53 protein-coding genes (2 of these 53 running past the window's edge) are annotated in these 56,102 nt (G+C 70.4%); 27 read left to right on the top strand and 26 right to left on the bottom strand.

Annotated elements, in window-relative coordinates:
* The 6 genes from BM109_RS27015 to BM109_RS26990 all read right to left on the bottom strand — a co-directional run.
* Window positions 1-1,236, bottom strand: the 5' portion of a protein-coding gene (locus BM109_RS27015; RefSeq protein ID WP_093349676.1) for a cytochrome c biogenesis protein DipZ. It extends 585 nt beyond the left edge of the window; the window shows 1,236 of its 1,821 coding nt (coding positions 1-1,236); the start codon lies at window positions 1,234-1,236; its stop codon lies off the left edge, out of view.
* 23 nt (window positions 1,237-1,259) lie between these two features.
* Window positions 1,260-1,772 (bottom strand): peptide-methionine (R)-S-oxide reductase MsrB, encoded by a 513-nt coding sequence (gene msrB, locus BM109_RS27010; protein ID WP_093349673.1) that lies wholly within the window; start codon window positions 1,770-1,772, stop codon window positions 1,260-1,262.
* A 179-nt stretch (window positions 1,773-1,951) separates the two neighbouring features.
* Window positions 1,952-2,776, bottom strand: coding sequence for an anti-sigma factor family protein (locus tag BM109_RS27005; protein ID WP_093349671.1), 825 nt, complete (start codon window positions 2,774-2,776; stop codon window positions 1,952-1,954).
* The gene (locus BM109_RS27000) at window positions 2,773-3,336 is read right to left on the bottom strand and encodes a sigma-70 family RNA polymerase sigma factor (RefSeq protein ID WP_093349668.1); all 564 of its coding nucleotides are present in this window, start codon (window positions 3,334-3,336) and stop codon (window positions 2,773-2,775) included. The genes BM109_RS27005 and BM109_RS27000 overlap by 4 nt, the downstream gene beginning before the upstream one ends.
* Before the next feature lie 43 nt (window positions 3,337-3,379).
* On the bottom strand, window positions 3,380-4,867 hold the full coding sequence (locus BM109_RS26995) for a YncE family protein (protein WP_093349666.1): 1,488 nt from the start codon (window positions 4,865-4,867) through the stop codon (window positions 3,380-3,382).
* A gap of 46 nt (window positions 4,868-4,913) precedes the next feature.
* Window positions 4,914-5,249 (bottom strand): DUF305 domain-containing protein, encoded by a 336-nt coding sequence (locus BM109_RS26990; protein ID WP_093350157.1) that lies wholly within the window; start codon window positions 5,247-5,249, stop codon window positions 4,914-4,916.
* A gap of 344 nt (window positions 5,250-5,593) precedes the next feature.
* Here BM109_RS26990 and msrA point away from each other — a divergent pair, with 344 nt between their 5' ends.
* Entirely contained in the window at window positions 5,594-6,346 is a 753-nt protein-coding gene (msrA, locus tag BM109_RS26985; RefSeq protein WP_093349663.1) for a peptide-methionine (S)-S-oxide reductase MsrA, read from the top strand.
* 42 nt (window positions 6,347-6,388) lie between these two features.
* Here the strand turns inward: msrA and BM109_RS26980 are convergent, their stop codons facing one another.
* The 10 genes from BM109_RS26980 to BM109_RS26935 form a co-directional block, all read right to left on the bottom strand.
* The gene (locus tag BM109_RS26980) at window positions 6,389-7,138 is read right to left on the bottom strand and encodes a cysteate racemase (protein ID WP_093349660.1); all 750 of its coding nucleotides are present in this window, start codon (window positions 7,136-7,138) and stop codon (window positions 6,389-6,391) included.
* Window positions 7,135-7,824: an aspartate/glutamate racemase family protein gene (locus tag BM109_RS26975; RefSeq protein WP_093349657.1), complete on the bottom strand. Its 690-nt coding sequence runs from the start codon at window positions 7,822-7,824 to the stop codon at window positions 7,135-7,137. Before BM109_RS26975 ends, BM109_RS26980 begins: the two co-directional genes overlap by 4 nt.
* The gene (gene hydA, locus BM109_RS26970; RefSeq protein WP_093349654.1) at window positions 7,821-9,332 is read right to left on the bottom strand and encodes a dihydropyrimidinase; all 1,512 of its coding nucleotides are present in this window, start codon (window positions 9,330-9,332) and stop codon (window positions 7,821-7,823) included. Before hydA ends, BM109_RS26975 begins: the two co-directional genes overlap by 4 nt.
* A 20-nt stretch (window positions 9,333-9,352) precedes the next feature.
* Window positions 9,353-10,288: an N-carbamoyl-D-amino-acid hydrolase gene (locus tag BM109_RS26965; RefSeq protein WP_093350154.1), complete on the bottom strand. Its 936-nt coding sequence runs from the start codon at window positions 10,286-10,288 to the stop codon at window positions 9,353-9,355.
* A 45-nt stretch (window positions 10,289-10,333) separates the two neighbouring features.
* Window positions 10,334-11,020: an amino acid ABC transporter permease gene (locus BM109_RS26960; protein ID WP_057593062.1), complete on the bottom strand. Its 687-nt coding sequence runs from the start codon at window positions 11,018-11,020 to the stop codon at window positions 10,334-10,336.
* Window positions 11,021-11,041: 21 nt separating this feature from the next.
* Window positions 11,042-11,722: an amino acid ABC transporter permease gene (locus tag BM109_RS26955; protein ID WP_093349652.1), complete on the bottom strand. Its 681-nt coding sequence runs from the start codon at window positions 11,720-11,722 to the stop codon at window positions 11,042-11,044.
* A gap of 21 nt (window positions 11,723-11,743) precedes the next feature.
* Window positions 11,744-12,493 (bottom strand): amino acid ABC transporter ATP-binding protein, encoded by a 750-nt coding sequence (locus BM109_RS26950; protein ID WP_093349649.1) that lies wholly within the window; start codon window positions 12,491-12,493, stop codon window positions 11,744-11,746.
* Window positions 12,494-12,545: 52 nt separating this feature from the next.
* Window positions 12,546-13,397, bottom strand: a complete 852-nt coding sequence (locus tag BM109_RS26945) for a transporter substrate-binding domain-containing protein (RefSeq protein ID WP_093349647.1) — start codon at window positions 13,395-13,397, stop codon at window positions 12,546-12,548.
* A 266-nt stretch (window positions 13,398-13,663) separates the two neighbouring features.
* Window positions 13,664-14,578 (bottom strand): LysR family transcriptional regulator, encoded by a 915-nt coding sequence (locus BM109_RS26940; RefSeq protein ID WP_093349644.1) that lies wholly within the window; start codon window positions 14,576-14,578, stop codon window positions 13,664-13,666.
* A gap of 55 nt (window positions 14,579-14,633) precedes the next feature.
* Window positions 14,634-15,275, bottom strand: coding sequence for a GntR family transcriptional regulator (locus tag BM109_RS26935; RefSeq protein ID WP_093349641.1), 642 nt, complete (start codon window positions 15,273-15,275; stop codon window positions 14,634-14,636).
* Between the two features lie 499 nt (window positions 15,276-15,774).
* Here BM109_RS26935 and BM109_RS26930 point away from each other — a divergent pair, with 499 nt between their 5' ends.
* The 14 genes from BM109_RS26930 to BM109_RS26865 all read left to right on the top strand — a co-directional run bounded on the left by BM109_RS26930 (window position 15,775) and on the right by BM109_RS26865 (window position 28,001).
* Entirely contained in the window at window positions 15,775-16,725 is a 951-nt protein-coding gene (locus BM109_RS26930) for a TauD/TfdA family dioxygenase (RefSeq protein WP_256222796.1), read from the top strand.
* A 134-nt stretch (window positions 16,726-16,859) separates the two neighbouring features.
* The gene (locus BM109_RS26925) at window positions 16,860-17,819 is read left to right on the top strand and encodes a Bug family tripartite tricarboxylate transporter substrate binding protein (protein WP_256222794.1); all 960 of its coding nucleotides are present in this window, start codon (window positions 16,860-16,862) and stop codon (window positions 17,817-17,819) included.
* A gap of 70 nt (window positions 17,820-17,889) precedes the next feature.
* Entirely contained in the window at window positions 17,890-18,765 is an 876-nt protein-coding gene (locus tag BM109_RS26920) for an ABC transporter substrate-binding protein (protein WP_093349634.1), read from the top strand.
* Window positions 18,766-18,780: 15 nt separating this feature from the next.
* Entirely contained in the window at window positions 18,781-19,920 is a 1,140-nt protein-coding gene (locus BM109_RS26915; RefSeq protein ID WP_093349631.1) for an amino acid ABC transporter permease, read from the top strand.
* A gap of 15 nt (window positions 19,921-19,935) precedes the next feature.
* Window positions 19,936-20,679, top strand: a complete 744-nt coding sequence (locus tag BM109_RS26910; RefSeq protein ID WP_093349629.1) for an amino acid ABC transporter ATP-binding protein — start codon at window positions 19,936-19,938, stop codon at window positions 20,677-20,679.
* Between the two features lie 63 nt (window positions 20,680-20,742).
* Window positions 20,743-21,462 carry a histidine utilization repressor gene (hutC, locus tag BM109_RS26905; RefSeq protein ID WP_057593077.1) on the top strand — a complete coding sequence of 240 codons (720 nt, stop codon included), beginning with the start codon at window positions 20,743-20,745 and terminating at the stop codon, window positions 21,460-21,462.
* A 23-nt stretch (window positions 21,463-21,485) separates the two neighbouring features.
* Window positions 21,486-22,256 (top strand): AraC family transcriptional regulator, encoded by a 771-nt coding sequence (locus BM109_RS26900; protein ID WP_093349627.1) that lies wholly within the window; start codon window positions 21,486-21,488, stop codon window positions 22,254-22,256.
* 33 nt (window positions 22,257-22,289) lie between these two features.
* Window positions 22,290-23,072 carry an NAD(P)H-dependent oxidoreductase gene (locus BM109_RS26895; protein WP_093349625.1) on the top strand — a complete coding sequence of 261 codons (783 nt, stop codon included), beginning with the start codon at window positions 22,290-22,292 and terminating at the stop codon, window positions 23,070-23,072.
* Window positions 23,073-23,094: 22 nt separating this feature from the next.
* Complete coding sequence (locus BM109_RS26890) at window positions 23,095-24,270, top strand: NAD(P)/FAD-dependent oxidoreductase (RefSeq protein ID WP_093349623.1); 1,176 nt, start codon at window positions 23,095-23,097, stop codon at window positions 24,268-24,270.
* Window positions 24,271-24,283: 13 nt separating this feature from the next.
* Complete coding sequence (locus BM109_RS26885) at window positions 24,284-25,057, top strand: SDR family NAD(P)-dependent oxidoreductase (RefSeq protein WP_093349621.1); 774 nt, start codon at window positions 24,284-24,286, stop codon at window positions 25,055-25,057.
* A gap of 3 nt (window positions 25,058-25,060) precedes the next feature.
* Window positions 25,061-25,513 (top strand): VOC family protein, encoded by a 453-nt coding sequence (locus BM109_RS26880; protein WP_093349617.1) that lies wholly within the window; start codon window positions 25,061-25,063, stop codon window positions 25,511-25,513.
* A gap of 16 nt (window positions 25,514-25,529) precedes the next feature.
* Entirely contained in the window at window positions 25,530-26,294 is a 765-nt protein-coding gene (locus BM109_RS26875; RefSeq protein WP_093349614.1) for a LamB/YcsF family protein, read from the top strand.
* An 8-nt stretch (window positions 26,295-26,302) separates the two neighbouring features.
* On the top strand, window positions 26,303-27,004 hold the full coding sequence (locus BM109_RS26870; protein ID WP_093349611.1) for a 5-oxoprolinase subunit B family protein: 702 nt from the start codon (window positions 26,303-26,305) through the stop codon (window positions 27,002-27,004).
* Window positions 26,997-28,001 (top strand): 5-oxoprolinase subunit C family protein, encoded by a 1,005-nt coding sequence (locus BM109_RS26865; protein ID WP_093349609.1) that lies wholly within the window; start codon window positions 26,997-26,999, stop codon window positions 27,999-28,001. Before BM109_RS26870 ends, BM109_RS26865 begins: the two co-directional genes overlap by 8 nt.
* Before the next feature lie 6 nt (window positions 28,002-28,007).
* On the opposite strand, the gene BM109_RS26860 is transcribed toward BM109_RS26865, so the two are convergent.
* Window positions 28,008-28,940, bottom strand: a complete 933-nt coding sequence (locus BM109_RS26860) for a LysR family transcriptional regulator (protein WP_093349606.1) — start codon at window positions 28,938-28,940, stop codon at window positions 28,008-28,010.
* A gap of 109 nt (window positions 28,941-29,049) precedes the next feature.
* Between BM109_RS26860 and BM109_RS26855 the strand changes: the two genes are divergently transcribed.
* The 3 genes from BM109_RS26855 to BM109_RS26845 are packed head-to-tail and all read left to right on the top strand — an operon-like array spanning window position 29,050 to window position 31,671.
* Entirely contained in the window at window positions 29,050-29,586 is a 537-nt protein-coding gene (locus tag BM109_RS26855) for a thiamine pyrophosphate-binding protein (protein ID WP_093349604.1), read from the top strand.
* Complete coding sequence (locus BM109_RS26850) at window positions 29,586-30,182, top strand: thiamine pyrophosphate-dependent enzyme (RefSeq protein WP_093349601.1); 597 nt, start codon at window positions 29,586-29,588, stop codon at window positions 30,180-30,182. Before BM109_RS26855 ends, BM109_RS26850 begins: the two co-directional genes overlap by 1 nt.
* Before the next feature lie 10 nt (window positions 30,183-30,192).
* Window positions 30,193-31,671, top strand: a complete 1,479-nt coding sequence (locus BM109_RS26845) for an aldehyde dehydrogenase (protein ID WP_093349599.1) — start codon at window positions 30,193-30,195, stop codon at window positions 31,669-31,671.
* Between the two features lie 4 nt (window positions 31,672-31,675).
* Here BM109_RS26845 and BM109_RS26840 read toward each other — a convergent pair whose 3' ends face one another.
* A complete protein-coding gene (locus tag BM109_RS26840; RefSeq protein WP_093349596.1) occupies window positions 31,676-32,935 on the bottom strand; it encodes a putative Na+/H+ antiporter in 1,260 nt (419 codons plus the stop codon).
* A 281-nt stretch (window positions 32,936-33,216) separates the two neighbouring features.
* Here BM109_RS26840 and BM109_RS26835 point away from each other — a divergent pair, with 281 nt between their 5' ends.
* The 5 genes from BM109_RS26835 to BM109_RS26815 all read left to right on the top strand — a co-directional run bounded on the left by BM109_RS26835 (window position 33,217) and on the right by BM109_RS26815 (window position 48,725).
* Window positions 33,217-33,864 (top strand): TonB C-terminal domain-containing protein, encoded by a 648-nt coding sequence (locus tag BM109_RS26835; protein WP_143129272.1) that lies wholly within the window; start codon window positions 33,217-33,219, stop codon window positions 33,862-33,864.
* Window positions 33,861-34,403, top strand: coding sequence for an RNA polymerase sigma factor (locus BM109_RS26830; RefSeq protein ID WP_093349591.1), 543 nt, complete (start codon window positions 33,861-33,863; stop codon window positions 34,401-34,403). The genes BM109_RS26835 and BM109_RS26830 overlap by 4 nt, the downstream gene beginning before the upstream one ends.
* A 36-nt stretch (window positions 34,404-34,439) precedes the next feature.
* Complete coding sequence (locus BM109_RS26825; RefSeq protein ID WP_177239470.1) at window positions 34,440-35,441, top strand: FecR family protein; 1,002 nt, start codon at window positions 34,440-34,442, stop codon at window positions 35,439-35,441.
* Window positions 35,442-35,580: 139 nt separating this feature from the next.
* Entirely contained in the window at window positions 35,581-48,162 is a 12,582-nt protein-coding gene (locus BM109_RS26820; RefSeq protein ID WP_093349586.1) for a filamentous haemagglutinin family protein, read from the top strand.
* Window positions 48,163-48,188: 26 nt separating this feature from the next.
* Window positions 48,189-48,725 (top strand): RNA polymerase sigma factor, encoded by a 537-nt coding sequence (locus BM109_RS26815; protein WP_177239469.1) that lies wholly within the window; start codon window positions 48,189-48,191, stop codon window positions 48,723-48,725.
* 3 nt (window positions 48,726-48,728) lie between these two features.
* On the opposite strand, the gene BM109_RS26810 is transcribed toward BM109_RS26815, so the two are convergent.
* Entirely contained in the window at window positions 48,729-49,601 is an 873-nt protein-coding gene (locus BM109_RS26810) for an SDR family oxidoreductase (RefSeq protein WP_093349581.1), read from the bottom strand.
* A gap of 43 nt (window positions 49,602-49,644) precedes the next feature.
* The gene (locus tag BM109_RS26805) at window positions 49,645-50,139 is read right to left on the bottom strand and encodes a low affinity iron permease family protein (RefSeq protein WP_177239468.1); all 495 of its coding nucleotides are present in this window, start codon (window positions 50,137-50,139) and stop codon (window positions 49,645-49,647) included.
* A 297-nt stretch (window positions 50,140-50,436) separates the two neighbouring features.
* Between BM109_RS26805 and BM109_RS41335 the strand changes: the two genes are divergently transcribed.
* Window positions 50,437-50,694 (top strand): DUF2934 domain-containing protein, encoded by a 258-nt coding sequence (locus BM109_RS41335; protein ID WP_177239467.1) that lies wholly within the window; start codon window positions 50,437-50,439, stop codon window positions 50,692-50,694.
* A gap of 90 nt (window positions 50,695-50,784) precedes the next feature.
* Entirely contained in the window at window positions 50,785-50,994 is a 210-nt protein-coding gene (locus BM109_RS26795; RefSeq protein ID WP_093349572.1) for a DUF3606 domain-containing protein, read from the top strand.
* A 21-nt stretch (window positions 50,995-51,015) separates the two neighbouring features.
* Here the strand turns inward: BM109_RS26795 and BM109_RS26790 are convergent, their stop codons facing one another.
* The 4 genes from BM109_RS26790 to BM109_RS26775 form a co-directional block, all read right to left on the bottom strand.
* Complete coding sequence (locus BM109_RS26790) at window positions 51,016-53,310, bottom strand: FdhF/YdeP family oxidoreductase (protein WP_093349569.1); 2,295 nt, start codon at window positions 53,308-53,310, stop codon at window positions 51,016-51,018.
* 67 nt (window positions 53,311-53,377) lie between these two features.
* Window positions 53,378-53,560, bottom strand: coding sequence for a DUF3606 domain-containing protein (locus BM109_RS26785; protein ID WP_093349567.1), 183 nt, complete (start codon window positions 53,558-53,560; stop codon window positions 53,378-53,380).
* 54 nt (window positions 53,561-53,614) lie between these two features.
* On the bottom strand, window positions 53,615-53,821 hold the full coding sequence (locus tag BM109_RS26780) for a hypothetical protein (RefSeq protein ID WP_093349564.1): 207 nt from the start codon (window positions 53,819-53,821) through the stop codon (window positions 53,615-53,617).
* Window positions 53,822-53,823: 2 nt separating this feature from the next.
* Window positions 53,824-54,291: a ferritin-like domain-containing protein gene (locus BM109_RS26775; RefSeq protein ID WP_093349562.1), complete on the bottom strand. Its 468-nt coding sequence runs from the start codon at window positions 54,289-54,291 to the stop codon at window positions 53,824-53,826.
* A 236-nt stretch (window positions 54,292-54,527) separates the two neighbouring features.
* Here BM109_RS26775 and BM109_RS26770 point away from each other — a divergent pair, with 236 nt between their 5' ends.
* A complete protein-coding gene (locus BM109_RS26770; RefSeq protein WP_093349558.1) occupies window positions 54,528-54,905 on the top strand; it encodes a hypothetical protein in 378 nt (125 codons plus the stop codon).
* Window positions 54,906-54,959: 54 nt separating this feature from the next.
* Window positions 54,960-55,178 carry a hypothetical protein gene (locus BM109_RS26765; RefSeq protein WP_093349556.1) on the top strand — a complete coding sequence of 73 codons (219 nt, stop codon included), beginning with the start codon at window positions 54,960-54,962 and terminating at the stop codon, window positions 55,176-55,178.
* 37 nt (window positions 55,179-55,215) lie between these two features.
* On the opposite strand, the gene BM109_RS26760 is transcribed toward BM109_RS26765, so the two are convergent.
* The gene (locus BM109_RS26760; protein WP_093349553.1) at window positions 55,216-55,704 is read right to left on the bottom strand and encodes a hemerythrin domain-containing protein; all 489 of its coding nucleotides are present in this window, start codon (window positions 55,702-55,704) and stop codon (window positions 55,216-55,218) included.
* Between the two features lie 117 nt (window positions 55,705-55,821).
* Window positions 55,822-56,102, bottom strand: partial view of a meso-2,3-butanediol dehydrogenase gene (locus BM109_RS26755; RefSeq protein WP_093349551.1) — the final stretch only. It continues 484 nt past the right edge of the window; only the last 281 of its 765 coding nucleotides appear in the window; its start codon lies off the right edge, out of view; its stop codon occupies window positions 55,822-55,824.

Genomic DNA, 56,102 nt, shown 5'->3' with positions numbered 1-56,102 from the left:
ATGGTGATGGCGGATGCGCCCCTGCGCGTCGATGAAGTAGTGCGCGGGCCAGTACTCGTTCCTGAAGGCGCGCCAGATCGCATAGTCGTTGTCGACCGCCACCGGGTAGTCGAGCTGCAGATCCTTCACGGCCTTGCGCACGTTGTCGAGCTTCTTCTCGAAAGCGAACTCCGGCGCGTGCACGCCGATCACCACCAGGCCCTTGTCCTTGTACTTCTCGGCCCATGCGCGCACGTAGGGCAGGGCGCGCAGGCAGTTGATGCAGGAGTAGGTCCAGAAGTCGATCAGCACCACCTTGCCGCGCAGGGCCTCCATGCGCAGGGGCGGCGAGTTGAGCCATTGCACGGCGCCGTCGAGCGCGGGGGCCTGGTCTTCGACCGGCAGCGCCGCGGCGCCGCCGCCCTCGGCCCGCATCGCGCTGTTGGCGGCCATCATGGCGTTGCCGGGCGCCATCATCACGGTGGAATCGGGGCCGGTCGTCACCAACGGCGATTCATCCCTGGGCCGCACCTTGTCGATCAGCGCCTGCTCGACCGAGGCAGTTCCCGCCAGCGAGAGCTGCGCCAGCACGCCGGTGTCCAGCCCCAGCGCGATGGCCGCCACGCCGCACAGCAGGGCCGCGCCCATGCCGCGGCGGATCCATTCGCCCGCGCCCAGCGACCGCTTCATGGCCTTGAACAGCCGTCCGCCCACCAGCAGAGCCCCAGCCAGCGAGGTGGCCGCGCCCGCCGCATAGGCCAGCAACAACAGCGAGGTCCGGACGCTGGCGCCGCCCAGTGCCGCGCCGGTCAGCACCAGCCCGAGGATGGGGCCGGCGCACGGCGCCCACAGCAGGCCCGTGGCCACGCCGAGCAGCAGCGACGTGCCGAAGGCGGAGCGCGGCGACCCGTCAGCACCGGTGGTTTCGGCCGAGGCGGACAGCCGCTCGCCCCAGCCCACGAGCGGCCGCGCGAGGCGCTCGGACAGCCCCGGCAGCAGCAGCGCCAGGCCGAACAGCGCCATCAGCACGATCGCCACGACGCGCCCGTACTGGTTCGCCTCCACGGCCCAGCCGCCGCCGACCGCGGCCAGCGAGGCCACGCCGGCGAAAGTCAGTGCCATGCCGATCAGCAGCGGCAGCCCGTTCTTCATGAAGGGCCGGTCGCCGCGCGCGAAGACGAAGGGCAGCACCGGCAGGATGCAGGGGCTCAGGATGGTCAGGACCCCGCCCAGGTAGGCGACGACGAACAGCAGCATGGTGGGAGGCCCGGGTGGGGGAATCAGGCGGCGCCGGGCGCGAACTTCATGGCCAGGCCGTTCATGCAGTAGCGCAGGCCCGTGGGCTGGGGTCCGTCGTTGAAGACATGGCCCAGGTGCCCGCCGCAACGGCGGCAATGCACCGCCGTGCGGGTCATGCCGTGCGAGCTGTCGCTCGTCTCGCCGACGGCGTTCGGCAACGGCTGCCAGAAGCTGGGCCAGCCGGTCTTGCTGTCGAACTTGGTCTTCGAGGAGAAGAGATCGAGCGCACAGCCCGCGCAGGCGAAGCGGCCCTCGCGATGTTCGTCGTTGAGCGGGCTGCTGTAGGGCCGTTCGGTGCCGTCCTGCCGCAGCACCGCGTACTGGTTCGGCGTGAGCAGCTTGCGCCATTCGGCGTCGGTCCGGGTGAGCTCGAACTTGCCGGGCTCCGCGGCCTGCGCGGCACCGGAGCGCCAGCCCCAGGCGGCGGCCACCGCGGCCCCGAGCGTCGAGGCCGAGGCGCCGAGGAAGAAACGGCGATCCGAACGATGGGTCATGACAACTCCTGGACGATGGGGCGGATGGCGGCCATCGATATGTACTGTTGAATATAACGAAGCACGCGCGTGACGCCAGCTTGGCGCAACGCCGCCGCTTCGAAAGCTAGTTCGGCTGCCAGGGGCAAAAGGTTACGCCCCCGGCATCCGGCTCGACGGGCCGGCCGCTTGCCGTGGACCTACCCCTTGAGTTCCTCCCCAATCTGGCGCCGCATCTCGTCCGCCAGCGGATGCAGCACGCGGGCCTCGTTCGCCCCCACCACGCCGTAGCCCAGTCCGCGGTCGGCCCAGGCATAGCCCGTGTGCGGGCCGTCGATCCGCCTCATCGTCGGCGTGTCCTGGTCGACGGCCATCGGCCGCACCATCAGCGAGAGCCGCGTGGCCTGCGCATCCTGGTAGATGAAGAGGCCGGCCGGGCCATGCTCGGTCATGACCAGGCGGCCGCCCACGAAGCCGTAGCCCGCGGCCGCGAGGTCGGGGATCGCGACCTGCCGTCCCAGGCGCGACGAGACCCAGCTGACGAGCTCCGCGCGCTGCGAAGGCCCCATCTCCACCGGGCGCGTGGCATCCGATGCGTAGATGTCGTAGCCGCGCGCCGCCTCGCGCCCCAGCGCGAAGATGCCGCTTCCCTCGGGGGCCTGCACGCCACGCAGCGACCATCCGGCGCCGCCGCCGACGCCGAGCGCGAGCACCAGCGCCGCCGCCATGCCCCAGGGCCATCGCCGCGCGGGCTCGCGCCGTGCCTGCGCTTCCTGTCGATCGTGCTCGGCCACCATGCGCGCGAGGTTCAACCCGGGCGGCAGCGGTTCCTCGGCGATGGGGGCCAGCGCTTCGCGCAGCGCGCGCCGGTGCCGTGCATGGGCCTCGACCTCGTGGGCGACATCGGCGTGCTGCCGCAGGTACTCCCGCACCTGGTCATGGCGTCGCGGGTCGAGCACGCCATCGACGTAGGCGTGCAGGTCTTCTTCGAGGATGGGGCGGGCGTCGGGTGGATCGACGTTCATTTGAGTCTCCGCAGGTGGGGGCGTGCCGCAGGTTCGGCATGCGACGGATCGGCCGGTGGCATGGCCTCGACGCCGTCGATCATGCGATGCAGCCGCTGGCGCGCGCGGGCCAGGCGCGACATGACGGTGCCCACCGGAATGCCGAGCGCCGCGGCGGCTTCGGCATAGGACAGGTCCTCGACGGCGACCAGCAGCAGCACCGCGCGCTGCTCTTCCGACAGACCGTCGAGCGCGCGCATCAGTTCGTGGTGCCGCACGCGATGTTCCTGCTGCGCGGGCATGCCCAGCGCCTCTTCGTCGATCTTGTCGATCTCGTCGATGGCCAGGTGCAGGCCGCGGCGCGACTGCTGGCGCATGCGCTGCACCGCGAGGTTGTGCAGGATCGCGAAGACCCAGGAACGCGTGTCCTCGGCCTCGCGCCGCTGGGCCCAGCGCGCGATCACGCGCTCGAGGCAGTCCTGCACCAGCTCGTCGGCCGATTCGCGATCCCGCAGCAGCGCGCGCGCATAGCGCCGCAAGGCGGGAATCATCGGCTCGACGAGCAGGATCAGGTCGCTCATGGATGCGCGTGGAGCCGCTGGGTCGGGGGAAGGCTTCGGGCCATCAAAGCTCCTGGATCTGCACCGGGGCCGCGGGCTTGCCGCCGACCTGCGGCGCGATCACCAGGTAGCGACGAGTATCGCCCGCGGGGCCGTCCTTCACCTGCTGGCGGATCGGCCCGATGGCATTCACGATGGCGGCGCCCGCCGGGTTGGTCATGAAGTTGGCGAGCGGCTGCAGCGTGCCGCTGCCGTCGGGCTTGTCGGCCAGCGCGAGCACATAGGGCTGCTTCGGCTCCAGGCCCGTGGCCGAGGCCTGCAGCACCTGCAGCAGGCCCTGGTCGAAGAGCGCGACGCTGGTCGGCGCACCGGCCGGGGTTGCTTCCTTGCGCCGCCCGGCCGGCACCAGCGAGAGGTGGGCGACCTGGCCGGCCAGTCCCGGCGGCTGCAGGCCCTGCGTGCCGTCGCCCGCGTCGGCCGGCACCGCGTTCGGCACATAGGCGATCGCCTGCGGTGCCTGGCCGATGGGCACGTTCGCGACCACGGTGTGGGTGGCCGTGTCGATCGCGGCCAGCGCATCGGCGTTCTCGAGTCCGACGTAGATGCGCTTGCCGTCCCCCGAGGGCCACACGCCGTGCGGCAGCTTGCCCACCGGAATGGTCGCGACCTGCGAGAAGTCGTCGGTGCGGAACACCTTGACTTGGTTGAGGCCGCCCACGGTGACGTAGGCGAAGCTGCCCTTGGCGGTGGTGGCGAAGTTGACGTGGTTGGTGATCGGCCCGGTGTCGAAGGCCTTGATCGGCGCGAACGGCGGCCTCGCGTCGAACACCATCGTGCGGCCGACGTCCTTGAGCGTGAACCAGACCTGCTTGCCGTCGGGCGTGGCGGCGATGTTGGGGCAGAACGGGCTGTCCTGCTTCACGCGGCCCACGACCTGCTTGCTGGCCGTGTCGATCACCACGGTCTCGGGATTGAACGAGGAGCAGATGTAGCCGTACTTCCCGTCGGGCGAGAAGATCTGCATGCCCGGGCCGTTGGGCGTGGCGATGCGCGTCTTCTCCTCGAAGGTGGCGGCGTCGAGCACGGCCACATGGCTTTCGCCGCGCACCGTGACCCAGACCTCCTTGCCGTCGGGCGTGTAGAAGGCCTCGTGCGGCGAGCGGCCCACGTAGGTGGTGTGCTTCACCGCGTTGGTCGCGGTGTCGATGAAGCTCACCGAGTTCGAGCCGATCGACACCACCGCGAGCGTGCGGTGGTCGGGCGAGAAGCCCATGCCGTGCACCAGCACCTGGCCGCGGTACAGCGGGCTGAAGTTGCCGGGCGCGGGATCGCCGAGGCGGATCACGCCGAGCAGCTTGTTGTCGACCGGGTCGGTGACCGACACCGTGTTGGAGAACTGCTCGGCCGCATAGACGCGGTCGCGGTGACTCATGGCGATGTCGGCCTCGGCGGCGGCACGCGGCGCCTGGCCGGCCTGCGCGCAGGCGGCCGAGGCCAGCAGCGCCATGGCCGCCAGCCAGCGAGGGAAGAGGGGAGAGATGCGGTTCTTCATGGTGTTCTGATGCTCGAAGGGAAGTGAAAGGGGGACCCGGCGGCGCCTACGGGCGGGCGGGCTGCGTGGGGGCGGGCATGGAAGGCGGCAGCGGCTGGTCGAGCGCCAGGCGCATCGCGGCGATCTCCTGCTGCTGCTCGACGATGATTTCCTGCGCGATGCGGCGCAGCTGCTCGTTGCTGCCGTGGCGCAGCTCGGCCAGCGCCATGTCGATGGCGCCCTGGTGGTGCGCGATCATCATCTCGGCGAAGTCGCGGTCCACGTCGCCCGATGGCTTGATGTCCATGCCGGCCATCATCCGGGCCATGGCTGCGTCGTTCTCGGCGGCGAAGCCTGCCTGCGCGGGATCGCGCGAAGTGCAGATGTCCATCAGCCGGGCCATCAGGCCGGCATCGCCGCCCTTGCCGGACGGCGGCGCATGCCATGCGCCGAAGGCCACGGCCGCGCAGGCCAGCGCCGCGGCGCCGAGGAGCAGGGCGCGAGGGCGCCGCAAGCGGGAGGGAGTCGTCGTCAGCATCGAAAGTCCTCGAAAGAGAGGGTTGTTGCGGACGTAGACGCCGCCGCGGACCGCTTATTCCATGCGCTCGAACTTTTCTTTTACGCAGGTTCGCCGGTTCGTTCGCGACGCGCTGTAACCGACGGCGCGATGCGTTCGAACTAGGAACAGGCGCGCCCGCCCGGCTCGCGCCGCACGGCCGCACGCCCATCAACGAAAGGTCCCGTCCCATGAACGATTCCCCGACACCCATCGAGCCCGCGTCCTCCGGTCGCTCCCTGTCGCGCCGTGCCGCGTTGTGGGCGGCCGCCGGGCTGGCCGGCGTGGCCGCCTTCAGGCTGGTGCCCAGCCTGGCCGCCGAAAGCGCCATCGTGATTCCCGCGCCCACGGTCGATGCCGCTGCCCCGACCGCGGCCACCGAGGTCGCGGTCATCGCCGGCGGCTGCTTCTGGGGCGTCCAGGGCGTGTATCAGCATGTGAAGGGCGTTGTCAGCGCGGTGTCCGGCTACGCCGGCGGCGACGAGAAATCCGCGCAGTACGAGATGGTGGGCACCGGAAGAACCGGCCATGCCGAAGCGGTCGCCATCACCTACGACCCCCGGCAGATCAGCTACGGACGCATCCTGCAGATCTATTTCTCGGTGGCCCACGACCCGACCGAGCTGAACCGGCAGGGCCCCGATCGCGGGACCCAGTACCGCTCGACCATCTTCGCGCAGAACGCGGAGCAGGCCCGTGTCGCCAAGGCCTACATCGAACAGCTCGGGCAGCAGAAGAGCTTCGGCCAGCCGATCGTCACGACCATCGAGATGCAGAAGCGCTTCTTCCCGGCGGAGGCCTATCACCAGGACTACCTGACGCGCAATCCCTCGCAGCCGTACATCGTCTTCAACGACCTGCCCAAGATCGAGAACCTCAAGAAGGTGTTCCCGGATCGCTATCGCGCCGCGCCGGTGCTGGTGGGCAGTCGCGCGGCCGGCTGACCGGTCCGGTCCACGCCGGCCGCCCGTGATGGATCTGCCGGTCTACCTGCGCGACATGGACGCGTGAGCCGACGCATCGGCAGGCCGCATCAGCCCGATGGCCTCGCGCGCCAGCGCATCGATCGAATCGGTCAGCACCACATCGAACTCGCCGCGGCGCCCCGCCGGAACGGCCAGCGGCAGCTCGGTGCAGCCGAGCACCACGGCACGCGCGCCTTGCCGCGCCAGCGCGCGAATGCCTTCGGCCGCGGGTGCGAAAGCCTCGTCGATGCGGTTGGCCTTCACGGCCGCGATCGCTGGCACGCACAGGCGCTGCACTTCTTCGGGCGACGGCTCGATGGTCTCGTAGCCGGCGTCACGCAGGTGGCGCTGGTACAGGCCCATCGCGATGGTCGCGGGCGTGCCCAGGATGCCGACCTTGCCCCCGGTCACGCCCTGGCGGCGCAGGTCCTCCACCACGGCCTCGACGATGTGCAGCAGCCGCGTCGGGCTCGCGGCCTGCAGTTCATCGAACCACAGGTGGGCGGTGTTGCAGGGAATGGCGATGCAGTCGGCACCGCCGGCCACCAGCGTGTCGATGCCGCGCAGCATGCCGGGCAGCGGGCTCGGCCCCTGGCCGAGGAAGGCCGACGAGCGGTCGGGAATGGCGGGGTCGTTGCACAGCAGCACCGGGATGTGCTGCTGGTCGTTGTCGGCCGGCGTGAGCTGCACCATGCGCAGCGCGAAGGCGGCGCCGGCCAGCGGGCCCATGCCGCCGAGCACGCCCAGCCGCCGCGGTGCGGCGTCGATCACGTGGCGGCTCCGTCGCGCCAGGCCCGCGCGAGCCGGGCCGAGAGTTCGGCCGCCGCCTCGCAGGGATCGATCACGGGCACGCCCACCGCGGCCTCGAGCGGAGCGCGCAGCTCGGCCATGCCGGCGCAGCCGAGCAGCACGACGTCGGCGCCGTCTTCGTCGACCAGCAGGCGCGCCGCCGCGATCATCGGCGCCAGCGCATGGGCAGCATCGCCCGACAGGTGCACCGGCAGGTCGAGCGGCCGTTCGGCCACGACGCGCTCGCGCACGCCCAGCGCTTCCCAGTAGCGCAGGTGGCGCGGGATGGCGGCACTGGCGATGGCGATCACGCCCACGCGCTCGCCGCGCGCCATGGCGGCGCGCATGCCGGCTTCGCCCAGGCCGACGACCGGGCGCTCGCTGCGCGTGCGCGCCACGGCGATGCCGGGGTCGCTGAAGCAGGCCAGCACGAAGGCATCGGCCTCGACGGCATGCGCGGCCACGTCGTCGGCCGCGAGGCGCGCGCCCTGCTCGAAGTCGTCCTGCGTGACGATGCCCGGCGGGCCCTCGTGCGCCGTGACGCAATCGAAGTCGCATTGCGCGGGCGGCACGGTGGCGCGGAAGGCGCGTGCCACGGCCTCGGTCACCGAGACGCTGCTGTTCGGGTTCAGCACGCGCACGCGCGGCGGATTGGCGGCGGTGTTCATGCCTTGTCCTCCCCGAGGCCGATCAGCGCCTTCAGCACACGGCCGTGCGGGCGCTGCACGGGCGCCACCGGTGCGCGGCGCGCGAGGTCCGGCGCGCCGCGGCGCAGGTACTGGCCGCTGCCGCGCTCGGCATGCAGCGCGCCGTCCTCGATCACCACGCGGCCGCGGCTCACGACCACCTCGGGCCAGCCCTGGATGGTCCGGCCCTCGTAGGGCGTGTAGCCGGCGTTGTCGTGCAGCATGGCGGCGCTGATGGTGGTCTCGCGCTCGGCGTTCCACACGGCGATGTCGGCGTCCGCGCCCAACGCGATCGCGCCCTTGCGCGGTGCCAGGCCATAGAGCCGGGCATGGTTGGTGGCGGTGAGCGCCACGAACTGGTGGATGTCGATGCGCCCCTTGAGAAAGCCTTCGCTGAACAGCAGCGGCAGGCGCAGCTCGATGCCGGGCACGCCGTTGGCCATCTCCTTGAAGGTGGTGGCGTCGCCCTTGGGCAGCTTGCCGGTCTCGTCGAAGCGGTAGGGCGCATGGTCCGACGAATAGGTGGCCAGGGTGCCGTCGATCAGGCCGCGCCAGATGGCTTCCTGCGCATCGGCATCGCGCGCGGGCGGCGAGCAGCAGAACATCGCGCCCTCGAGGCCCGGGCGGTCCATGTCGTCCGCCGTCAGGAACAGATACTGCGGGCAGCTCTCGGCCAGCACGTTGGCGCCCAGGGTCTGGGCCTGGCGGATCACTTCCACGGTGTCGCCGCCGGCCACGTGCACCAGCAGCAGCGGCACGTCGACCAGCCGCGCCAGCGCGATGGCGCGGTAAGCGGCCTCGGTCTCTGCCAGCGGGTCGTGCGCCACGCCGTGGAACTTCGGCGCGGTGTGGCCGCGGTCGATCAGCCGCTGCGCGATCCAGCGGATCATGTCGTTGTTCTCGGCATGCACCATCACCAGCGCGCCTTCGGCCCGCGCCAGCGCGAGCACCTCGAGCAACTGGTAGTCCTCGAGCTTCATGCGGTCGTAGGTCATGTAGACCTTGAGCGAGGTGATGCCGTCGCGGATGGCCGCGGGCAGGTCGGTCGAAAGCGTGGCGTCGTCGGGGTTGGCCAGGATCAGGTGGAAGCCGTAGTCGATCACCGCCTTCTCGGCCGCGCGCTGGCTGTAGTCGGCCAGCACCTCGGGCACCGACATCTCGCGGTGCTGGGCCGCGAAGGGCAGGATGGTGGTGGTGCCGCCGAAGGCGGCCGACACGGTGGCCGAGTAGAAATCGTCGGCGCACATCATGCCCATGCCCGAGCGCTGCTCGACGTGGCAATGGCTGTCGATGCCGCCCGGCAGCACCCAGCGGCCGGTGGCGTCGACGTCGCGGCGGCCCGGCGGCAGCGAGCCGCCGATGGCGGCGATGCGCCCGTCGCGCACGCCGAGGTCGCCCTCGACCACGCGGCCGTCGGTGACGATGCGCCCGCCGCGGATCGTGAGGTCGAAGGGTTCTTCGCCGATCAGCGAAGCGATGGTGGTGTCCATGAGGGGTTCCGTGCGCGCGTTCAGACCAGCGGCTCGCCCGCGCCCGTGCGCTCGACGATCAGGCGGTAGTGCTCGGGGCGGCGGTGCTTGGCGAAGTTGAACACGTGCTGGCGGAAGTATTCGCCCAGCGACATGTCGGCCTTCACGCAGATCACCTCGTCCTCTTCCGTGAGCGAGCGCGCCACGATCTCGCCCGTGGGCGCGACGATGGCCGAGCTGCCGATCATGTGGTGGCCGTCCTCCGAGCCGCACTTGGCGGCCGCCGCCACCCAGATGCCGTTCTGGTAGGCATTGGCCTGCAGCGACACCAGGTGCGTGGTGGTGCGCAGGTGCACCGGCTCGTTCCAGTGGATGTTGAGCGAGGGCGTGTTGTAGCCCAGCACCACCACCTCGGCGCTCTGCAGCGCCATCACGCGGTAGGTTTCGGGCCAGCGGCGGTCGTTGCACAGGCACATGCCGAAGCGCGTGCCCATGGTGTCGAAGACGCGGAAGCCCAGGTCGCCGACCTCGAAGAACTTCTTCTCCAGGTGCTGGAACGGCGCCTCGGGCTTGTGCTCGGAATGGCCGGGCAGGTGGATCTTGCGGTACTTGCCGACGATGGCGCCCGCGCGGTCCACGATGATCGCGGTGTTGTAGCGCGTGCCCTCGGGCGTGCGCTCGGCATAGCCGAGGTAGAAGCCCAGGCCGAGCGCCTTCGCCTCGTCGAACAGCGGCTGCACCTGCGCATTGGGCATGGCCGGCTCGAAGAAGCGGGCCTCGGCCTCGGCCTCGTCCATCCAGTAGCGCGGAAAGAAGGTGGTGAGCGCGAGCTCGGGGAACACGACCATCTCGGCACCGCGGCCCTTGGCGTCGCGCATCAGCTCGACCATGCGGCGCACGACCGCCTCGCGGGTGTCCGCCAGATGTACCGGGCCCATCTGGGCGACGGCCAGGCCCAGGGTACGTTTGCTTGTCATCATTGCTTCCTCAATCAGCGTTGGTGGTTGTAGTGGTCAGGCGCCTCAGGCGGCCTTGGGATTCGGGCGGCGCTGGCGTTTCTCCAGCCGCCCCAGCAGCACGACCAGCGGCCACAGCAGCGCGAGATAGATCAGCGCGGCCAGCACGATGGGCGTGGGGTTGTAGAGCATCGATTGCGCGGAGCGCGCGGCATACAGCATCTCGGGCACCGACACCACGCTGGCGATGGTGGTGAGCTTCACCACCTCGATCATGTTGCTCACGAGGTCGGGGAACACGTTGCGCACCGCCTGCGGGATCTCCACGAACAGCAGGCTGGCCGGGCGGCCCATGCCGGTGGACAGCGCGGCCTCGCGCTGGCCGCGCGGCACCGACTCCAGGCCCGCGCGCAGGATCTCGCCGAAGTAGCTCGAGTTGTTGAGCATGAAGCCCAGCGCCACGCAGGCCATGGGCGAGAGCTCCATGCCGAGGTAGGGCAGGCCGGTGTAGAGGAAGATCAGCAGCACCAGCGGCGGGAAGGCGCGGAAGAAGTCGATGTAGACCACGAGCAGCGCGCGCACCAGCCGGTTGCGGATCACGAAGCCGGCCAGCGCCAGCACCATGCCGGCCGCCAGCCCGAGCGGGATCACCCAGGCCGACAGCAGCAGCGTGTTGAGCAGGCCCTGCAGGATGTAGGGACCGACCTCGCGCACCACGCCGAGGTTGAAGAAGTACTGGAGGATGAGTTCCATGGAGGGCTCCGTTCGGCGGCGTCAGTGGCGGCCCGCGCCGTGGCGCCGCTCGATGTAGCGCCCGGCGACCACCACGGGCAGGAAGATCACGAGGTAGCCCAGCGCGCCCATCATCAGCGGCGTGGGATTGCCCGCGAAGCTGGTGGCCGAGGTGGCCTGGTTCAGGATCTCGTTGAGCGCGGCCACCGAGCCGTAGGCCGTGCCCTTGGTGATGGCGATCACGCGGTTGGTCAGCGGCGCCACCATCAGCCGGCACGACTGCGGCAGCAGCACATGCACCATGGCCTGCGTGTGGCTCAGGCCGGTGGAGCGCGCGGCCTCCATCACGCCGCGCGGCTGCGACTCGATGCCGGCCCAGAACACCTCCTCGGAGAAGGCCGCGAGCACCAGCGTCAGGGCCAGCCAGGTCGAGGCGAAGGCGCCGAGCGACAGGCCCAGGAAGGGCAGCGCGTAGTAGAACAGGATGATCAGCACCAGCGGCGGCAGCGCGCGCAGGATGTCGACCAGCGTGGACACCAGCAACGGCAGCCCGCGCACCGGCAGGCTGCGCAGGTAGGCCAGCACGATGCCCAGCGCCAGGCCGGCGGCGATCACGGCCAGGCCCAGCTCTATCGTCACGCGCGCGCCGTCCAGCACCTGGGGCAGGTAGCGCGCGGCGATGTCGCCGTTGAAGAAGGTGAAGACGAGCTTGTCGAACTGCATGCGGCGCTTCCGGTCGGTCGCTCAGAGCGCGCGGCTGCCGATGCTGGCGATGAAGGCCGCGGTGCGCGCATGCACCGGCGCCTCGAACACCTGCGCGGGCGAGCCCTGCTCGACGATGGCGCCGCCATCCATGAACACCACGCGGTCGGACGCCGCCTTGGCGAAGCCCATCTCGTGCGTCACCACCACCATGGTCATGCCGTCGGCGCGCAGCTCGCGCATCACCTGCAGCACGCCGCCGACCATCTCGGGGTCGAGCGCGCTGGTCGGCTCGTCGAACAGCACCAGCGCGGGCTTCAGCGCGATCGAGCGCGCGATGCCCACGCGCTGCTGCTGGCCGCCCGACAGCTGGGTGGGGCGCACGCGCGCCTTGTGCTCCATGCCGACGCGCGCGAGCGCCTCCATGGCGCTGTGCTCGGCCGCGTCGCGCGCCATCTTCTTGACCTTGCGCAGCGCCAGCGTCACGTTGCCGAGCACGTCGAGGTGCGGGTAGAGGTTGAAGGCCTGAAACACCATGCCCACGCGCTCGCGCAGCCGGTTCAGGTTGGCGCCGCGCGCATAGATGTCGTGGCCTTCCACGCGCACCTCGCCGCGGCTCGCGTCCTCCATGCGGTTGCAGCAGCGCAGCAGCGTGCTCTTGCCCGAGCCCGAGGGGCCGATCACCGAGACCAGCTCGCCCGCCTGCACGTCGAGGTCGATGCCGTTGAGCACGGGAACGCTGCCAAAGGATTTGTGCAGGTTGCGGACTTGCAGGAGCGGGGAGGACGTCACGGCGATGCTCGGCTGATGGGGGATGGGGTGGACGGGGAGGGCAGGGGCGCGCTTACTTGCAGACCGGCTTGGCGCTCGTGGCCTCGTAGCCGAACAGGCCCGGAATGCCGTGGCCGGCCGGCGAGACCACCGTGGCCGAGTCGGCCGCGGGCTCGGCGCCGAACCACTTCGTGTGCAGCTTCTGCAGCGAGCCGTCGAGCTTCATGCACTTGAGCACGTTGCTCACCTGGTCGCGCCCGGCCTTGTCGTCGATGCGGAACGGAATGGCCCAGACCGAGCCGGTCTTGATGACGAAGGTGGTCTTGATGGCCGGCGCGCTCTTCACGGCCCAGGCCGAGGGCGTGACGCCCGCGAGGTTGGCGTCGCCGCGGCCCGAGATCACGGCCTGCACCGCGTCGGCGTTGGTGCCGTAGACGGCGATCTCGTAGCCGTACTGCGCCTGGTTGTTGCGCGCCCATTCCTCGGGGCCCGAGCCCTTGTTCACGGCGATGGTCTTGCCCTTGAGGTCTTCCAGGCGCTGGATGTCGTTGCGCTCCTTCTTCACGACCAGCGTGAAGTTGTTTTCGAGGTAGCCCTCGGTGAACAGCACCGACTTCGCACGCTCGGGCGACACCGTGGTCGGCGCCATCAGGAAGTCGAACTTGCCCGCGTTGAGCGCCGGGATCAGCGCCGAGTACTGCGCGCCCTCGATCTCGATGCGGCGGCCGAGGCGCTTGGCGATCTCCTCGCCGAGCTCGACATTGAAGCCCTGGTAGCCGCCGCTGAGCTTGGGGAAGGCATGCGGCGGGAAGTTGGGATCGACGCCGGTGCGCAGCGGCGCGGGCTGGGCGCCGGCGGTGCCGGCGGCACCCGCGATGAGGGCGAAGGCCAGCGGCGCCAGCAGGGACTTGAGGTGACGGAACATGGGCTTTTCTCCAGAAATAGTCGCGATCAAAACGGCGGGGTTCGCGGGGAGCGAACTGCACCGCGTTGGTGTGCGGTGGCGATGCGACGAATTATTTCGAGCGAGAAAAGCGGCGTCGATTGATGCTTTGTGCGGCGTCCTTACGCGCTGGTTAACACCTGGCCCCGGGCTGGTGCGACATGTTTTGGCGTGCCTATATGCGGTGCGAAGCGCATGCTATTGGGGCATTCCCTGGCTTCGAGCGCCAGGCCCGACGACAGCGGCGATCAGTCTTCCTGCGCTTGCGGCGCGGCGAGGCCGCGCTGCATCAGCACGCTGCGCAGGGTGCGCACGAAGGCTTCGGCGGCCGGCGAGAGCGGGTCGGTGCGCAGGTGCACGAGGTGCGCGACCAGCGGCTCGATGCCCTCCACCGGCAGGATGCGAAAGCGCGCGTCGGGCCAGGCCTGCAGCGAGAACTCGTCGACCAGCGCGATGCCCGCGCCCAGGTGCGTGAGCGCGCAGGCGTTCTGCGGCGAGCCCACCTCGAGCATGGTGCGCGGGGCCTCGTCGAGCGACGCGAAGAAGTGGCGCACCAGTTCGCCGAAGGGCGTGCCGCGCGGGTACGACATCAGGTCGTAGGGCAGCAGGTCCTGCGCGCCGACCGCGTTGCGCGCGGCCAGCGGATGCGTGTGCGGGCAGATGCACACGATGCGGCAGCGCGCGACCGGCATCGTGATGAGGTTCGGATGGTCCACCGCCTCGAGCGAGATGCCGAGGTCGAAGTGACGGCTCAGCAGGCGCTCGCGCAGCAGGTCCTGGTTGAGGCACTTGAAATGCACGCGCGTCTCGGGGTTGGCCTGGTGGTAGTGCGCGATCGCCATCGGCACCAGCATGTGGCCGATGCCCGGGCTCGACACCACGCTGATCAGGCCCGAGCGGCGCGCCATGAGTTCGTGCGAGAGGTCGCTGATGCGCTGCACGCCCTGGTAGACGTCCTCGACCTCGTGGTAGAGGCGCCGCGCCTCGGCCGTGGGCGACAGCCGGCCCTTGATGCGCATGAAGAGCGGAAAGTTGAGCTGGGTCTCGGTGTGCGAGAGCACCCGGCTCACGGCGGGAACGGACACATGCAGCAGGCGGGCGGCATCGCTCACGGAGCCGGTGGCCATGATGGCCCGGAACACTTCGATTTGACGCAGATTCATGGCGCGGAACTTTAGCGCTACATCGCGCCGGCCACCGGGACCGCGCCGCGCGCGCCTATTCCTGCAGCGCCGCCTGCGTGTGCTCGATGTGCTTCTCGAGCAGTTCCACCGCCAGCGGGATGTTCTTGGCGATGCAGGCCTTGAGGATCTGCGAATGCTCGGACTGCGAGGACTTGCGCCCCACCTTGTGCGACTGCAGGGCGCGCAGGTGGCGCGCGATGCCGCGCACGCTCTCCTCGATCATCTTGAGCAGCTTGTCGCGCCCGCAGGGGCGGTAGAGCGTCAGGTGGAACTCGAGGTTGAGGTCGGCCCATTCCTGCGGCGATTCGCTGCCGTCGTAGCGCGCGATGATCTCGCGCGCGGCGCGGTGGTGCGCGGGACGCAGGTGCGGGATCGCGAGCTTGAGCGCGCGGGTCTCGAGCGCGATGCGAATGTCGAGCGCCTCGACCAGGTCCTTGATCGACTGCGACGCCACGGTCGAGCCCGCATGGGCGCGGTGCTCGATCAGGCCCTCGGCCTCCAGCCGCTTGAGGGCCTCGCGCACGGGGATGCGGCTGACGCCGAAGCGTTCGGCCAGCGCCTGCTGCTTGAGCTGCACGCCGATCCCCAGTTCGCCGCTCAGGATCAGTTGCCGCAAGGATTCCGTGACGGAATCGGCCGAGAGGATCTGCTCGCCGGTCGGTGCCTGGGCCACCATTCGAACTCCCTTGTTGTCGTCGCCATGAACTGCAGGGGATTCTACGGAAGATCCCATTTCGGATCCCTTGGGCAAGGGTGCCCGGGACATCCTGTATAGCCGGCGGCGGCCGCAGCGGTTAAAACCTAGATCCTGGATTGGATCCAATCTGGAACGCTTCTTGCTCGCCGCTTTTCCGAAGTCCGGAGGGGGCCTGCCAGGCGCTGAATGTGTGCGTTGCGCCCCACATTGGATCCAATCTTGAATTCAATCATGGAGCCATTTGTAGGTATTTCCCCTTGATTTGCCCTCGTGCCCGTTGCGGTGGAAGCGAATGGCTGCCTAACATCTGTACCTGTCTATACATCAGTAGACAAAGCCCAATCATCTTTCTGGAGAGTTCATGTCCGAGTCGAGTTATCTGAGCGGCGCCTGCGTTTGGTCGGGTGCCGAGATGGGCCAAAACCATCGGTGGGTCAAACAGTTTCCCGCCGTCGTTCTGGATCAAATCGATACTGCGTTGCAAAAGACCGAGGGCCTCGACTGGCGCAGGATCGACCGCCAGAACTTCCCGCTGCCCGATGCCAAGCCCTTCTTCGACGAGGTGCGCGAGGAGCTCGAGAACGGCTCGGGCATGGTCAAGATCCGCGGCCTCGAGGTCGGGCGCTACCAGCAGGAACAGCTGCGCCGGATCTGGTACGCGCTGGGCGCGCACCTGGGCACGCCGATGTACCAGAACTACCGCGGCGAGGTGATGCGCGAGATCAAGGACGAAGGGATGGGCGTCGGTGCCAAGCTCTACGGCGCGACCGTCGACGAGCACGGCAAGCAGTTCCTCTCATCGGGCGCGCGCACGCTGTCGCCGGGACAGCTGCGCTTCCACACCGACCGCTGCGACGTGGTCGGGCTGCTGTGCGTGCGCCAGGCCTCCGAGGGCGGCGTCAGCAAGCTCGCGAGCAGCGCCACCGTCTACAACCGCATCCTCGAGCGCCGGCCCGACCTGCATGCGCTGCTGTGCAGGCCGATTCCGCGCAGCCGCTTCGGCGAGGAAGCCGGTGGCGAGCACGTGGCCTACGACCTGCCGATCTTCGGCGTGCGCGATGGCAAGCTCACCAGCCACTTCTCGCTGACCTACATCGAGAATGCGCAGATGCTGCCCGACGTGCGCAAGCTCGGCGAGGCCGAGCACGAAGCCATCCAGCTTTTGATGGCGGTGGCCGAGGAGGAATGCTTCGAGATGCGCTTCGCGCCCGGCGACATCCAGCTGCTCAACAACCACGTGATCTACCACGGCCGCACGGCCTTCAAGGACAACGTGCAGACCGGCGAGGACCGCATGCTCATGCGGCTGTGGCTGTCGGTACCCAATTCGCGCGCGCTGCCGCCCGACCATGCGGTGCTGTGGGGCGATGTCGGTTCGGGCAAGCCGCACGGCGGCATCGCGCAGCCAGCGGCGGCGCTGCCGGTCTGAAGCGGCACCGCGCCGCCCGATGCCCGCGCGGGCCCGGGCTCTCGGTCTTTCTCTTCGCTGCAGGACTCCTTCGCCAAGGAGTGCTGCCTTCTGCAACCTGCATGAGTTCTCTAGAGGTTTCTATGAATCGATGGATGCGATGGCTGGCCGTGGCGTTCCTGGCCTGCACGGCCGGTGCGGCTTCGGCGCAGGACTGGCCGAGCCGGCCGATCCGTTTCGTCGTGCCCTGGCCGCCCGGCGGACTCAACGACACCATCGCCCGCGCGTTCAACGACCGCGTCGGGCAGGCGCTGGGGCAGCCGGTGGTGCTGGACTTCAAGCCCGGTGCCGCGGGCCGCATCGGCGTGTCGGACGTGGCGCGCTCGGCGCCCGACGGCTACACCGTCGGCATGGGCAACCTCGGGCCGCTGACGATCCATCCGGTGCTCTACAAGCAGATGCCCTACGACGTGAAGAAGGACCTGCTGCCGATCGCGATGTTCGCCGCCTCGCCGCTGGTGCTGGTGGTGCCGGCCACCTCGCAGTTCAAGTCGGCGCGCGAGCTGGTCGAGGCGGCGCGCGCGAAGCCCGGCGCCTACAACTTCGCCTCGGTGGGACTCGGCAGCCCCGCGCACCTGACCTTCGAGCTGGTGAACGCCAAGGCCGGCATCCAGATCGTCCACGTGCCCTACAAGGGCACCAACGAAGCGCTGCCCGCGGTCATCGCGGGCGACGTGCACGCCACCTTCGACACGCTGTCGAGCCTGCAGCCCTTCATCAAGGCCGGCAAGCTGCGACCGCTGGCCGTCACCACGGCGGAGCGCGTCGCGCAGTTCCCCGAGGTGCCGACGCTCAAGGAGCTGGGCCTGCTCGATGATCCGGTGCTGTCCTGGTATGCGCTGATCGCGCCGGCGCGCACGCCGGCCGCGATCGTCGCGAAGCTGTACAAGGCCTATGGCGATGCCGCGCAGACGCCGGAGATCCAGAAGCTGCTGGCCGCGCAGGGACTGATCTACGTGCCGATGTCCTCGGCCGAGTTCCAGGCCGGCATCGACAAGGAGACCGCCCGCTGGGCCCGGATCATTCAAGACCACCGCATCGAAGTCACGCCCTGAACACCACGCATCTCTCGCCACCCGGACCGCTTTTTCCCCTCGATTCCAACCAACCCAACGGAGCCCCGACATGAAATCCCCCCAGCGCCAGCGAACCACCTCCCACGCCAGGCCGATCGCCTCGGTATTCGCGGCCCTCCTCGTGAGCGCCGCCTCGTTCGCGGCTTCCGCGGCACCGGACTACGGCAAGTGCGAAGTCACGGGCCAGCGCGGCTCGGTGAAGCTCGAGACCGTGGTGCCGGGCGCGCTGTCCGTGCGGCCCGTGCTGCCCTCGCCGGGCTGGTGGAACGGCGACTCGATCGACACCATCAAGGACGGCTTCGAATACTGCATGGCCGCCAACATGGCCTACCGCGCCGGCCTCGACAAGGTGGTGGTGGTGAACCGCTCGTTCGCGCAGATCCTCACGGGCCAGGCGCAGGGCTTCGACATCGCGCTGAGCCAGATCACCATCACCGACGAGCGCAAGAAGGTGGTGAACTTCACCGAGCCCTACTTCAGCTCGGACCAGGGCATCCTGGTGAAGGCCGGCGTCAAGGTCGACAAGGAGAGCATCAAGAAGCTGCGCCTCGGCGTGAAGCAGGGCACGACCATCCTTGGCTACCTGGCCGACAACGTCAAGCCGGTGGAACAGCCCAAGGTCTTCGCCGAGGCGGCCGCGATGTACGCGGCGCTGGCGGCCGGCCAGGTCGATGCCGTGCTCTACGACACGCCCAACCTGCTGGCGCGCGCCAAGCAGTCGAACGGCCTGTTCGAGGTGGTCGGCCGCTACGACACGGGCGAGCGCTGGGGCGGCCTCGTCAACAAGGACTCGCAGAACATGGCGACCTTCAACAAGCTGATCGACGAGATGAAGCGCGACGGCACCTTCGCGCGCCTGGCGAACCAGTACCTGACGCCCAGCCTCGGCGCCGATCCCACCAAAGTGCCCGTCTTCAATCCCTGAGACCGAGATCCGACCATGAACAGTGCAACGCAGCAGTCCGCCGGCCTGCCTTCGCCCGTCGCGGGGCAGGAGCGCCGCCTGAACATCGGAGGCATGCCGAAGGTGCCGCTGATGCTCTTCCTCTTCGCGCTGGCGGGCGTGATCCTGGTCGTCGCGGCCAGCTGGTACACCCTGCAGTCCCTGCGCGAGGCCCTGCGGGGCAGCGCCTGGGACGGCTGGTGGATCACGGCCGGGGCCGGGGTCCTGGCGCTCGCGTCGCTGGCCGTGGTCCGGCCGCTGTGGCGCGCCTTCCAGCGCTGCCGCGGCGTGCGCGCGGCGGCGAGCCGCATGGACATCGTGGCGGCGCGCATCGAGCGCTCCGACGCCTGCGTGCAGAGCTGGATCGCGCTCGGCCACACGCTGGCGCAGTTCCTCGTGGTGCTGGGCTTCCAGTTCCTGCTGGCCAACAACCAGGCGGTCGCCAAGACCTTCTTCCTGGTGCCGCTGATCGTGAAGACCTTCCCGCTGGTCCTCGATGCGTTCTGGGTCAACGTGAAGATCTTCCTGATCGCCGAGGTGCTGGTGCTGGTCTGGGGCCTGATCGTGGCGCTCGCCATGTTCGCGCCCGGGGCCGCCGGCAAGCCGCTGCGCTTCATTGCCACCGCCTATGTCGACGTGTTCCGCTCGATCCCCGCGGTGCTGGTGATCTACCTGGTCGGCTTCGGCCTGCCGTTGACGGGCGTGCCCATCCTCAAGGACCTGTCGCTCACGACCTATGTGGTGATCGCGCTGACGCTGACGGTCGGGGCCTACGTGGCCGAGATCTACCGCGCGGGCATCCAGAGCGTGCACTGGAGCCAGACGGCCGCCTCGCGCTCGCTCGGGTTGTCGCACATGCAGACGCTGCGCTTCGTGGTCGTGCCCCAGGGCGTGCGCCAGATCATTCCGCCGCTGCTCAATGCCTTCATCGCGCTGCAGAAGGACACCGCGCTGGTCAACGTGGTCGGGGTGGTCGACTCCTTCAACCAATCGATGATCGTGGCCTCCAACTACTACAACCTGTCGGCCGCGACCACCGTCGCGCTGCTCTTCATCGTCATCTCCATCCCGCAGACGCGCTTCGTGGAGCGCATGGCCCGCCGCGATCGCGCCCGCATGCGCGCTGGCAACGCATAAACCGAGTCCCCACACATGTCCTTCATCGAGATCCGCGAAATTTCGAAGTCCTACGGCGAGCTGCCGGTGCTCAACCGGCTGGCGATGGCGGTCGAGGAGCATCAGGTGGTGAGCCTGATCGGTCCCTCGGGCTCCGGCAAGTCGACGCTGCTGCGCTGCATCAACGGCCTGGAGCCCATCGACGCGGGCGAGATCCGCGTGCACGGCGACCGCATCACCGGGCCGGGCGTCGACGTCAACTCGCTGCGCCGCGACATCGGCATCGTGTTCCAGGGCTACAACCTGTTCCCGCACATGACCGTGCTGCAGAACGTGACGCTGGCGCCGATCCAGGTGCTCAAGCAGTCGAGGGAGGAGGCCGAGGACCGCGCGATGGCGCTGCTCAAGCGCTTCAGCCTCGCGCACAAGGCCAGGGAGTATCCCGACCGCATGTCGGGCGGCCAGCAGCAGCGCGTGGCGATCGTGCGCGCGCTGGCCATGGACCCGATGGTGCTGCTGCTCGACGAGATCACCTCGGCGCTCGATCCCGAGCTGGTGTCGGAGGTGCTCAACATCGTGCGCGACCTCGCCAACGAAGGCATGACCATGCTGCTGGCCACGCACGAGATGGGCTTCGCGCGCGAGGTCTCGTCCAAGGTCTGCTTCCTGTGCGACGGCGTCGTCTGCGAGGAGGGACCGCCCGAGCAGATCTTCGGCGAGCCACGACAGGACCGGACCCGTTCGTTCCTGCGCAGCATCCGAGAGGCGAAGCGCATCTAGATGAGCGACCGAAGCGCCCGCCGGCCGCGCCGCGACGCTCCGGACGAGGAGGGCGGCCGTGGCATGCTCGAGGGAATGACGACGACCCTGCACGAGCGAATCAAGGCCCATGTGACGCAGGGCATCCTCGACGGCACCTGGCAGCCGGGCCAGAGGCTGCCTTCGGAGCTGGAGCTGGTCACGCAGTTCGGCGTCTCGCGCATGACCGTGAACAAGGCGCTGCGCGAGCTCGCGAACGCGGGCCGGATCGTGCGCGTGGCGGGGGTCGGTACCTTCGTGGCGGAGAAGAAGCCGCAGTCCACGCTGCTGCAGATCGCCAACATCGCGAGCGAGATCCGGGCCCGCGGCCACGAGCACCGGTGGCGCGGCCTGTCGCGCGAGCGGGTGGCGGCCGCGCCCGACATCGCGGCCTGGCTCAACATGCTGCCGGGGCAGTCGATCTTCCGGCTGCAGAGCGTGCACCTCGAGAACGGCGTGCCGGTGCAGCTCGAGGACCGCTACGTCAACCCGAAGATGGCGCCGGCCTTCCTCGACCAGGACTTCTCGGACATCACGCCGGGCGAATACCTGCTCTCGCTGGTGCAGGCCGATCTGGTCGAGCACGTGGTCGATGCCGTCATGCCGACGGCGGAGCAGGCGCGCATCCTCGAGATGAAGCCCACCGAGCCCTGCCTGCAGCTGACGCGGCGCACCTGGCTGCGCGAGGTGCCCGTGACCTGGGTGCGCTGCCTGAACCCGGCCTCGCGCTACAGCCTGGGCAGCCGGTTCCGGCCCTCGCCCTGAAGCCCGCCGGACCAGGACACGCGATGCGACTCGACGAACAGGTGCAGGCGTGGCTCACGCGCACGCCCGGGCTGATCGAGACCCTGTTCGACCGGCTGCCCGACGTGCTGTTCTACGTCAAGGACCAGCAGGGCCGCTACCTCTGGGCCAACCAGACGCTGATCGACCGCGCCGGCCTGCAGGACGGCGAGAGCGTGGTGGGCAAGACCGCGGACCAGCTGTTCCCGGCCAGCGGCCTCAGCACGGTGGCGCAGGACCTCGAGGTCATCGACAGCGGCCGGCCGATGCGCGAGCTGCTGCGCCTGTACCAGACCTGGCGCGGCGACCGCTACTGGTGCCTGAGCTCCAAGTTCCCGCTGCTCGATGCCGACGGCCGCATCGTCGGCCTGGCCGGGCTGTCGCGCGACCTGCCGCGCCCCAACGAGCGCCATCACAGCTACCGGCGGCTGCGGCGCTTTCTCGACTTCATCGATGCGGGCCTCGATGGGCCGGTGCTGATCGCCGAGGCGGCGACGCATGCCTCGGTGTCGATGGACACGCTGGCGCGCCTGGTGCTCGAGGTCTTCCACGTGACGCCCAAGCAGCTCTTGATGAAGAAGCGCATCGACAAGGCCTGCCAGCTGCTCGAGGAGACGCCGGCCTCGATCACGGAGGTGTCGGCCGCCTGCGGCTATGCCGACCACAGCGCCTTCTCGCGCCAGTTCAAGGTGGCGACGAACATGACGCCGGCGCAGTACCGCGCCTCGCGCCGCGACTATGCAGAAAACCGCAACCCGGTGCGCCGTACGTTCTAGCTGCGCCTGAGCCCGGCGCTCAGAATTCGCGGCATGAACTGCCTGATCGTTTATGCCCATCCCGAACCCGCTTCGTTCAACGGCGCACTGAAGGACGTCGCGGTCCGCGAACTCGAGCGCATGGGCCATTCGGTGGTCGTCAGCGATCTCTACCGCATGGGCTGGAACCCGGCGCTGGGCCCCGGCGATTTCGAGGGCGGGCGCGCGAACGCCGACTACCTGGATCTCTCGCGAGAGCAGGAGCATGCGTTCGCGGCCGGCACGCAGCACCCCGCTGTGGCGGCCGAGCAGGCGGAGCTGCAGGCGGCCGACTTCGTGCTGCTGCAGTTCCCGCTCTGGTGGTTCTCGATGCCCGCCATCCTCAAGGGCTGGGTCGACCGCGTGCTGAGCCGCGGCTTTGCCTACTCGGCGGGGCGCAAGTACGAGACCGGGCATTTCAAGGGCAAGCGCGCGATGCTCAGCATCACGACGGGCACCGCCTCCACGCTCTACGAGCCGAACGGCATCGACGGCGATCTCCATCACGTGCTCTGGCCGATCCACAACGGCATCCTGGCCTATACCGGCTTCACGGTGCTGCCGCCCTTCGCCGCCTGGATGCCCGCGCGGCTGTCGCCGCAGGAGCGCCAGACCTGCCTCGACGCCCATGCCGAGCGCCTGCGCGGCATCGAGCGCATCGAGCCGCTGTTCTTCCATCCCTGGAGCGACTACGACGAATCGCAGCGGCTCAAGCCGGGCGTGGTGGCGCGCTCGGGCGTGCAGTGGAATCCGCGCGCCGGGCAGAGCTTCGAGGCCTCGGCATCGGCCCATGCTTGAACGTCCTGTGCAGGAAACCCGCATGTCCTCCTCCAACACACCCCGCGTCGTCATCGTCGGCGGCGCCATCATCGGCAGCTTCTGCGCCTGGTCGCTGCGCCAGGCCGGCTTCGCGGGACCGATCACCGTGGTCGAGAAGGACGCCTCGTACCAGTTCTCGTCGACGGCGCTGTCCGCGGCCTCGATACGCACGCAGTTCGGCACGGCCGCGAACATCCGGATGAGCCTGTACGGCGCCCAGATGTTCCGCGACATCAAGGCCGTGTTCGGCGACCAGGCCGACATCGGCTACCGCGAGCGCGGCTACCTGATCCTCGGCGGCCACGACCAGGTCACGCAGCGGCTGGAAGCCGTTCGCATGCAGCGCAGCCATGGCGCCGACATCCGGGTGCTCGATCCCGACGAGCTGGCCGCGCGCTATCCGGGCGTGGACTTCGGCGACGTCGGCATCGGAACGCTGGGCGTGCAGCACGAAGGCTGGTTCGATGCCTGGAGCCTGCTGTCGGAAGTGCGCCGCGCGGCGCGTCGGCTCGGTGTGGACTACGTGGAGGCGACGGCCAGCGGCTTCCGCACCCACGGCGCGCGCGTGAGCGGTGTCGAGCTGTCGAACGGCGAAGTGCTCGCCTGCGACTTCTGCGTGCTGGCCGCGGGCGCGCTCTCTGGCCGCCTGGCCGCCTTGCTCGACATCGCGCTGCCGGTGGTGCCGAAGAAGCGCACCGTGTTCTCGTTCAAGACGCCGTTCAAGGCGAGCGAGCTTCCGATGCTGTTCGACTCGAGCGGCATCTGGGTCCGGCCCGAAGGCGAGGGCTTCATCGGCGGCATCCAGCCCCCGGCCGAGATCGACGGGGATGCCGACGGCGACTTCGAGCCGCACCACGACCTGATGGAGTCGCTGTTCTGGCCCCTGCTCGCCAAGCGCATCCCGGCCATGGAGGAACTGCGTCTGCAACGCGCCTGGGCCGGGCACTACGAGGTCAACACGCTCGACCACAACGGCGTCGTCGGCCCGCATGACGAACTCGGCAACCTGATCTTCGCGACCGGCTTCTCGGGCCATGGCGTGATGCACGCGCCGGCGGTCGGCCGCGGCGTGGCCGAGCTGATCACGACGGGTGCGTTCCGCAGCATCGACATGAGTCCCCTGGGCTGGGCGCGCATCCGCAGCGCCACGCCCTTGTTCGAATCCATCGTTTACTGAAAAGGAGATCGCCATGAGACTGGCAGGCAAGGTGGCAGTGGTGACGGGCGCCGCGCGCGGCATCGGGCGCGCGACGGCGGAGCGGCTTCTGGCCGAGGGCGCGAAGGTGGTCGTGTCGGACATCGATGCGCAGACCCTGGAGAAGACGGCCGCCGAGATCGGCCCGGCGGTCAACGTCTTCGCGGTGCGCGCGGACGTCTCGAAGAAGAGCGAGGTGGTCGGCCTGGTCGAGGCGGCGGTCCGGCATTTCGGCACCCTCGACATCATGGTGAACAACGCCGGCATCGCGCCGGTGGTGGAGTTCCTCGACGTCACCGAGGAGATGCTCGACCGGGTGCTCGACGTCAATCTCAAGGGCGCCTTCTACGGCACCCAGGCGGCGGGCCGCGAGATGGTCGCGCGCGGCAAGGGCGGGGTGATCATCAACATGTCCTCGATCAACTCGGGGCTGGCCAATCCCAACGTCGCGCCGTACGCGATCTCCAAGGGCGGCATGAACCAGGTGACCTCGACCGCGGCGGTGGCCTTCGCGCCGCACGGCATCCGCGTGGTCGGCGTCGGGCCCGGGACCATCATGACCGACATGGTGGCCGGCGCCTTCGTGCAGAGCGCGGGCAACCATGCCATCCTCTCGCGCACGCCGCTGGGCCGCTATGGCCAGCCCTCCGAGATCGCCTCGGTCGTCGCCTTCCTGGCGAGCGACGATGCCTCCTACATCACGGGCGAAACCATGTACGTGGATGGCGGCCGGCGCGTGCTGAACTACGTGGTCCCGGTCAAGGGCTGAGCGATGACGCATCCCTTCGCCAAGCTCCATCACCTCTGCATCGTGGTGCACGACATCGACCGGACGCAGGCCTACTACGAGTCGATCGGCATCGGCCCCTGGACCGAATACCCGCCGCTGGCCGAATACGAGGAGCTCGAGGCGCCCAGCAAGCCCGGCTTCCTCGCGCTCAAGTACCGCGTGTGCAACCTGCCGACCGTGCAGCTCCAGCTGTGCCAGCCCGGCGACGAGCCGACGCCGCAGCGGCTGCACCTGGACAGCAAGGGCGAGGGCGTGTTCCACGTCGGCTTCGAGGTGCCGGACGCCGATGCCGCGCAGGCGCAGGCCACGGCGCTGGGCCTGCCGGTGCTGATGCGCGGGCGCCGCGCGAACCGCACGGGCTTCACCTACTACGACAGCGCCGAGGGCGCGGGCGTCACGCTGCTCACGCGGGCGACCCACCATCCGGGCAAATAGCAGCGAGGAGCGGGCCATGCGGATCGATCTGAATTCCGACCTGGGCGAGGGCTATGGCCCGTGGACGATGGGCGACGACGCGCAGATCCTCGACTGCGTGACCAGCGCGAACATCGCCTGCGGCGGCCATGCGGGCGACGCGGAAACCATGTACCGCACCCTGCGTCTGGCGGCGGAGCGCGGCGTGAACGTCGGCGCCCATCCGGGCTACAACGACCGCGAGGGCTTCGGGCGGCGCGTGATCCCGATGCCGCCCGCCGAGATCGGCCGCATGGTCGCGGCGCAGCTCGGCGCGCTGGTGGCGATGGCCCGGCTCGCGGGCACCGAGGTGCGCTACGTCAAGCCGCATGGCGCGCTCGGCAATCTCGCGGCTGCGGACATGGGGGTGGCCCAGGCCATCGTTTCGGCGCTCGAGAAGGTCGACCCCACGCTCGCGGTCCTCGCCATCTCGGGCACCTGCCTCGAGCAGGCCGCGCGCGCGCAGGGGCTGCGCGCCTTCTCGGAGATCTTCGCCGACCGCGCCTACCTGCCCAATGGCCAGCTGGTGCCGCGCGGCCAGCCGGGCGCGGTCCTGCACGATGCCGAGGCAGCCGCGGACCGGCTGATCGGCTTCGTGCGAACCGGAAGGATGCCGGTGCAGGGCGCGGCGCCGATCGCGTTGAAGGCCGACTCGGTCTGCGTCCATGGCGACAACGCCGAATCGGTCGAGATGGCGCGGCACATCCGCAAGCGGCTGGCGGCCGAAGGGATCGTGCTGGCCTCGTTCCTCGACCAGCAGTAGGCACGCCGATGCCGAACCCCGAATGGCCGCGCTACACGCCGGTCGCGGACCACTCGCTGCTGGTGTCCTTCGGCGACGCGATCGCCGACCCGGCCAGCGCCGCGGTGCTCGCGCTCGACCGGGCCCTGGCCCATGCGCCGCCCGAGGGCCTGCTCGAATGCATCCCGGCCTTCGTCAGCCTGCTGGTCGTCTTCGATCCGCTGGTCACCGATCACGCGCGGATCCGGGAGGCGGCCGAGACGCTGCAGCGCGATCCGCCGGCCGGCCTGCCGGCGGGAGAAGCACGCGAGGTCGAGGTCTGCTACGACGACGACTTCGCGCCCGACCTCGAAGCGGTGGCACAAGCCGCGGGCCTGGGCATCGACGCGGTGATCGACCTCCACCTGCGGGGCGACTACCGGGTGCGCATGTACGGCTTCGCGCCGGGCTATGCCTACATGTCGGGCGTACCGCCGGAGATCCAGGTACCACGCAAGCCCGCGGCCCTGCGCGACATCGCCGCGGGCAGCGTGCTGATCGCGGGGCCGCAATGCCTCGTCACCACGCTGCGGATGCCCACGGGCTGGTCGATCGTCGGCCGCTCGCCCACGCGCATCCTGACGCGCGACGAGGGCGCGCCCTTTCTCTTCGGCGTGGGAGACCACGTGAAGTTCAAGCGCATCGATCGCGCGCAGTACGAGGCAAGGCTGGAGAACGAAAGCCATGGCTGAGGCCAGGCTGCGCGTGCGCGCCTGCGGCCCGCTGGTCACGTACCAGGACGGCGGCCGACCGGGCATGCTGCGCTTCGGCGTGCCTGCCTCGGGCCCGATGGACCGGCTCGCGCATGCCGCGGCCCATGTCGCGCTCGGCAACCCGGCGGATGCCACCGCGATCGAGATCTCCCTAGGCGGGCTGGAACTGCTGTGCGAGGCGGGCGAGGTCAGCTGCGGCATCGCCGGTGGCGAGTTCCAGGTCCGCCATTCGAGCGCAGCGACGGGTTCGTGGTGCGTGCGAACGCTGCGCGCGGGTGACACGCTGTCGATCCGCCCGGGCCGCTGGGGCAGTTGGGCCTACCTGGCGTTCTGCGGCGAGCCGGTGTGCGAGCGCTGGGCCGGGCACAGCGCCACGCATTCGGCATCGGGCCTCGGCGGCGGCAGTCTGGTGCCCGGTGCCGAGATCGTGCTGCGCGACACGCGGGTCGTGCAGGAGCGCGAGGGCGACCGCACGGCGCCCGCGCTGGCCGGTCCGCGCCCGCTCGTGCGCGTCGTGCTCGGGCCACAGACCGACAGCTTCGAGGCCGCCTCCGTCGCCGCGCTCCTCGACGCGGGCTTCTCGGTCACGCCCGCCCGCGACCGCATGGGCATGCGCCTCGCGGGGCCGACGCTGTCCTTGAAGGATGCCTTGTCCATTCCCTCCGAACCGATCGTGCGCGGCTCGATCCAGGTCGGTGGCGACGGCGTGGCCTCGGTGCTGTTGGCCGACCACCAGACCACGGGCGGCTATCCGAAGATCGCCACCGTCCTGTCCTGCGACCTCGATGGCCTGTCGCAGCTTCGGCCCGGCGACGTGCTGCGCTTCCAGGCCGTGGAACCGGCCGAGGCGATCCGGCTCGTGCGCCTGGAAGCGCCGCCGAGAAGCCGCCTCCTGCAGGAGATGGCCCAGCCGCCGGGCAGCCTGCCGAGCCGCCTGATGGCCGAGAACCTGATCAGCGGCTTCGTGCTCGCATAGCGCGCCTCAGGCGCCGAGCCAGCGCCCCTCGGGCCAGGCACCGGCATCGATCGCGCGCCGCGCCTCCCGCGTGAGCACGTCGACCGCGCAGCGCACATGGCGCGCGATCGGCCGGTTGACGGGCAGGGCCAGCACGATGGTCCGGCTGATGCCGGGATCGGCCAGCGGCGCGCCCTTGAGCTTCTGCGTGCGCAGGTCCTCCGCGACCGCGATCGGCGGCAGGATGGTCAGACCATGGCCGCCGAGCACCAGGCTTCGCTGCACGCTCAGCGCGTTGGTCTCGGCCGACAGGTCGAGCGTCACCTGGGCCACGGCGCAGGCATGCTCGACCAGCGTGCGGATGCCGTGCGGCGCGCTCGGCAGCACCAGCTTGTGGCCCGCGAGCTCGGCCAGCGCCACCGGCCGGTCGGGCCGCAGCTTGCTGCTCTTCGGGCCGATGACCCACAGCGCCTCCTCGATCAGCGGCGTGGTCTGGATGTTGGGCGAACGTTCCGCGCCATAGAGCAGCGCGGCATCGACCTCGCCCGATTCGAGCCAGCGCAGCAGCGTGCCCGCGTAGCCCATCGCGATGCGCACGCGGATGCCCGGGTAGTCGGCCGCCAGCGTCGCCACCAGCGGGCTCGAGAGGATGTCGATGGTGCTCGGCAGCAGCCCCAAGGTGACCAGCCCGCCGATGCTGTTGTCGACGGTGCCGATCTCGGCCCGGGCGCGGTCCAGCTCGAGCAGCGCGCGGCGCGCATAGCCGACGAGCGCGAGCCCCGCGTCGGTCAGCACCATGCCATGGCGCTCGCGCTCGAACAGGGGCGCGCCGATGTCTTCCTCGAGCAGGCGGATCTGCCGCGACACCGCGGGCTGCACGAGGTGCAGCACCTCGGCCGCGCGCGTGACGTTGCCGGTCTCGGCCACCGTGAGAAAGGCGCGCAGTTGCTTCAGGTCCATGTGGCTGCCTCCATGCACAAACGTGATCGTGGAATCTCGAATTTCTATTTCACATTCCCAGGCATCAAATTCTATGATTTCTGGCACTTTGACCAACCCACCCCGATTCATGAACCAGACCACCCAGGCCGCGCCCGACTGGCAGCAGGCCGCCTTCCGCGTGCTCAAGGCGGGCGGCGTCAGGCAGATCGCCTACGTGCCCGACGCCGGCCATTCGCACGTGATCCGCAGCGCCATCGCCGACCCCGACATCGAGGACGTGGTGCTGACCACCGAGGAGGAGGGCGTGGCGCTGGTGAGCGGCGCCTGGCTCGGCGGCCAGCGCGCCGTGCTGCTGATGCAGAGCAGCGGCGTGGGCAACTGCGTGAACATGTTCTCGCTGCTGCAGGCCGCGGACTTCCCGTTCTTCACGCTCGTGACCATGCGTGGCGAATACGCCGAATTCAATCCCTGGCAGGGCCCGATGGGCAAGGCCACGCAGGCTGCGCTCGAGCTCATGGGCATCCACGTGCTGCGCGCCTCGAAGCCCGAGGAGGTCGAGGAGGTCGTCAGCGCGGGCTTCGATGCCGCCTTCGAGGCCGGCGAGAAGGTCGCCGTGCTGCTGGGACAGGAACTGATCGGCCGCAAGAAGTGGGAGCGCAAGTGATGAACACGAAGACTCCGGCGCAACGCGCCGACCGCCGCGAATTCGTGGCAAAGCTGATCGCCGCCATCCCTGATGCCCTGATCGTCACGGGCCTGGGCTCGGCCTCCTACGACGTGTTCGCCAGCGGCGACCGCGAGCGCAACTACTACCTGTGGGGCGCCATGGGCGGCGCCGCCTCGCTGGGGCTGGGCCTGGCGCTCGCGCAGCGCGACAAGTCGGTGGTCGTCATCACCGGCGACGGCGAGCAGCTGATGGGCATCGGCAGCCTCGGCACCATCGGCGTCAAGCAGCCGAAGAACCTCAGCATCGTGATGCTCGACAACGGCCATTTCGGCGAGACCGGCATGCAGCGCAGCCACTCGAGCCTGGGCGCCGACCTGGTGGCAGTGGCCAGGGGCTTCGGCATCGCCGATGCGTTCTCGGTGAGCAGCATCGATGCCTGCGAGGACCTGGCCGAGCGCATCAACGCGCGCCGGCAGACCACCTTCGCGCAGGTCTTCATCGATGCCAACGAACCGCCGCGCGCGCTGCCGCCGCGCGACGGTTCGTACATCAAGAACCGCTTCCGCGCCGCGCTGGGTTTCCAGCCCTTCTGACGGGCGAGCCATGCAACGCTATTCATTGCACATCGGCGGCGAGGCCTGCGAGCCGCACGGCGGCACCTGGTTCGACACCCAGAACCCCTTCACCGGCGAGAGCTGGGCGCAGATTCCGCGCGGCAACGCGCAGGACGTCGACCGGGCCGTGCGCGCCGCGCACCAGGCGCTGACCACCGGCCCCTGGTCGGAGCTGACCGCGACACAGCGCGGCGCGCTGATGCGCAGGCTCGGCGACCTGATCGCACGCGACGCGGCCCGGCTGGCCGCCACCGAGGTCCGCGACAACGGCAAGCTGCTCGCGGAAATGCGCGGCCAGCTCGACTACCTCCCGCAGTGGTTCTATTACTACGGCGGCCTGGCCGACAAGGTGCAGGGCAGCACGCTGCCGCTCGACAAGAAGGGCTACTTCGCGTTCACGCGCCACGAGCCCGTGGGCGTGGTGGCCGCCATCACGCCGTGGAACTCGCCGCTGCTGCTGCTGGCCTGGAAGCTCGCGCCGGCGCTGGCCGCGGGTTGCACCGTGGTGGCCAAGCCCTCGGAGTTCACCTCGGCCTCGACGCTCGAGTTCGCGCAGCTGTTCGAGGAGGCCGGCTTTCCCGCGGGCGTGTTCAACGTGGTGACGGGCTTCGGCGCCGAGGTGGGCACGCCGCTGGTCGAGCATCCGCTGGTGGCCAAGATCAGCTTCACGGGATCGGATTCGACCGGCCGCCTGATCAACGAGCGGGCCGGGCGCCTCTTGAAGCACACGGCCATGGAGCTGGGTGGCAAGTCGCCCAACGTGGTGTTCGAGGACGCCGACCTCGAGCAGGCCGCGTTCGGCGCGATCTCGGGCATCTTCGCCGCCACCGGCCAGACCTGCATCGCCGGCTCGCGGCTGCTGGTGCAGGACAGCATCCACGACGCCTTCGTCGAACGCCTGCTCGCGGTGGCGCGCACCGCGCGCATGGGCGACCCGATGAGCCCCGAGACGCAGGTCGGCCCGATCACCACGCCGCCGCAGTACCGCAAGGTGCTCGAGTACATCGACATCGCGCGCGCCGAGGGCGCGACCGCGGTGCTGGGCGGCGACAAGGGCACGGCCCCCGAATGCGGCACGGGCTGGTTCGTGCAGCCCACCATCTTCACGGGTGTGCGCAACGACATGCGCATCGCCCAGGAGGAGGTGTTCGGCCCCGTGCTGTCGGTGATCCGCTTCGAGGACGAGGCCGATGCGCTGCGCATCGCCAACGACGTGCGCTTCGGCCTGGCCGCGGCGGTGTGGACGCAGGACATCGGCCGCGCCATGCGCATGTCGGAGAAGCTGCAGGCCGGCACGGTGTGGATCAACACCTACCGCGCCGTGAGCTTCATGGCGCCGTTCGGCGGCTACAAGGACTCGGGCCTGGGCCGCGAGAACGGCATCGACGCGGTCCGCGAGTACCTGCAGACCAAGTCGGTGTGGATCAACAGCGGCGCGGCGACGGGCAATCCCTTCGTGATGCGCTGAGGCCTCACAGGAACAGGAACGCCGCCGCCGCCACGGCGGTGGGCCCCAGCGCACCGAGCAGCAGCCCGCCCGCGCCGATCGTCTCGTCGGCGAACCCGCGCTTGAGCAGCGCCACGCCCGCGGGATTGGGCGCGTTGGCGATCACTGTCAGTCCGCCCCCGGCCACGGCGCCCGCCACCAGCATGTACTTCGATTCGTCGGAGATGCCGACGATCAGCGAGCCCAGGTAGGTGAGGGCGGCGTTGTCGGTGATGGCGGTGAGGCCCAGCGCGCCGAGGAACAGCGCGACCGGCGCGAGCGCCGAGACGATGGGCTGCAGCCACCACTGCTGCATGCCGCCCAGCACGACCAGGCCGGCGAGGAAGAAGCCCACGAGCAGCGCCTCCTTGAGGATCGGCGGGCTCTGGTGGCGCTCGTAGGCCTGGGCGAAACCGAGGAACATCAGGAACAGGCCGAGGAACACCACGGGATGGTGGGCGAACAGCACCACGCCCGCGAGCAGGCCCAGGTGCACCGCGACCACCGGCAGCGGAACGCGCGCTTCGGGCGCCGCGCCCTCGTCGCCCGCCGCGGGCTGCAGATGCTTGCGCAGCACCCAGGTCGCGACGGTGGCGTTCAGCAGCACCGCGAGCGCGGCCTTCCAGCCGAAGGTGGCGAGCATGAAGGCGCTGTCCCATTGCCAGGTGGTCGCCACCATCAGCACCGGCGGCGCGGCATAGGAGGTCAGCGTGCCGCCGATCGAGATGTTGACGAACAGCACGCCCAGCGCCAGGTACTTCACGGCCTCCGGCACGCGCGGGCGGAAGATCTGCGGCGCGAGCATCAGCGCGGCGATGGTCATGGCGGCGGGCTCGGTGATCAGCGAGCCGAGCAGCGGCACCGCCGCGAGACCGAGCCATGCGCGCGCGACCGGCGTGGGCACGGGCGCGATGCGCGCGAGCGTGTCGACCAGCGACATCGCCGTGCGCAGCACGGGACGCGAGGCCGCGATCACCATCACCACGAAGACGAACAGCGGCTCGGTGTAGTTGCGCGACTCGGCATAGTCGAGCGCGGTGCCGCCGCCGGCGAACAGCGCCATCGACACCACCAGCACGATGGCCCAGAAGCCGAACACGACCTCGACCTCGCCGAGCAGGTGGAACAGGCCGGCATGGCGTGGATGGCGGTGGGAGAGGCGCTCGAACTGCTTGGCGCTGAAGGTGTGGAGCAGGGCGACGGCAAAGATGGCCGCGGCGATCCACTGGATCGGGGTGTGGGACATGGGATTCCTCGACGAGGCGAAACCGCGAGGCGGCCCGACCTGCGCAAATCCTGGAATGCCCGAAACGGCATGCCACCCAGGGCGGATTTTACCCGAGAGCCTCAAAACCCCGGCCGCGAAGGGCCGGCCGCGACGCTCGCCGTCATCTGAACGTCACGAAGCATTCCTAGCATCCGCCTCGACATGCCCCCCGGGCGGCGGCCTTCGCCGGGCGTATCGACTTCATGCGGCATGCACCTCCTCTTCCTTCCTCCCTGGCAAGCTGCGTGCTCGCGGCGTGCATGGCCTTTGCGGCCGTGAATGCGCGCGCGCAGGCCGAGGCGATGCGCTTCGACATCGCGCGGCAGCCGCTGACCGCGGCGTTGGAGCAGTACGGCCTGCGCACCGGCCTGCCGGTGTTCTTCGATGCCGAACTGGTGGCGGGGCGCGACGCCTCGCCGGTGCAGGCCGTGCTCACGCCGGCCGAGGCGCTGGCCTTGCTGCTGCAGGGCACGGGCCTGGTCGCCGACTACGCGGGCACCGGGCCCGGCGCCGCCTTCGTGCTCAAGCCGCTGCCCGACGAGGCGGCCTCGCGCGAGCGCGCGCTGGCGTACCGCGCGGCGCCGGCGGACCCGCAGCCCGGCTACGACGGCCTGGTGCAGACGCGCATCTGGGAGGCCTTCTGCGGCAATCCGCGCACCTTGCCCGGCGGCTACCGCGCGGCGATGCGCTTCGTGGTCGATGGCAGCGGGCGCATCGCCAATGCCTTCCTGCTGCACACCAGCGGCGACCGCGCGCGCGACGGCGCGATCCTGGAGACGCTGCGCCAGGTGCGCATCGACCGCGCGCCGCCGCCCGAGATGGCGCAGCCGCTGACGATGCTGATCCTGCCGCGCGCGCAGACACCCGGGCTCGAGTGCCCCGGGCGGCACGGAGGGCCCGATCGATGAGCGTGCCCGAGAACGCGCTGCCGGCGCTGCGCAACTTCCTGGTGTCGCGCTACGACGAGCTCAAGCAGCGGCTCGCGCGGCGGCTCGGCAATGCCGAGCAGGCCGGCGACGCGCTGCAGGACACCTGGCTGCGCCTCGAAAGCCGCGACGACATCGACGGCGTGCGCGACCCGGCCTCCTACCTGCTGCGCGTGGCGGTCAACCTGGCCTACGACCAGCTCGGCCGGCAGGGCCGGCTGGCCAGCGCCGAGGAGATCGAGGCGCTGCTCGACGAGGCGCCCGACCCGGCGCCCGGCCCGGCGCAGATCGCGGAGGACCGCTCCGAGATGGCGGCGCTCGCGGCGCTGATCGCGCGCATGCCGGCACGCCGGCGCCAGGTGCTGGTGATGGTGCGCTGGGAACACCTGCCGCAGCGCGAGGTCGCGGCGCGGCTGGGCATTTCGCTGCGCACGGTCGAGAAGGAACTCAAGGATGCGCACGACTTCTGCGCCGCCCGCATGGGGCGCGCGCTCGCACCGAAGGCTTCGCATGAAAAATAAAACGCGGTTCGCCGCGCGCCTGGCCGTCTTATGGATATGAACATTCCCGCCGAGTCCGGCCCCGCCGATCAGCCGCAGCGCGAAGCGCAGGCCTGGCTGCGCCGGCTCACCTCCGGCGCGGCCACGCAGCGCGACCTCGAAGGGCTGCGCCGCTGGCAGGCCGCGAGCCCCGTGCATGCGCAGGCCTTCGCGGAGGCGCGGCGCCTGTGGAAGGCGCTGGACCCCGCCATCGGCCAGATGATGTCGGAGCATCCCGCCTTGCTGGCCGCGCACCGCCAGGCCTCGGGCCCGCCCGCGCGCAGTCCCGCGCTGCCGCGCCGCGCCTTCCTGGGCGCGGCCGTCGGTGCCGCCGGCGCGGCGGGTGTGGCGCTGGCCGTGTACCCGCCGCTCGGGCTGTGGCCCGCGCTGGGCGAATGGAATGCCGACTTCCGCACCGCCACCGGCGAGCAGCGCACCGTGGCGCTGTCCGAGGGCGTCGACCTGGTACTCAACACGCAGACCAGCGTGCAGCGCCGCATGCGCGACGGCCGCACGGTGGGCATCGCGCTGATCGAGGGCGAGACGGCGGTGGACCTGTCCGCGGCGGGTCCGGGCTTCAGCGTCACGGCCGGCGCGGGCCGCGTCGAGGCGCAGGCGGGGCGCTTCGAGGTGCGCTACCTCGACGGCAGCGCCTGCGTCAGCTGCGTCGAGGGCAGCGTGCGCGTCGCGCATGCGATGGGAACGCAGCTGCTGCAGCCGCGCCAGCAGCTGGTGTACGACGCGGGCTCGATCGGCGCGCCCGAGGCGATCCGCGATGCCGACGCCTCGGCCTGGCGCACCGGCGTGCTGGTGTTCCGCCAGACGCCGCTGTCGCGCGTGATCGCCGAGATCAACCGCTACCGGCCGGGCCGCGTTCTGCTGCTGGCGCGCGGCCTCTCGGAGCGTGCCGTGAACGGGCGTTTCGCCATCGCCGCGCTCGACACCGTGCTGGTGCAGATCCAGCGTTCGTACGACCTGCGCGCGCGGGCCCTGCCGGGTGGCGTGTTGCTGCTTAGCTGAATCGTGTGACAGCTTGATTGGCCCCCGCGTCCGATCAGGTTTGAGAAAGTTAGCGGTTTTGTTTGCGTTGCCCGGTCTGTCCTGTGAGAGGCATGGATTCCTGCCATGCCAGTGCATTGCATTTCTTACCGGGCGCCAGATGAACACACACGAGGGACACCGCAGCCGCCAGCCGGCCGTGGTGCGAACGAGGAACTTCCGCATTTCGCCGCTGGCGCAGGCCATGGCCCTCGCGCTGGCGGGCGCCGCCTCCGCGGTCGCGCCGCCGGCCCATGCGCAGCGCGCCTTCAGCGCGGGCTGGATGGCGCAGAAGAACATGGCGCAGAACATCGCCATCGCGACCGGCCGCCTGCCCAACGGCACGCCGGCATCGAACCTCACGAGCCCGCAGGCCCAGCAGCAGCGCGCCAGCGAGCAGCTGCAGCGCTCGATCGGCAACCTGAACCTCGCGGCGCAGGCGATCGCGGCGCAGCAGGCCGCGCAGGCGGCCGCGCGGCAGGCGGCGCTGGACGATCCTTCCTCCGTGCCCGATGGCCTGGCCGATGGCGGCTTGAAGGTCGACACGAATTCGCTGACCGCGGGCTGGCTCAATGCGCAGGCGCCGGTGCAATCGCAAGGCGGCGATGGCCGCACCACGGTCACCATCCAGCAGACCGGCGACCGCGCGATCCTCAACTGGGAGAGCTTCAACGTCGGCAAGCGCACCACGGTCGATTTCAAGCAGCAGGCCGACTGGGCCGTGCTCAACCGCATCAACGATCCGCAGGCGCGGCCTTCGCAGATCCAGGGGCAGATCAAGGGCGACGGCACGGTGCTGATCGCGAACCGCAACGGCATCGTGTTCAGCGGCTCGAGCCAGACCGACACGCGCAACCTCGTGGCCGCGGCCGCGAAGATCGGCGACGAGCAGTTCAAGGCACGCGGCATCTACAGCGAACAGGCCAGCGGCGCCTACACGCCGAGCTTCACCGAAGCACTCGGGGCCGTGAAGGTGGAAGCGGGCGCGCAGCTCACGACCCGCACGCCCGCCTCGGTCACGCGCGGCGGCGGCTATGCCCTGCTGCTGGGTGCCGAGGTCGACAACGCCGGCACGATCACCACGCCGCGCGGGCAGGTGCAGCTCGCCGCGGGCGATGCCTTCGTGGTTCGCGCGGGGCAGGGCACCGATGCCAACCAGTCCTCGACCACGCGCGGCAACGAAGTGGCACCGCTGTTCGATGCCGGCAGCACGGCCGGCACCGTCACCAACCGCGGCCTGCTGCGGGCGCCCGAGGGCGACATCACGCTGACGGGCCGCAAGGTGGTGCAGGACGGCGTCGCGGTGGCCACCACCACGGTCGACACGCGCGGCACCATCCATCTGCTGGCCTCGGCCTCGGACAAGGACAGCAGCATCACCGTCACGCAGAAGGCGCTCAACGCGATCCTGCTCGACGATCAGAACGGCCGCACCGCGCTCGACAGCCAGCGCGATGCCCTGATCGCCGAATCGGCCAAGCTGGATTTCGCACGCCGGACCACCGCGCAGGGCGTGTTCGACAACCTGTCGCTGCAGGACGACCGGCGCGACCAGTCGCGCATCGAGATCGTCTCGGGCGGCGGCGTGCTGTTCGAGGGCGGCTCCACCACGCTGGCCACGGGCGGCCAGCTCGCGGTCAGCAGCGGGGCGGCGGGTGGCCGCAGCACGGTGGCCGACGGCGCGCGGCTCGACGTCTCGGGCGCGGTCGGCGTGCAGGTGGCGATGGCCTCGAACAACATCGAGATCAACATCCAGGGCAACGAGCAGCGCGATGCGCCGCTCAACCGCGACACCACCTGGCTCAACAACGCCAATGTGTGGATCGACCGCCGCCAGCTGGTTCACGTGGCCGCCGGCGTGGGCGGCTACGACAAGGAGCGCTGGTACACGGCGGGCGGCCTGCTCGAGGTCGGCGGCTACCTGGGCCTGCAGGGCCACGGCATCGGCGAATGGTCTGCGCAGGGCGGCAGCGTGAGCTTCACGGGCGGCGAGGTGGCCACGCAGCGCGGCTCGAACATCAACCTGTCGGGCGGCACGCTCGACGTGCAGACCGGCACGATCCGCCAGAGCTGGCTCAAGGGCGCGGACGGGCGCCTGTACGAGGTGTCGAAAGCGCCGGCGGATCTGAGCTACACGGGCCTGTACAAGGGCTTCGAGGACGAGCACAAGCGCTGGGGCGACAAGGCCACGGGCTTCTTCTACAACCCGCTGATCGGGCCGCAGCAGCGGCTCGAGAGCGGCTACACGGTCGGCCGCGACGCGGGCCGGCTGGTGATCGCCACCAGTGCCGCGACGCTCGGCGGCGACATCACGGCCGATGCTTTCCAGGGCCCGCGCCAGGCGCAGAAGGCCGATGCGGGGCTGGAGGACGGCTACGACCAGTCGCACAACGCGGTGGCGCATGCCGGCCAGCTGATCCTGGGCCGCTACGACTCGGCGCTCAACACCGATGCGAAGAACGGCCCCGTCGGCCTGTTCCACAACCTCACGCCGACGCTGGCGCACATCGTGTTCGACGCGGCGCCGGACGGCGCGGCCGCCGACCCGCAGGGCACGCTGCGGCTGGACGCGGACGGACTGACGCGCATGGGCCTCGGCGCCATCGTGGGCAGCGCGAAGGAGGACATCGCGGTGCAGGCCGCGCTCGCCGTGACGCCCGGCGGACAGATCGCGCTGTACGCGCCCACCGTCAAGGTCGATGCCGGCCTGACGGCGCGCTCGGGCCGCATCCTCCTGGGCGACGTGGTGCCCATGGTGTCGGCGGAGAACGGCATCTCGAGCGACGTGCAGCTGGGCGCGCCCGCGGGCACCACGCCCAGCGTCGTCATCGGCGGCGGCGTCACGCTGGACGCGCGCGGCATCTGGAGCAACCTGCAGCAGGACGCGGACGACCGACGCTACCTGCCTTACCTCGACGGCGGGACGGTGGCCGTGCGCAACACGGGCGACGTGACGCTGCAGGCCGGTGGCGTCATCGACGTCTCGTCGGGCGCGATCCTCCGCGCCGACGGCAGCCTGCAAGGCGGCACGGGCGGCGACGTCACGCTGGCCGCGGGCTATGTGGTGAACGCGGCCGCGGCCGGGCCGGGCGGCCTGCTGCGCGTGGACGGCGAGGTGCGCGCCTATGGCGTGAATGGCGGCGGCACGCTGACCATCGAGGCCGCGCAGGCGATCGGCCTGGGCCTGGCGCCGGTGGGTGGCGATGGAAGGTTGGCGGCGGGCCAGGCCTCGTCCGCGGGACTGCGGCTGGCCAACGACTACCTGGTCGAGGCGGGCAGCGCGATCCCGTTCGGCTTCTCCGCGACCGTGACCCGGGTCGCGCCGGGGCAGAAGATCGGCGGCCCCCTGGTGCCGATCATTTCGGCGCAGAAACCGCTGACGCTGGCGGCGGACTGGGTGGTTCCGCCGGGCGTGGCTTCGGCGCAGTTCAGCACCGCGCCTTTCTTCGCGGGACCGGGCACGCGCGTGCCCAAGGGTGCGGTCATGACGGCCCTCAACCTCGCGGGCAGCGCCACGGTCACGGTGGCGGCCGATGCCTTTCCCGACGGCATCCCGGTCAAGCCGGTGACGACGGTGTACGCGGCCGGCGCCATCGTCGCGCAGCCGCTGGTGATCGCGGCCGGCACGCTGCTGCAGCCCGGCACGACGCTGCCGGTCGACGTGGCGGTCAAGCCGGTGCTGACGCTGCGCGGCGCGCTGTTCGAGAGCGGCTTCGCCCACTACGAGATCCACGGCCATGACGGCGTGACGCTGCCCGCCGGCGCGACGCTGGAGGTGGCGATGCCGGTCTACCGCTGGGACGGCAGCCGGCAGGCGCCGGCCACCGGCACCGACCCCGCGCAGGCCCTGCAGCGCTGGACCCCGCCGCTGTACGAGGAACATCCCGACAGCGCCCGGCTCGCGCAGCGCCTCGGCGCCGACCTGGTGCTGCTCGCCGGCTCCGCGTACGACGCGAGTTCGCCCATCGTGCTGGGCGAGGGCTCGACGCTGTCGGTCGATCCCGGCCAGTCCGTCTCGCTCTTGAGCAGCGGCGGCCAGGTCACGCTCGAGGGCCGCGTGAACGCCTGGGGCGGCGCGATCGCGGTGAACACCCGCTACCCGTTCTTCCACGGGGCGGCCAGCAGCTTCGTCGACGGCCGGTCGATCTGGGTCGGCGAGCATGCGGTGCTCGATGCCGCGGCGCGCGCCTACGTGGCGCACGACAGCGAAGGCCGTGCCTACGGCGTCGCGCCCGATGGCGGTTCGATCACGCTCGGGCCCACCGACGACTTCGTCGTCATCCGTGCCGGGGCGCTGCTCGATGCCTCCGGCGCGCAGGCGACGGTCGACCTGGCCGCGGGCAGCGGCCCCGGCGCGATCGCGCAACCGACCGTGCTGGCCGGCGCGGGCGGCAGCATCGCGCTGGAGTCGAACACGGGCATCTACATCGACGGCGATCTGCGCGCCCGGGCCGGCGGCGCCGGCGCGGCCGGCGGCGCGCTGACGCTCCTCATGGACGGCCGCGTCTACAGCAGCGCCGACTACGACGCCACCGGCACCTTGCCCGAGGCGGTGCAGCACATGCACGACATCACGCTGACGCAGGTCCGCCCCGGCAGCCGCCTGCCCGCCGACCTGGCACCGGGCCAGGCCGACCGCAGCCTCGCCGTCGGCGACACGCGGCTGAGCGTGGAGCAGGTCGTCGCCGGCGGCTTCGACGCCCTGACCCTGGGGACGCAGGACCTGTTCGTGTTCCAGGGCGACATCGACCTGTCGCTGGGCCGCAGCCTGAATCTCAAGGGCGGCGTCTACACCGTGGACGCCGCCACGCCCGACGCCCGCGTGAACCTGCGCGCGCCCTACGTGCGCCTGGACGGCGGCTACCCGATCCGGCCCGACGACCAGCCATGGGCCGGCGCGGTCGGCTTCTATTCGCCCGGGCTGATCAACAAGGACGGCGCGCTCATGGCGTCGAGCGTCAGCGGCAGCAGCGCGCTGACCATCGAGGCCTCGCTGATCGACCTCTACGACACCCTGCTCTCGGGCACGGGCGGGATCCAGGGCGACGGCGGGGGCCTGCTGAACGCGCCGTCTCGACCCGTGGACCTGCCGGGTTTCGCCAGCCTGAACCTGAAGGCATCGGGCGACGTGCGGCTGGGCAACACCCGGCTGTACGCGAGCGGCGACATCGCCATCGAGTCGGCGCAGCTCTATCCGATGAGCGGGGCCAGCGCGACCATCCTCGCGGGGCGCATCACCGTGCCGAACGAATTCGGCAACCCGATCGAGCAACTCGATTCGCGGCGCACGCTGACCCTTCGCTCCAGCGGGCAGGACGCGCCGATGCCGGCCTCGGTGTTCGGCAAGCTGCTGCTGCGCGCCGGCACGGTGGACCAGGGCGGCACGCTGCGCGCGCCGCTGGGCACCATCACCATCAACGACAGTCCGTCGCCGCTGGGGGCGCCGCTGAACGAGAAGACCACGGACGACACCACGGTGGTGCTGCGGCCGGGCAGTGTGACCTCCGTCAGCGCGGCGGGCCTGGTCATGCCCTACGGCGGCACCACCGACGGCCTGGACTACCGCGGTGCCCCCGCCTTCACGGGCCTGCCCGGCGGCGTCAAGGACGGCGGCGAGCTGCTCTCGGGCATCAGCCTGGGCGGCCAGCACGTCGTGGTCGAGGCGGGCGCGACGCTCGACGTGTCGGGCGGCGGCGACCTGCGCGGCCAGGGCTTCGTCACCGGCCGCGGCGGTTCGGTCGATGTGCTGGCCACGCCGCTGTACAACGCCAATCCCGCGGGCAACCGCTACAGCGCGGCCTCGAACCAGGTCTACGCGGTATTGCCCGGCTATGCCTCGGCCTACGCGCCCGTCATCGCCGACAAGGGGGCCGGCGATCCGGCCATCGGGCGGCAGATCCAGATCGGCGCCGGCGTGCCCGGCCTGCCCGCCGGTACCTACACGCTGCTGCCTTCCAGCTATGCGCTGCTGCCGGGCGCCTTCCGCGTCGAGGTCGCCTCCGGCCCGTCCGCGACGCCGGGGCTGGCGCGGCAACCCGCCGTGGCCGTGCCCAACGGTTCGTGGCAGACCAGCGGCGTGCTGTCGCTGGCCGGCACCGGCATTCGCGACAGCCTGCCCACCGCCGTGCTGGTGACGCCGGGCGCCGCGGTGCGCAGGTTCTCGCAGTACAACGAGACCAGCTACTCGGACTTCGCCATCCAGCAGGCGGCCCGCTTCGGCCGCGTGCGGCCGCTGCTGCCGGCCGACGGCAAGATCCTGCGCTTCGACCTGATGCGCTCGGACGCGGGCGGCGACGCGCTCAGCTTCGAGGGCCAGGCGCTGATGGGCGGCGCGCCGGGCGGCGGGGCCGGCCGCGTGATCGTGACCGGCAACGCGGCCATCGACGTCACGGCCGATGGCGCCACGCCCGTGCCGGGGCGCATCACGCTCGCGGCGAGCGACCTCAATGCGATGAATGCCGCGTCGATCTCCATCGGCGGCTGGACCAGCTATTTCGACGGCAACACCAACCAGAGCGACAGCCCGCGCGTCTACTTCACGATGGGGGGCGCGGGCACGGTCCACGTGGGCGAGGGCGCGGCGCTCAAGGCCGGCCAGATCTTCCTGATCGGCAACGACCTGTCGGTCGACACCTCGGCCGTGCTCGACACCCGCGGCTTCGCCGACCCGGCGGCCGACTCCAGCCTGGGCTACCTCTATGCCAACTTCCTGGCCCCCACGGCCAGCGGGCCCGCGGTGCTGGCGGTTGCCAACGGCTTCCTCGACTTCCTGCCCGCGCAGGGCACGGGCCGCATCCGCGTGGCCGATGGGGCCAGCCTGCTGACCACCGGCACCGTCGCCTTCCTGGCGCCGGGCGACCTGAGCCTGGGCAACGTCAACCTGGGCGCGCGCTTCGTCACGGTGGCCCAGCACCAGATCAACATCGGCAACGACGCGGCGCTGGCGCAGGCCGATGCCGCCGGCGTGCTGCCCACGGGCTGGCGGCTGACGCAGGACGTGCTCGCGCGCCTGCTGCGGCCCGCCACCGACAGCGGCCTGCCCGCGCTGGAACGGCTGGCGCTGACCGCCGACACCCTCAACTTCTACGGAACGGTCACGCTCGACACCGGGGAGTCGAAGGCGCAGCTGGCCATCAACACGCCGGCCTTCTACGGCTGGGGCACCGCGGGCGACGAGGTGCGCCTGGTCACCGACACGCTGGTGTGGAACGGCGTGCGCTCGGGCCTGGGAACGAACGACTCGCCTTATGCGAGCGCGGACCCGGTGGCGACCGTGCCCGGCGGTCCGGGCTCCGGCACGGGCCACCTGGTGCTGGACGTCAACACGATGATCTTCGGCTACGACGCCCATGCGCGCGCGCAAAGCCAGACCGCGCTCGACCGCGTGGCGCTGGGCTTCGCCGACGTCACCATCGACGCGGCTCAAGCGGTGACCGCCAACAACAAGGGCTCGCTGTCGGTGGGCCTGACGCGCGATGCATCGGGCGCCCTGCAAGGCGGCGCGCTCGACATCCGCACGCCGCTGCTGACCGGCGCCAGCGGCTCGACCATGCGCTATGCGGCCGGTGGCGACATCCATGTCGCGCTGCCCGAGGGCGCGACGGCGGGCCGCACGAACGAGGTGCAGGACCTGGGCGCCTCGCTGGCCTTCAGCGGCCGCAAGGTGACGCTGGACACCGCCATCGCCTTGCCCACCGGCAAGCTCGACGTGCAAGGCACGGGCGACATCGTCTTCGGCGCGAATGCCGCCATCGACCTGAGCGGGCGCCACGTGACGTTCTACGACGTGTCGCGCGATTCCTGGGGCGGCGCACTGACCGCGACCAGCACGGGCGGCAGCATCGCGCAGCAGGCCGGATCGACCATCGACGTCTCCGCTGCCGCGAGCGACGCGGGCTCGATCCAGGCGAGCGCGCTGGCCGATGGCGCCACCGTGCAATGGAACGGCACGCTGCGCGGCAGCGGCGGGCAGGGCTTTGCGCAGGGCAGCTTCATCGAGCAGGTGGGCGTGCTCGACAACGCCGGCTTCGCCGCCCTGAACACGCAGCTCAACGACGCCGGCTTCACCGCGCTGCGCGGCTTCCGCATCGCGCATGGCGACCTGGCGGTCGGCGACGGCGTGCGCGCGAACAAGATCGCGATCGTGCTCGACGACGGCAGCCTGACGGTGAACGGCAGGCTCGACGCATCGGGCCGCGGGCCGGGCAGCATCGCGCTGACCGCCAGCGGCGACCTGACCCTGGGTGCGTCGTCGCTGCTGGACGTGCATGCCACGCAACTGGCCGTCGACAGCAACGGCCAGCCGATCGACGCCTCCAACCGCGCGCACATCGCGCTGAGCTCAACGCGCGGCAGCGTCACGCTGCAGCCCGGCGCCACGCTGGACCTGAACACGCCCGACGGCATCGCGCGCGGCCAGGTGGAGATCGCCGCGCCGCGCCGCGGCCCGGACGCCGCCGATGCGTCCCGCGACAACGACATCGCGATCCAGGCGGCCGGCCCCCTGAACATCCGCGGCGCCGCCTCCATCGCCGTGGTGGGCTTCCGCACCTACACGCTGGCGGACGGCACGGTCATCGACCAGCAGCTGCTCGACGGCATCGACGTCGACAGCCGCCGCTTCATCGACGCCGCATGGGCCAACGACGGCCTGCAGGGCCGCCTGGCCGGCCTGCGCGCCTACGGCGCGGCCTATCACCTGCGCCCCGGCGTCGAGCTCGACGGCACGGGCAGCCTGTCGACCCAGGGCGACATCGACCTCTCGGGCTACCGCTACGGCCCCGGTGCCGACCCGGCCCTGCGCGGCTCGGGCGAGCCGGGCGTGCTGGTGCTGCGCGCCACGGGTGACCTGAAGATCAACGGCAGCATCAGCGACGGCTTCGCGCCGCCCGGTGCCTCGCCCGACGACAACGGCTGGGGCGTGCAACTGCCGGTCGGCACCCTGACCAGCGCGGTGAACATTCCCACCCCCGTGACGGTGCAGGCCTTCACCTTGTTCCCGTCCGATGCCACCCTGAACTTCGCGATCACGATCACCGATCCGGGCTTCTTCTACAGCATCGCCGTCAACCCCAACGCGACCCTGCCGGCGGAGGCCCAGGTGCTCGAAGCCTTCTTCTCCTACGACACGGTGGCGACCGCCAATGTGTACAACGCCGACGGCTCGGTGCTCTACCGCAAGGGCGAGGTCATCCCCGCGCAGACCGTGCTCAACCAGGGCCAGACCTTCGGCGCCGGCTTCAACGTGGGCATGGGATCGGTCGTGCTGTCGGCCATCACCATCCCGGCGGGCACGCCGCTGGGCTTCCTGACCAACGGCGCCTTGCTGACGGAGGACTACACGCTGCCGGCCGGCTCCATTCTTCCCGTCAACACCGTCGTGCAGGGCTACGTGGGCGGCGCCATCGCGCCGACGCGCCCGGTGGGGCCGGACGGCACCCAGGGCCGGCAATGGGCGATGGCGCCGATGCTGGCACCGGGCATGCAGTCGTGGTCGATGCGGCTGGTGGCGGGGGCCGACCTGGGCAGCGCGGACACGCGCGCGCTGCACACGGCAAGCCAACTGGCGGGCATGGGCAACATCACGCTGGAGGACGCGCACCTGATCGGCCTGGCATCGCCTGTGGTCTCGATCGGCAGCAGCGTGATCCGCACCGGCACCGGCGACCTCGAGCTGCTGGCCGGCGGCAACTACGTGCAGAAGTCGCCGTTCGGCGTCTACACCGCCGGCACCGCCATCGACGGCGCGGCGAGCGCGCCGTTCAACCTGGACCGCGGGCTGCAGACCGACGGCACCGTGCTCGGCGCGGCCAACGGCGCCTACGAGCCCACGCTCAACAGCACGCGGATGTGGATGCCCGCGCAGGGCGGCGACTTCACGCTGGCCGCGCAAGGCGACATCCTGGGCTTCCAGGCCCGGGACAGCCAGTCCATCGGCACCTGGCTGTGGCGCCAGGGCGGCGCGGGCCTGGACCAGCCGACCGCCTGGGGCATCAACTTCGGCACCTACTCCTTCAACAGCGCCGCGCCCTTTCCCCAGTTGCTGGAGCTGCCCGCCTTCACGGGCGTGGGCACGCTGGGCGGCGGCAACGTCACGGTGCGCGCGGGCGGCAACATCGGCCTGCCCGACGGGGCGACGTTGGGCGAAGGCAACCGCAGCCTCGTGGTGGCGGCGGCCGGCAGCGGCCGCGTGGTGGACGGGCAGTTGCTGCAGACCGGCGGCGGTACGCTCGACGTGAGCGCGGGCGGCCAGGTCAACGGCGGGATGTTCGTGGGCCTGCGCGGCGATACCACCGTGACGGCCGGCAGCGTGGGCAGCGAGCGGCTGCAGGGCTACGGCTATCGCCTGCGCGACCAGCGCCCGCTCGACCCCTACACCCCCTATGCCAGCCGCTCCAGCGGCGAGGCCAGCTTCGCGCCTGGCGACGGCGCGGTGCGCGTGCGCACGCTGGGCGACCTGGCGGTGAACACCTTCACCGATCCCGGCCGCGACACGCCCGTCAGCGAAACCGCGGGCACCAACGCGGACGGCATCACCGGCTTCGGATCGACCTGGTTCACCCTGTGGACGCCGGCCACGCAGATCGACCTGGTGTCGGCCGGCGGCAACCTCACGCCCATCGTCAAGAGCGGGAACGTCGTGCCCTCGGTGCTGCGCGCGGCGGCGCTGGGCGGCAGCATCTACTACGCGACCGGCGGCGAGGTGCTGCTGATGCCGTCCTCGCACAGCGCGCTCGAGCTGCTGGCGCGCGACCTGATCAGCGGCGATGCCGCCAACAACGTCTCCAACGGCTCCTCGCCGATCGCCATCCTGGGCGCCTCGGCGAACAGCATCGCCACCCCGCTGAATCCGGCCTGGCGCCTGGGCGGGGAGCTCGACAGCCGCGGCCGCAAGGTGCTCGACTCCAACTACTGGGGCAACGCCGACACGCCGCTCGACCGCGTGGCCATCGAAGGCACGATGTTCATGTTCGGGCCCAACAACGTCGTCGACGACAGCACGCTCGGCGGCCAGGGCACGCGCATCTATGCGCTGAAAGGCGACATCGTCGGCATCCAGTCGGGACGGATCTACATGACCGACGCGCTCGCCACGGGCGGCCTCTCGATGCCGTACTACCAGTCCGCCGGTCCGCTGCGCATGGTGGCCGGCGGCGACATCGTCGACACTCGCGGCCTGATCGTGCAGAACGGCGCCAACGACGTGTCGCTGATCGCGGCGCAAGGCAGCGTGCTGTTCACCGGCTGGACGATCGCCGGCCCCGGCTCGCTCGAGGTCTCGGCGGGTGGGCAGATCTACCAGGGCAGCCAGGCCAGCCTGACCAGCCTGGGCCCGCTGGTCCCCGGCGACACGCGGCCGGGCGCGGGCATCACGCTGCAGGCGGGCCTGGGCGCGGGCGCGCCGGGCGAGGGCACGGTCGACTACACCGGCTTCGCGCGGCGCTACCTGGACGCAACCCGGCTCGCCGCCACCGGCCAGCCGCTGGCCGACCAGCCCGGCAAGGTCGCGCGCACCTACGAGGCCGAGCTGGCCCAGTGGCTGGGCCAGCGCTACGGCTATGCGGGCCCGGGCGGGGCCGATGCCCTGGCCTACTTCCTCGCCTTGCCCGCCGAGCAGCAGCGCATCTTCGTGCGGCAGATCTATTTCGCCGAGCTCACGGCCGGCGGGCGCGAGTACAACGACGCCGACAGCCCGCGCTACGGCAGCTACCTGCGCGGGCGCGATGCCATCGCCACGCTGTTCCCCGACACCGATGCGGCCGGCCAGCCGATCCGGCGCGCGGGCGACATCACGCTCTACCAGGGCGTGGACAGCAACGCGGGCATCCGCACGGTCGTGGGCGGCGGCATCCAGACCCTGGCGCCGGGCGGCCAGACCGTCGTCGGCGTGGAGGGCGTGACGCCCTCGATCAAGGAGGACGCGGTGCCCGCGGGCCTGCTGACCCAGGGCGAGGGCAGCATCCAGATGTACAGCCAGGGCAGCATCCTGCTGGGCCTGTCGCGCATCATGACCACCTTCGGCGGCGACATCCTCGCGTGGTCCGCCACGGGCGACATCAATGCCGGCCGGGGCTCGAAGACCACCGTGGTCTACACGCCGCCCAAGCGCGAGTACGACACGCTGGGCAACGTGAAGCTCTCGCCCAACGTGCCGAGCACCGGTGCCGGCATCGCGACGCTCGATCCGATTCCGGAAGTACCGCCGGGCGACGTCGACCTGATCGCGCCGCTGGGCACCATCGATGCGGGCGAGGCCGGTATCCGCGTCTCGGGCAATGTGAACCTCGCGGCGCTGCAGGTGGTGAACGCGGCCAACATCCAGGTGAAGGGCGAATCAGCCGGGCTGCCGGTGGTGGCTTCGGTCAACGTGGGCGCGCTCACCAACGCGAGCGCGGCCGCCTCGCAGGCCGCGATGGCGGCGCAGGACACGGTGCAGCGCGAACGCAAGTCCGCACGCCAGGCCTTGCCCTCGGTGTTCACGGTGCGGGTGCTCGGCTTCGGCAACGAGCCCGCGGCCGGCCAGGGCACTGGAGGCGGCACGCCGGGCGGGGAGGGCGGCGGGCCGGTGCCGCGCAAGCCGGCGGAGCAGGCCAGCTACGACCCCTCGGGCTTCATCCAGATGCTGGGGCATGGCGCGCTGACCGACGCGCAGATCGCGCGGCTGACCGAGAACGAACGCCGCGGCCTGCCGCGCGGACGCTAGCCCGGCCACCCGCCATGAACTCGCCGATGTCCGTGCCCTGCGGCGATGCCGCAGGGATCGACCGTGCGCCGTCGCCGGACTTCCAGGCGTTGCTGGTGGCGAACTACGCGCAGCTGCACCGCCGGCTCGCACGCCACCTGGGCAGCGCCGACGCGGCCAGCGAGAGCCTGCACGACGCCTGGCTGCGGCTGGCCGGCGCGGCCTTCGCGGGCGTGCAGAGCCCGCTGGCTTATGTCTACCGCGTCGCCTGCAACGCGGCCATGGACCGGCTGCGCGCGGAGCGGCCGTGGCAGTCGGCGGATGGCGCGCAGGAAACGCTCGAGCACCTGGCGGACCAGTCGCCCGGGCCGGAGCTGATCGCCGAGGCGCGCTCCGATCTCCAGGCCGTGGAGCGCGCGATGCAGGTGCTGCCGCTGCGTCACCAGCACATCCTGGTGGCGCTGCGGGTGCACGAGCTCACGCGCGAGGAGGTGGCGGTGCGCCACGGCCTGTCGCTGCGACGGGTCGACACCACGCTGCGCCAGGCGCTGCTGCACCTGCCGCTCGCGCGCTGCGCGGCCTAGGGCTCAGAGGAAGGGCACGCCGCCGGTCACGGGAATCGTCGCGCCCGAGATGTAGCTGCCCTCGTCGGAGGCCAGCAGCACGTAGACGGCCTGCAGCTCGCGCGGCTGGCCCGGGCGCTTCATCGGCGTCTGCGTGCCGAACTCCCGGACATTGCCGGCCGGCAGGGTCGAGGGGATCAACGGGGTCCAAAACGGCCCCGGCGCCACGCAGTTCACGCGGATGCCCTTGTCGGCGAGCAGCTGCGCCATGCCGCCCGAGAGGTTCTGGATCGCGCCCTTGGTCGCGGCATAGGCCACCAGCGTGGCATTGGGCTTGTCGGCATTGACCGAGGCGGTGCTGATGATCGAACTGCCGGGCTTCATATGGGGCACCGCGGCCTTGCAGAGGTAGAAGTTCGCGTAGACGTTGGTGCGGAAGGTGCGGTCGAACTCCTCGGCGCTGATCTGCTCGAGCGACTTGTGCGACATCTGGAAGGCGGCGTTGTTCACCAGCACGTCGATGCGCCCGAAGTGCTCGAGCGTGGTGGCCACGAGGGCCTGGCATTGCGCCTCCTCGCGGATATCGCCGGGCGCGAGCACGCACCGGCGTCCTGCGGCCTCGACAAGTCCCAAGGTGACCTGCGCATCGGATTCCTCTTCGGCCAGGTACGAGATCACCACGTCGGCGCCTTCGCGCGCGAAGGCCAGCGCGACGGCGCGGCCGATGCCGCTGTCGCCGCCGGTGATCAGGGCCGCCTTGCCAAGCAGCTTACCGGCGCCCACGTACGAGGTCTCGCCGAAGTCGGGGCGCGGCGACATCTCGGATTCGAGGCCGGGCGGCTGCTGCTGGGGGGTCGAGAAGGGCGGCCTCGGGCCTGCTTCGCGGGGATCGGTCATGGCGGGTCCTCTGTGCATGTCAAGGGAAGAAAGGGGGAAGTTCTCAGGGGCGCGCCGCGGGCTCCGACCGTCCCGCGCACTTGGCCATGTCCCTGCCCATCGCCACCTTCTGCGCGGCCTCGGACGTCAGGTTGCCGGCCTTGGCGCGTTCCGCGAGACGGGCATAGAAGGCGGCCACGCGCTGCAGCTCCTGCTCGTCCAGCGCCTCGATGCCGATCATGCGATTGCTCGCGCGCTGGCTGGTGGCGAGCAGTTCGTCGAGCTTGAGGTGCACGGCCACGCTGTCCTTGTTCTGGCTCTGCTGGATCAGGAACACCATGAGGAAGGTCACGATCGTCGTGCCGGTGTTGATCACCAGCTGCCAGTTCTCCGAGAACTTGAACAGCGGCCCGCACAGCGCCCAGGCGGCCACCGCCATCAGGGCGACGCAGAAGGCGGTCGGCGTGCCGGCCCAGCGCGTGACGCGGCTGGCGAAGCGATCGAAGCGCGCGAGCCAGAGCGACCTGCCGGCATAGGCGACGGTGGCGGTGTTGGGCATGCCGCCCACGGGGCCATCGTCGTCCTCTCGAGGGTCTGGGCGTGGGAAAGGCTGGATGTCTGACATATGGGCGAGTGCTCCTGCGATCCGTGGCAGCGTGCGTGCGACGGCGGCCCGCCCGCGACATCCTCGCGCGCATCCTCTTGCAGGAGTGCGCCTGCGCCCGTGGCGCGCGCGCCGCCGACGGCATGTCGGCGCGGGGGGACCTGCTCCTACGAGATTGTTCGCAAAGAAGAGACGGAGCTGCCGGCTGGCCGGCTTACCGTCCATCGAACCCAACACTGCAAGGAGCCTCAGATGGCAAGTTCGAAGAATGGCGGCGACCAGCCCCTGGTCGCGCCGGCGGGTGGCGCGAACCCACCGGTCGATTCGCTCACCGAAGGCCTGGACGACGCCGCGGCGGCTGCGCCGAAGGAAACCGGCGAGACCGACCGGGAACAGGCGATCCGCGAAGCCGCCTATGCCGCCTACGAGCGCCGCGGAAAGACCGAGGGCAACGCCGAGCAGGACTGGCTGGACGCGGAGGCCGAAGTGAAGGCCCGATCCGGGTCCTGAAGACCGGTGGCCGCGCGGTCGTGGCGACCGTCTCAGCTTTGCGGCGCTGGCCCACGCCTTTGTTCACAACCCGATTTCCGGAGCACTTTCATGACCCTTCACAACGATGCCTCGCCGAAGATCGATGCCAAGTCCGCCGCGGACGTCGCGCAACTCGCCCGCAAGCTGGACGCCACCGTCGAGCAGGTCGAGGAGGCCATTCGTGCCGTCGGCCCGAATGCCTCGGACATCGAACTCCATCTCAAGGGTTCGCGCAGCACCACCAATGCGGAGCGCACCGACGCCACCGGCAAGGACTGACGATGACGCCGGACGCGGCGTTCAGGCGACCGGGCTGCGCGCCACGCGCACGGGAATCGCCTTCGCCGCGGGCACCATGCTCTGGCGCGCGAAGTGCTCGAGCGGAATCAGCGGATTGCACTCAGGGTAGTAACCGCCCACGCAGCCCTCGGGCAGGTCGTAGGGCGTGACGCGCAGACCCCTCACCCGGCGCTCGGCGTCCTCGAAACCTTCGGCGTTCACATCGACCATGTCGCCCTCGGCCAGCGCCAGCCGCGCCATGTCGAGCACGTTCATCAGCAGCACGCGGCGCGTCCCGTGGATGCCGCGGAAGCGGTCGTCGAGGCTGTAGATGGAGGTGTTGAACTGGTCGTCGCTGCGCAAGGTCATGAGCCGCAGCACCTGCTGCGATGGCGCCGCGCCCTCGCGCAACAGGCCATAGCCCTTGAAGTTGGCCTTGCCGTTCTTCGTCTTCCACACGCGCTCGCGCGCGGGCAGCGGCCGAGGAAAGCCCGCCGGATCTTCCAGCCGCGCATTGAAGTCATGGAACACCTCGGGCAGCACCTGCGCGATGTGCTCGCGGATGCGTGCGTAGTTCTCGGCCCAGGCCTCCCAGGGCACGGCCGGGTTCGGCGGCAAGGTGGCGAGCGCGATGCCCGCGACGATCGCGACCTCGGAGCGCAGCGTGTGGGCGGCGGGCTCGGCCACGCCGCGCGACACATGCATCACGCCGGTGGAGTCCTCGACCGACACCGACTGCTCGCCGCCCGCCTGGCGATCGATCTCGATGCGGCCCAGGCAGGGCAGCAGGTACGACACCTCGCCGTGCACCAGATGGCTGCGGTTGAGCTTGGTGGCGATGTTGACGGTGAGCCGCAGCTTCTTCCATGCGGGCTCGATGCGATCGGTGTCGGGCACGGCGCGCGTGAAGTTGCCGCCGAGCGCGACGAAGGCGCGCACCGAGCCGTCGAGCACGCCGCGGCAGGCCTCCACCGTGTTGAGGCCTTTCTCGCGCGGCGGCTCGAAGCGGTAGAGCTTCGCCATCGCGTCGAGCGGCGCGAGCTCGGGCTTCTCGGTGATGCCCACGGTGCGCTGACCCTGCACGTTCGAGTGGCCGCGCACCGGGCAGATGCCCGCCCCAGGCCGGCCGATATGGCCGCCGAGCAGCAGCAGGTTCGACACCATCTGCACGTTCGCGACGCCCTCCACATGCTGCGTCAGGCCCATGCCGTAGATGCCGATCACGGCACGCGACTCGGCGAAGGTGGCGGCCGCCTGTTCCAGCGCCGCGCGCGACAGGCCCGATTCCGCGGCGATGGTGGTCCACGACACCTCGCGCAGCCAGGCCGCGAAATCCTCGAAGCCCTCGGTGTGCGCGGCGAGGAAGTCGGCATCGAGCACGCGCGACGTGCTTGCCGCGAGCGCCGCATCGTCGGCCGCCACCAGCGCCTTGCACAGGCCCGCCAGCGCCGCCAAGTCGCCGCCGTTGCGCACCTGCAGGTACTGGGTGCTGACCTGCGTCTCGGCGGGCGTGAGCATCTGCACCGGCGACTGCGGGTTGGCGAAGTGCACCAGCCCGGGTTCGCGCAGCGGATTGAAGGTGACGATCTTCGCGCCGCGCTGGCGGGCTTCCTGCAGCTGGTGCAGCATGCGCGGACTGCTCACGCCGGTGTTGTGGCCGAAGATGAAGATCGCATCGCAATGTTCGAAATCGTCGAGCCGCACCGTGCCCACGGGCACGCCGATGGTCTCGGGCAGCGCCACCGAGGTGGTCTCGTGGCACATGTTCGAGCTGTCGGGCAGGTTGTTGTTGCCGTACAGCCGCGCCAGCAGCTGGTAGAGGTAGCTGGTCTCGAGCGAGGCGCGGCCCGAGGCATAGAACACCACCGAGGCCGGATCCTCGCGGCGCAGCGCGCGCAGCTCGGCGCCGATCTCCGCGAAGGCATCGTCCCACGAGATTTCGAGGTAGCGGTCGCTCGCGGCATCCCAGCGCATCGGCCGGGTGAGACGGCCGCCGGCTTCGAGTTCGTGGTCGCTCCAGCCGAGCAGTTGCGTGACCGTGTGCTGCTCGAAGAAGGCCGGCGGCATGCGCTTGGCCGTGAGCTCCCAGGCCGTGGCCTTGGCGCCGTTCTCGCAGAACTCGGCCGTGCGCGGATGGCCGGGCTTGGCCCAGGCACAGCTCACGCAGGCGAAGCCATCGGGCTTGTTCTGCTGGAGCAGGGCCCGCGCGCCCAGGATGGGAATGTGCTCGCGCAGCAGGATGCTGCCCACCGCCTTCAGCGAACCCCAGCCGCCGGCCGGATGTTCGTAGGTCTCGAAGCTCGCCGCGTCGTTCACTGCGTCGAGCGCTGGCCAGGACCGGGATGGGGCTGCCGCGCGAGGTCCTCGCGCCGTCGAAGACGCTTCATTTGAGTTTCTCGGCCAGGTACTGGCGGACCTCGTCGGCTGAGTTGCCGACGGCCTTCACCGCGTCGCGAAGCTGGGTCTCGGTGCAGCCCAGGCTCTGGGTCCACGAACGGACTTCATGGGGTTCGTGCAGCGCGATGAGCTTGCGATCGAGCGCGGTCTTCTTGGGATCGTCTGTCATGGGACCTCCTGAGGGATTGACTCGATGAGCAGCGACAAGGCGCCTACCGGCCGGCTAGGCCTTCTCGCCGTTGCGCCGGGTCTGGGCGGGCGGCTTGGCGCCCTCGGTGCCGGGCGGGGGCGCATCGTGGCCGCGCTCGCCCGGATCGCCCGAGGGCTTTCCGGCCTCGCGACCCATGCGGCTGCCGTCCAGCGGCGTGTCGATGCCGACCTCGCGGTTCTGCTCGATGTTCACGGGCGACATGGGCTTGCGCGTGGCCATGCTCAGCCCTTGGCCTTGTACTGGTCGCGCAGGTCGCGGATCTGGTCGTGGTTGCGCTGCGCACCGTCGGCCTGCCGCTGCACGACGGCGAGCACTTCGGCGGGCAGGTCGTTCTTCAGCGCCTTGCGGTAGCGCGCGACGGCCGAATCTTCGCCGCGTTCGCACTCCTCGAGCATCGACAGGGCGCTGTCCGCACCCAGCGTGCCCTTCACATGGACCCAGCCGCGATGCAACGCGCCGCTGACGCTGCCGCCCTGGTCCGCCTTGCCGCCGAGCGCGCGGATCAGGGTGGCCAACTCTTCGGCGGCCGCGGCGCATTGGACCGCGCGGTTCTCGAAGACCTGCTTGACCTGCGTGTCTTCGACTTCGTCGGCGCAGGCGCGGAATCCGTATTCGCCGTCGCGCGAGTTCTCGAGCAGGTCGTTGAGGATCGACAGGACTTCGTCGCTGGTGATGGATGCGGTGGTCATGGTGTAGCTCCTGGGTGGGTTGGTTGACTGATCGATGCCTCACGGTGGGGCTCGGGCCCGGGGCGCCGTGTAGGTGCCCGCCGCGCCAGCTCGTCGTGGCGCACCGACGGCCCCGGAATGCGCAGGGCGCCTGGACGTCGCGGGAACCGGAAACGCGCCTACGCCTGTCGCTCGGCCCGTGGCCGATAACCCGGTGCAGGGGGCAAGGATTCGGTTTCGACCGGGAGGTGGCAGGAATGCGTTCGAAGATGCTCAGCGAACGGCAGCAGCGGGTGCTCGTCAGCATGAAGCTGCTGGCCACCTTCTGGCAGCGGCGGCTGCCGGCCGAAGCCACCTCGCGCGACGAGATCGAACAGCTGCTCTCGCTGGAGGCCGCGGGCCTCGTGCGGGCGACCTTCGATCGGCCGCTGCGGGAGCGAACGGGCGAGTTCTACATTCCGCGCGCCATCGTGCTCGAAGTGACCGCCGAAGGGCTCTCCGCGTTGACGCGCGCGCAGCGTCAGCAGCCGGGCATCCTCGGGGAAATGCCCAGCCGTCGGCCCGCGCGGTCGAGCCGGGGGCGCAAGGCCGGAGCGGGCGCGGAACCCATTCCCGGGCATTCGGTAGTGAAATGACATGGCGCAACCCCCGCGGTCTTGGCTATCATCCGCGCCCGTCGGAGGTCACCCATGCCGATGGATTTTCTACGCCGCATCAAGGATTCGCAGTTTCCGCTCGCGCTTCATGAAGAGGCCGACATCCGCAACGCCATCGTTCTCGAGGCTGCGGGCCTGATCGAGGCGCGGCTTCCGCCGCCGGGCGTTCCATTGACCCAGGGCCCCTCGATCATCTTTCGGGTGACACCGGAGGGCAGGGCGGCCCTCTCGAAGGCCGAGCGCACGGATTAAGCCCGCACGCGGCGGGCTCGATACGGGGCGCGATGAATCAAGCCGCCGCCGTGAGCTCGGCCATCAGCTCTTCCTTGCGCGCCGCCATCAGCTCGCGCATCGTCACGAGGTCCAGGCCCTTGGCCGCGCGCGCCTTGGGGAACATCTCGTTGCGCTCTTCCTTGACGTGGTGGTCGATGTATTCGCCGAGCACCTTGACCTTGGCATCGAACATCTCGTCGATCTCCTCGGCGTCCTGGATCTGGGCGATCAGGTCCTTGGCGCTGGCGTGCTCGACCTCGGCCTCGTCGAGCAGGTCGGTTTCCTTGATCGCTTCGCGCACCGCCGGATAGAAGATCTCTTCCTCGATCTGGGTGTGCACCGTGAGTTCGGCGCAGATCTGCTGCGCCAGCTGGCGCTTCTTCGCGGTCGCGCTCGCGGCCTTCGAACCGGCGAGTTCGTCGTAGGCCGTGAACAGCTTCTTCACGTTCTTGTGGTCGGTGTCGAGCAGGCTGCAGGCATCGGGTTCGGCGCGTTTGGTGGTCATGTGGGGCTCCTGGTTGGGTTTCGTGGGAGCCATGACACTCGGTTCGGGGTTGCCCGCATCGCGTAGGCCTGCAGCGCATCGCCACGCAGGAATGACGCATCCCGCGAGCGCGCCGCCTCAGGCCATGTTGGGCTGCCCGTTCGAGGCCATGAGCCCGCCGTCCACCGGCAGCGCCACGCCCGAGACGAAGCTCGCGTCGTCGCTCGCCAGGAAGGCCACGACCGCCGCGATCTCCGAAGGCTCGGCCCCGCGCCCCAGCGGAATGCGCTCGCGGAATTTCGCCATTAGCTTGCGGTCGCCCTTCATGTCCTCCGTCATCGGCGTGAAGGTCAGGCTCGGGCAGACGGCGTTGACGCGCACGCCGTCCTTGCCGTGGTCGAGCGCGAGGGCCTTGGTGA

It is taken from the genome of Variovorax sp. PDC80, from assembly GCF_900115375.1.
Taxonomy (GTDB): Bacteria; Pseudomonadota; Gammaproteobacteria; order Burkholderiales; family Burkholderiaceae_C; genus Variovorax.
The sequence above is the reverse complement of the archived record's forward strand: the minus strand, read 5'-3'. Positions and strand labels throughout refer to the sequence as shown.

Coding starts and splice junctions, on each gene's coding strand:
- msrB (WP_093349673.1), bottom strand. CDS start 1,772: ATGACCCATCGTTCGGATCGCCGTTTCTTCCTCGGCGCCTCGGCCTCG.
- BM109_RS27005 (WP_093349671.1), bottom strand. CDS start 2,776: ATGAACGTCGATCCACCCGACGCCCGCCCCATCCTCGAAGAAGACCTG.
- BM109_RS27000 (WP_093349668.1), bottom strand. CDS start 3,336: ATGAGCGACCTGATCCTGCTCGTCGAGCCGATGATTCCCGCCTTGCGG.
- BM109_RS26995 (WP_093349666.1), bottom strand. CDS start 4,867: ATGAAGAACCGCATCTCTCCCCTCTTCCCTCGCTGGCTGGCGGCCATG.
- BM109_RS26990 (WP_093350157.1), bottom strand. CDS start 5,249: ATGGCCCGGCTGATGGACATCTGCACTTCGCGCGATCCCGCGCAGGCA.
- msrA (WP_093349663.1), top strand. CDS start 5,594: ATGAACGATTCCCCGACACCCATCGAGCCCGCGTCCTCCGGTCGCTCC.
- BM109_RS26975 (WP_093349657.1), bottom strand. CDS start 7,824: ATGAACACCGCCGCCAATCCGCCGCGCGTGCGCGTGCTGAACCCGAAC.
- hydA (WP_093349654.1), bottom strand. CDS start 9,332: ATGGACACCACCATCGCTTCGCTGATCGGCGAAGAACCCTTCGACCTC.
- BM109_RS26965 (WP_093350154.1), bottom strand. CDS start 10,288: ATGACAAGCAAACGTACCCTGGGCCTGGCCGTCGCCCAGATGGGCCCG.
- BM109_RS26960 (WP_057593062.1), bottom strand. CDS start 11,020: ATGGAACTCATCCTCCAGTACTTCTTCAACCTCGGCGTGGTGCGCGAG.
- BM109_RS26955 (WP_093349652.1), bottom strand. CDS start 11,722: ATGCAGTTCGACAAGCTCGTCTTCACCTTCTTCAACGGCGACATCGCC.
- BM109_RS26945 (WP_093349647.1), bottom strand. CDS start 13,397: ATGTTCCGTCACCTCAAGTCCCTGCTGGCGCCGCTGGCCTTCGCCCTC.
- BM109_RS26940 (WP_093349644.1), bottom strand. CDS start 14,578: ATGAATCTGCGTCAAATCGAAGTGTTCCGGGCCATCATGGCCACCGGC.
- BM109_RS26935 (WP_093349641.1), bottom strand. CDS start 15,275: ATGGTGGCCCAGGCACCGACCGGCGAGCAGATCCTCTCGGCCGATTCC.
- BM109_RS26925 (WP_256222794.1), top strand. CDS start 16,860: ATGCGATGGCTGGCCGTGGCGTTCCTGGCCTGCACGGCCGGTGCGGCT.
- BM109_RS26920 (WP_093349634.1), top strand. CDS start 17,890: ATGAAATCCCCCCAGCGCCAGCGAACCACCTCCCACGCCAGGCCGATC.
- BM109_RS26915 (WP_093349631.1), top strand. CDS start 18,781: ATGAACAGTGCAACGCAGCAGTCCGCCGGCCTGCCTTCGCCCGTCGCG.
- BM109_RS26910 (WP_093349629.1), top strand. CDS start 19,936: ATGTCCTTCATCGAGATCCGCGAAATTTCGAAGTCCTACGGCGAGCTG.
- hutC (WP_057593077.1), top strand. CDS start 20,743: ATGCTCGAGGGAATGACGACGACCCTGCACGAGCGAATCAAGGCCCAT.
- BM109_RS26900 (WP_093349627.1), top strand. CDS start 21,486: ATGCGACTCGACGAACAGGTGCAGGCGTGGCTCACGCGCACGCCCGGG.
- BM109_RS26895 (WP_093349625.1), top strand. CDS start 22,290: ATGAACTGCCTGATCGTTTATGCCCATCCCGAACCCGCTTCGTTCAAC.
- BM109_RS26890 (WP_093349623.1), top strand. CDS start 23,095: ATGTCCTCCTCCAACACACCCCGCGTCGTCATCGTCGGCGGCGCCATC.
- BM109_RS26885 (WP_093349621.1), top strand. CDS start 24,284: ATGAGACTGGCAGGCAAGGTGGCAGTGGTGACGGGCGCCGCGCGCGGC.
- BM109_RS26880 (WP_093349617.1), top strand. CDS start 25,061: ATGACGCATCCCTTCGCCAAGCTCCATCACCTCTGCATCGTGGTGCAC.
- BM109_RS26875 (WP_093349614.1), top strand. CDS start 25,530: ATGCGGATCGATCTGAATTCCGACCTGGGCGAGGGCTATGGCCCGTGG.
- BM109_RS26870 (WP_093349611.1), top strand. CDS start 26,303: ATGCCGAACCCCGAATGGCCGCGCTACACGCCGGTCGCGGACCACTCG.
- BM109_RS26865 (WP_093349609.1), top strand. CDS start 26,997: ATGGCTGAGGCCAGGCTGCGCGTGCGCGCCTGCGGCCCGCTGGTCACG.
- BM109_RS26860 (WP_093349606.1), bottom strand. CDS start 28,940: ATGGACCTGAAGCAACTGCGCGCCTTTCTCACGGTGGCCGAGACCGGC.
- BM109_RS26855 (WP_093349604.1), top strand. CDS start 29,050: ATGAACCAGACCACCCAGGCCGCGCCCGACTGGCAGCAGGCCGCCTTC.
- BM109_RS26850 (WP_093349601.1), top strand. CDS start 29,586: ATGAACACGAAGACTCCGGCGCAACGCGCCGACCGCCGCGAATTCGTG.
- BM109_RS26845 (WP_093349599.1), top strand. CDS start 30,193: ATGCAACGCTATTCATTGCACATCGGCGGCGAGGCCTGCGAGCCGCAC.
- BM109_RS26840 (WP_093349596.1), bottom strand. CDS start 32,935: ATGTCCCACACCCCGATCCAGTGGATCGCCGCGGCCATCTTTGCCGTC.
- BM109_RS26835 (WP_143129272.1), top strand. CDS start 33,217: ATGGCCTTTGCGGCCGTGAATGCGCGCGCGCAGGCCGAGGCGATGCGC.
- BM109_RS26830 (WP_093349591.1), top strand. CDS start 33,861: ATGAGCGTGCCCGAGAACGCGCTGCCGGCGCTGCGCAACTTCCTGGTG.
- BM109_RS26825 (WP_177239470.1), top strand. CDS start 34,440: ATGAACATTCCCGCCGAGTCCGGCCCCGCCGATCAGCCGCAGCGCGAA.
- BM109_RS26820 (WP_093349586.1), top strand. CDS start 35,581: ATGAACACACACGAGGGACACCGCAGCCGCCAGCCGGCCGTGGTGCGA.
- BM109_RS26815 (WP_177239469.1), top strand. CDS start 48,189: ATGTCCGTGCCCTGCGGCGATGCCGCAGGGATCGACCGTGCGCCGTCG.
- BM109_RS26810 (WP_093349581.1), bottom strand. CDS start 49,601: ATGACCGATCCCCGCGAAGCAGGCCCGAGGCCGCCCTTCTCGACCCCC.
- BM109_RS26805 (WP_177239468.1), bottom strand. CDS start 50,139: ATGCCCAACACCGCCACCGTCGCCTATGCCGGCAGGTCGCTCTGGCTC.
- BM109_RS41335 (WP_177239467.1), top strand. CDS start 50,437: ATGGCAAGTTCGAAGAATGGCGGCGACCAGCCCCTGGTCGCGCCGGCG.
- BM109_RS26795 (WP_093349572.1), top strand. CDS start 50,785: ATGACCCTTCACAACGATGCCTCGCCGAAGATCGATGCCAAGTCCGCC.
- BM109_RS26785 (WP_093349567.1), bottom strand. CDS start 53,560: ATGACAGACGATCCCAAGAAGACCGCGCTCGATCGCAAGCTCATCGCG.
- BM109_RS26780 (WP_093349564.1), bottom strand. CDS start 53,821: ATGGCCACGCGCAAGCCCATGTCGCCCGTGAACATCGAGCAGAACCGC.
- BM109_RS26775 (WP_093349562.1), bottom strand. CDS start 54,291: ATGACCACCGCATCCATCACCAGCGACGAAGTCCTGTCGATCCTCAAC.
- BM109_RS26770 (WP_093349558.1), top strand. CDS start 54,528: ATGCGTTCGAAGATGCTCAGCGAACGGCAGCAGCGGGTGCTCGTCAGC.
- BM109_RS26765 (WP_093349556.1), top strand. CDS start 54,960: ATGCCGATGGATTTTCTACGCCGCATCAAGGATTCGCAGTTTCCGCTC.
- BM109_RS26760 (WP_093349553.1), bottom strand. CDS start 55,704: ATGACCACCAAACGCGCCGAACCCGATGCCTGCAGCCTGCTCGACACC.